At 75.1% G+C, this 56,290-nt stretch carries 51 protein-coding genes and 1 pseudogene (2 of these 52 running past the window's edge); 20 read left to right on the top strand and 32 right to left on the bottom strand.

Features of this window, described 5'->3' with window-relative positions:
* A protein-coding gene (locus tag G1H19_RS22940) for a zinc-binding dehydrogenase (protein WP_328726892.1) crosses the window boundary here: on the top strand, positions 1-764 show its 3' portion. It extends 472 nt beyond the left edge of the window; the window shows 764 of its 1,236 coding nt (coding positions 473-1,236); the start codon falls outside the window, past its left edge; its stop codon occupies positions 762-764.
* Positions 761-1,153: a YkvA family protein gene (locus G1H19_RS04155; protein ID WP_235928224.1), complete on the top strand. Its 393-nt coding sequence runs from the start codon at positions 761-763 to the stop codon at positions 1,151-1,153. The genes G1H19_RS22940 and G1H19_RS04155 overlap by 4 nt, the downstream gene beginning before the upstream one ends.
* 73 nt (positions 1,154-1,226) lie before the next feature.
* Here G1H19_RS04155 and G1H19_RS24845 read toward each other — a convergent pair.
* The 4 genes and pseudogenes from G1H19_RS24845 to G1H19_RS04135 all read right to left on the bottom strand — a co-directional run.
* Positions 1,227-1,592: pseudogene (locus G1H19_RS24845) on the bottom strand (ANTAR domain-containing protein); the annotation flags it as partial.
* Positions 1,593-1,671: 79 nt separating this feature from the next.
* The gene (locus G1H19_RS04145) at positions 1,672-2,217 is read right to left on the bottom strand and encodes a hypothetical protein (protein WP_152730336.1); all 546 of its coding nucleotides are present in this window, start codon (positions 2,215-2,217) and stop codon (positions 1,672-1,674) included.
* Positions 2,214-3,209, bottom strand: coding sequence for a mechanosensitive ion channel family protein (locus G1H19_RS04140; protein WP_152730335.1), 996 nt, complete (start codon positions 3,207-3,209; stop codon positions 2,214-2,216). Before G1H19_RS04140 ends, G1H19_RS04145 begins: the two co-directional genes overlap by 4 nt.
* Before the next feature lie 114 nt (positions 3,210-3,323).
* Entirely contained in the window at positions 3,324-4,082 is a 759-nt protein-coding gene (locus tag G1H19_RS04135; RefSeq protein ID WP_162393283.1) for a YsnF/AvaK domain-containing protein, read from the bottom strand.
* Between the two features lie 134 nt (positions 4,083-4,216).
* Here G1H19_RS04135 and G1H19_RS04130 point away from each other — a divergent pair, with 134 nt between their 5' ends.
* Positions 4,217-5,239, top strand: a complete 1,023-nt coding sequence (locus G1H19_RS04130) for an acyl-CoA dehydrogenase family protein (protein ID WP_162393284.1) — start codon at positions 4,217-4,219, stop codon at positions 5,237-5,239.
* A 164-nt stretch (positions 5,240-5,403) separates the two neighbouring features.
* Here G1H19_RS04130 and G1H19_RS04125 read toward each other — a convergent pair whose 3' ends face one another.
* From G1H19_RS04125 to G1H19_RS04095, 7 genes are all read right to left on the bottom strand, one after another.
* Complete coding sequence (locus G1H19_RS04125; RefSeq protein ID WP_202925966.1) at positions 5,404-6,120, bottom strand: GntR family transcriptional regulator; 717 nt, start codon at positions 6,118-6,120, stop codon at positions 5,404-5,406.
* Positions 6,117-6,884 carry an aspartate/glutamate racemase family protein gene (locus G1H19_RS04120; RefSeq protein ID WP_152730333.1) on the bottom strand — a complete coding sequence of 256 codons (768 nt, stop codon included), beginning with the start codon at positions 6,882-6,884 and terminating at the stop codon, positions 6,117-6,119. Before G1H19_RS04120 ends, G1H19_RS04125 begins: the two co-directional genes overlap by 4 nt.
* Before the next feature lie 24 nt (positions 6,885-6,908).
* On the bottom strand, positions 6,909-8,447 hold the full coding sequence (locus tag G1H19_RS04115; protein WP_152730332.1) for an NCS1 family nucleobase:cation symporter-1: 1,539 nt from the start codon (positions 8,445-8,447) through the stop codon (positions 6,909-6,911).
* A 102-nt stretch (positions 8,448-8,549) separates the two neighbouring features.
* The gene (locus G1H19_RS04110; protein ID WP_152730331.1) at positions 8,550-9,386 is read right to left on the bottom strand and encodes an ABC transporter ATP-binding protein; all 837 of its coding nucleotides are present in this window, start codon (positions 9,384-9,386) and stop codon (positions 8,550-8,552) included.
* The gene (locus G1H19_RS04105) at positions 9,383-10,498 is read right to left on the bottom strand and encodes a FecCD family ABC transporter permease (protein WP_162393285.1); all 1,116 of its coding nucleotides are present in this window, start codon (positions 10,496-10,498) and stop codon (positions 9,383-9,385) included. The genes G1H19_RS04110 and G1H19_RS04105 overlap by 4 nt, the downstream gene beginning before the upstream one ends.
* Complete coding sequence (locus G1H19_RS04100; protein ID WP_152730330.1) at positions 10,495-11,565, bottom strand: FecCD family ABC transporter permease; 1,071 nt, start codon at positions 11,563-11,565, stop codon at positions 10,495-10,497. The genes G1H19_RS04105 and G1H19_RS04100 overlap by 4 nt, the downstream gene beginning before the upstream one ends.
* A 28-nt stretch (positions 11,566-11,593) precedes the next feature.
* Complete coding sequence (locus G1H19_RS04095) at positions 11,594-12,184, bottom strand: TetR/AcrR family transcriptional regulator (protein WP_152730329.1); 591 nt, start codon at positions 12,182-12,184, stop codon at positions 11,594-11,596.
* Between the two features lie 108 nt (positions 12,185-12,292).
* Here G1H19_RS04095 and G1H19_RS04090 point away from each other — a divergent pair, with 108 nt between their 5' ends.
* Positions 12,293-13,486: an acyl-CoA dehydrogenase family protein gene (locus tag G1H19_RS04090; RefSeq protein ID WP_152730328.1), complete on the top strand. Its 1,194-nt coding sequence runs from the start codon at positions 12,293-12,295 to the stop codon at positions 13,484-13,486.
* A 163-nt stretch (positions 13,487-13,649) separates the two neighbouring features.
* On the opposite strand, the gene G1H19_RS04085 is transcribed toward G1H19_RS04090, so the two are convergent.
* Positions 13,650-14,768: an NDMA-dependent alcohol dehydrogenase gene (locus G1H19_RS04085; protein WP_152730327.1), complete on the bottom strand. Its 1,119-nt coding sequence runs from the start codon at positions 14,766-14,768 to the stop codon at positions 13,650-13,652.
* 174 nt (positions 14,769-14,942) lie between these two features.
* On the opposite strand from G1H19_RS04085, the gene G1H19_RS04080 reads away from it, so the two are divergent.
* Positions 14,943-15,212: a DUF2277 domain-containing protein gene (locus G1H19_RS04080; protein ID WP_152730326.1), complete on the top strand. Its 270-nt coding sequence runs from the start codon at positions 14,943-14,945 to the stop codon at positions 15,210-15,212.
* Positions 15,213-15,416: 204 nt separating this feature from the next.
* Here G1H19_RS04080 and ilvA read toward each other — a convergent pair whose 3' ends face one another.
* Both ilvA and G1H19_RS04070 read right to left on the bottom strand, forming a co-directional pair.
* Entirely contained in the window at positions 15,417-16,730 is a 1,314-nt protein-coding gene (gene ilvA, locus G1H19_RS04075) for a threonine ammonia-lyase IlvA (RefSeq protein WP_235928225.1), read from the bottom strand.
* A 14-nt stretch (positions 16,731-16,744) separates the two neighbouring features.
* On the bottom strand, positions 16,745-17,290 hold the full coding sequence (locus G1H19_RS04070) for a CGNR zinc finger domain-containing protein (RefSeq protein ID WP_152730324.1): 546 nt from the start codon (positions 17,288-17,290) through the stop codon (positions 16,745-16,747).
* A gap of 81 nt (positions 17,291-17,371) precedes the next feature.
* Between G1H19_RS04070 and G1H19_RS04065 the strand changes: the two genes are divergently transcribed.
* The gene (locus G1H19_RS04065) at positions 17,372-18,331 is read left to right on the top strand and encodes an EamA family transporter (protein ID WP_162393286.1); all 960 of its coding nucleotides are present in this window, start codon (positions 17,372-17,374) and stop codon (positions 18,329-18,331) included.
* A gap of 64 nt (positions 18,332-18,395) precedes the next feature.
* Here G1H19_RS04065 and G1H19_RS04060 read toward each other — a convergent pair whose 3' ends face one another.
* The 3 genes from G1H19_RS04060 to G1H19_RS04050 all read right to left on the bottom strand — a co-directional run bounded on the left by G1H19_RS04060 (position 18,396) and on the right by G1H19_RS04050 (position 22,340).
* On the bottom strand, positions 18,396-20,213 hold the full coding sequence (locus G1H19_RS04060; RefSeq protein WP_152730323.1) for a SigE family RNA polymerase sigma factor: 1,818 nt from the start codon (positions 20,211-20,213) through the stop codon (positions 18,396-18,398).
* A gap of 208 nt (positions 20,214-20,421) precedes the next feature.
* Entirely contained in the window at positions 20,422-21,357 is a 936-nt protein-coding gene (locus G1H19_RS04055) for an oxygenase MpaB family protein (protein ID WP_162393287.1), read from the bottom strand.
* A gap of 101 nt (positions 21,358-21,458) precedes the next feature.
* Positions 21,459-22,340, bottom strand: a complete 882-nt coding sequence (locus G1H19_RS04050; RefSeq protein WP_152730322.1) for an SDR family NAD(P)-dependent oxidoreductase — start codon at positions 22,338-22,340, stop codon at positions 21,459-21,461.
* A 207-nt stretch (positions 22,341-22,547) separates the two neighbouring features.
* Between G1H19_RS04050 and G1H19_RS04045 the strand changes: the two genes are divergently transcribed.
* On the top strand, positions 22,548-23,045 hold the full coding sequence (locus tag G1H19_RS04045) for an Lrp/AsnC family transcriptional regulator (protein ID WP_152730321.1): 498 nt from the start codon (positions 22,548-22,550) through the stop codon (positions 23,043-23,045).
* Between the two features lie 10 nt (positions 23,046-23,055).
* On the opposite strand, the gene G1H19_RS04040 is transcribed toward G1H19_RS04045, so the two are convergent.
* Positions 23,056-24,087 carry an ABC transporter substrate-binding protein gene (locus tag G1H19_RS04040; RefSeq protein WP_152730320.1) on the bottom strand — a complete coding sequence of 344 codons (1,032 nt, stop codon included), beginning with the start codon at positions 24,085-24,087 and terminating at the stop codon, positions 23,056-23,058.
* 116 nt (positions 24,088-24,203) lie between these two features.
* On the opposite strand from G1H19_RS04040, the gene G1H19_RS04035 reads away from it, so the two are divergent.
* Both G1H19_RS04035 and G1H19_RS04030 read left to right on the top strand, forming a co-directional pair.
* Positions 24,204-25,889, top strand: a complete 1,686-nt coding sequence (locus G1H19_RS04035) for an ABC transporter ATP-binding protein (protein WP_202925967.1) — start codon at positions 24,204-24,206, stop codon at positions 25,887-25,889.
* A complete protein-coding gene (locus G1H19_RS04030) occupies positions 25,886-27,622 on the top strand; it encodes an ABC transporter ATP-binding protein (protein WP_162393288.1) in 1,737 nt (578 codons plus the stop codon). The genes G1H19_RS04035 and G1H19_RS04030 overlap by 4 nt, the downstream gene beginning before the upstream one ends.
* 115 nt (positions 27,623-27,737) lie before the next feature.
* Here G1H19_RS04030 and G1H19_RS04025 read toward each other — a convergent pair whose 3' ends face one another.
* Positions 27,738-29,867 (bottom strand): putative bifunctional diguanylate cyclase/phosphodiesterase, encoded by a 2,130-nt coding sequence (locus tag G1H19_RS04025; RefSeq protein ID WP_152730319.1) that lies wholly within the window; start codon positions 29,865-29,867, stop codon positions 27,738-27,740.
* A 206-nt stretch (positions 29,868-30,073) separates the two neighbouring features.
* The gene (locus G1H19_RS04020) at positions 30,074-30,739 is read right to left on the bottom strand and encodes a GAP family protein (RefSeq protein ID WP_162393289.1); all 666 of its coding nucleotides are present in this window, start codon (positions 30,737-30,739) and stop codon (positions 30,074-30,076) included.
* Positions 30,740-30,885: 146 nt separating this feature from the next.
* On the opposite strand from G1H19_RS04020, the gene G1H19_RS04015 reads away from it, so the two are divergent.
* Positions 30,886-31,449: a TetR/AcrR family transcriptional regulator gene (locus tag G1H19_RS04015; RefSeq protein ID WP_152730317.1), complete on the top strand. Its 564-nt coding sequence runs from the start codon at positions 30,886-30,888 to the stop codon at positions 31,447-31,449.
* A gap of 47 nt (positions 31,450-31,496) precedes the next feature.
* Here the strand turns inward: G1H19_RS04015 and G1H19_RS04010 are convergent, their stop codons facing one another.
* Positions 31,497-32,396 carry a DNA-3-methyladenine glycosylase family protein gene (locus G1H19_RS04010; protein ID WP_152730316.1) on the bottom strand — a complete coding sequence of 300 codons (900 nt, stop codon included), beginning with the start codon at positions 32,394-32,396 and terminating at the stop codon, positions 31,497-31,499.
* Positions 32,393-33,634, bottom strand: coding sequence for a cytochrome P450 (locus G1H19_RS04005; protein ID WP_152730315.1), 1,242 nt, complete (start codon positions 33,632-33,634; stop codon positions 32,393-32,395). Before G1H19_RS04005 ends, G1H19_RS04010 begins: the two co-directional genes overlap by 4 nt.
* Before the next feature lie 59 nt (positions 33,635-33,693).
* Between G1H19_RS04005 and G1H19_RS04000 the strand changes: the two genes are divergently transcribed.
* Both G1H19_RS04000 and G1H19_RS03995 read left to right on the top strand, forming a co-directional pair.
* Positions 33,694-34,278, top strand: a complete 585-nt coding sequence (locus G1H19_RS04000; protein ID WP_152730314.1) for a TetR/AcrR family transcriptional regulator — start codon at positions 33,694-33,696, stop codon at positions 34,276-34,278.
* 41 nt (positions 34,279-34,319) lie between these two features.
* Positions 34,320-35,072: a class I SAM-dependent methyltransferase gene (locus G1H19_RS03995; protein WP_162393290.1), complete on the top strand. Its 753-nt coding sequence runs from the start codon at positions 34,320-34,322 to the stop codon at positions 35,070-35,072.
* 428 nt (positions 35,073-35,500) lie between these two features.
* Here G1H19_RS03995 and G1H19_RS03990 read toward each other — a convergent pair whose 3' ends face one another.
* The 3 genes from G1H19_RS03990 to G1H19_RS03980 all read right to left on the bottom strand — a co-directional run bounded on the left by G1H19_RS03990 (position 35,501) and on the right by G1H19_RS03980 (position 40,007).
* The gene (locus G1H19_RS03990) at positions 35,501-37,402 is read right to left on the bottom strand and encodes a primary-amine oxidase (protein WP_162393291.1); all 1,902 of its coding nucleotides are present in this window, start codon (positions 37,400-37,402) and stop codon (positions 35,501-35,503) included.
* Positions 37,399-38,409 (bottom strand): agmatinase, encoded by a 1,011-nt coding sequence (gene speB / locus G1H19_RS03985; RefSeq protein ID WP_152730312.1) that lies wholly within the window; start codon positions 38,407-38,409, stop codon positions 37,399-37,401. Before speB ends, G1H19_RS03990 begins: the two co-directional genes overlap by 4 nt.
* A gap of 152 nt (positions 38,410-38,561) precedes the next feature.
* The gene (locus G1H19_RS03980; protein ID WP_162393292.1) at positions 38,562-40,007 is read right to left on the bottom strand and encodes a gamma-aminobutyraldehyde dehydrogenase; all 1,446 of its coding nucleotides are present in this window, start codon (positions 40,005-40,007) and stop codon (positions 38,562-38,564) included.
* A 306-nt stretch (positions 40,008-40,313) separates the two neighbouring features.
* Here G1H19_RS03980 and G1H19_RS03975 point away from each other — a divergent pair, with 306 nt between their 5' ends.
* Together G1H19_RS03975 and G1H19_RS03970 are read left to right on the top strand one after the other, a co-directional pair.
* Complete coding sequence (locus tag G1H19_RS03975) at positions 40,314-42,281, top strand: amino acid transporter (RefSeq protein WP_162393293.1); 1,968 nt, start codon at positions 40,314-40,316, stop codon at positions 42,279-42,281.
* Positions 42,282-42,415: 134 nt separating this feature from the next.
* Positions 42,416-42,865 (top strand): STAS domain-containing protein, encoded by a 450-nt coding sequence (locus tag G1H19_RS03970; RefSeq protein ID WP_152730311.1) that lies wholly within the window; start codon positions 42,416-42,418, stop codon positions 42,863-42,865.
* A gap of 118 nt (positions 42,866-42,983) precedes the next feature.
* Here G1H19_RS03970 and G1H19_RS03965 read toward each other — a convergent pair whose 3' ends face one another.
* The 3 genes from G1H19_RS03965 to G1H19_RS03955 form a co-directional block, all read right to left on the bottom strand.
* Positions 42,984-43,478, bottom strand: a complete 495-nt coding sequence (locus G1H19_RS03965; RefSeq protein WP_152730310.1) for a glutathione peroxidase — start codon at positions 43,476-43,478, stop codon at positions 42,984-42,986.
* Positions 43,479-43,567: 89 nt separating this feature from the next.
* A complete protein-coding gene (locus G1H19_RS03960) occupies positions 43,568-44,452 on the bottom strand; it encodes a DUF4383 domain-containing protein (RefSeq protein ID WP_235909812.1) in 885 nt (294 codons plus the stop codon).
* A gap of 164 nt (positions 44,453-44,616) precedes the next feature.
* Positions 44,617-45,024 (bottom strand): DUF2237 family protein, encoded by a 408-nt coding sequence (locus tag G1H19_RS03955; RefSeq protein WP_162393294.1) that lies wholly within the window; start codon positions 45,022-45,024, stop codon positions 44,617-44,619.
* 150 nt (positions 45,025-45,174) lie between these two features.
* Here G1H19_RS03955 and G1H19_RS03950 point away from each other — a divergent pair, with 150 nt between their 5' ends.
* Both G1H19_RS03950 and G1H19_RS03945 read left to right on the top strand, forming a co-directional pair.
* Entirely contained in the window at positions 45,175-46,131 is a 957-nt protein-coding gene (locus G1H19_RS03950; RefSeq protein WP_328593533.1) for an NAD(P)H-binding protein, read from the top strand.
* Positions 46,128-46,916, top strand: a complete 789-nt coding sequence (locus G1H19_RS03945) for a CPBP family intramembrane glutamic endopeptidase (RefSeq protein ID WP_162393296.1) — start codon at positions 46,128-46,130, stop codon at positions 46,914-46,916. Before G1H19_RS03950 ends, G1H19_RS03945 begins: the two co-directional genes overlap by 4 nt.
* 43 nt (positions 46,917-46,959) lie before the next feature.
* On the opposite strand, the gene G1H19_RS03940 is transcribed toward G1H19_RS03945, so the two are convergent.
* The 3 genes from G1H19_RS03940 to G1H19_RS03930 are packed head-to-tail and all read right to left on the bottom strand — an operon-like array spanning position 46,960 to position 51,310.
* The gene (locus G1H19_RS03940; protein WP_152730309.1) at positions 46,960-48,945 is read right to left on the bottom strand and encodes an ABC transporter ATP-binding protein; all 1,986 of its coding nucleotides are present in this window, start codon (positions 48,943-48,945) and stop codon (positions 46,960-46,962) included.
* Entirely contained in the window at positions 48,942-50,678 is a 1,737-nt protein-coding gene (locus G1H19_RS03935) for an ABC transporter ATP-binding protein (RefSeq protein ID WP_162393297.1), read from the bottom strand. The genes G1H19_RS03940 and G1H19_RS03935 overlap by 4 nt, the downstream gene beginning before the upstream one ends.
* Positions 50,672-51,310: a TetR/AcrR family transcriptional regulator gene (locus G1H19_RS03930; protein WP_202925968.1), complete on the bottom strand. Its 639-nt coding sequence runs from the start codon at positions 51,308-51,310 to the stop codon at positions 50,672-50,674. Before G1H19_RS03930 ends, G1H19_RS03935 begins: the two co-directional genes overlap by 7 nt.
* Before the next feature lie 124 nt (positions 51,311-51,434).
* Between G1H19_RS03930 and G1H19_RS03925 the strand changes: the two genes are divergently transcribed.
* Entirely contained in the window at positions 51,435-53,423 is a 1,989-nt protein-coding gene (locus G1H19_RS03925; RefSeq protein WP_162393298.1) for an acetoacetate--CoA ligase, read from the top strand.
* Between the two features lie 102 nt (positions 53,424-53,525).
* Here G1H19_RS03925 and G1H19_RS03920 read toward each other — a convergent pair whose 3' ends face one another.
* Positions 53,526-54,203, bottom strand: coding sequence for a winged helix-turn-helix transcriptional regulator (locus G1H19_RS03920; protein WP_152730307.1), 678 nt, complete (start codon positions 54,201-54,203; stop codon positions 53,526-53,528).
* A gap of 127 nt (positions 54,204-54,330) precedes the next feature.
* On the opposite strand from G1H19_RS03920, the gene G1H19_RS03915 reads away from it, so the two are divergent.
* The 3 genes from G1H19_RS03915 to G1H19_RS03905 all read left to right on the top strand — a co-directional run.
* A complete protein-coding gene (locus G1H19_RS03915; protein ID WP_162393299.1) occupies positions 54,331-54,765 on the top strand; it encodes a VOC family protein in 435 nt (144 codons plus the stop codon).
* A 23-nt stretch (positions 54,766-54,788) separates the two neighbouring features.
* Entirely contained in the window at positions 54,789-55,529 is a 741-nt protein-coding gene (gene pnuC / locus G1H19_RS03910; protein ID WP_235909811.1) for a nicotinamide riboside transporter PnuC, read from the top strand.
* Between the two features lie 70 nt (positions 55,530-55,599).
* Positions 55,600-56,290, top strand: the 5' portion of a protein-coding gene (locus tag G1H19_RS03905) for an acyl-CoA dehydrogenase family protein (protein ID WP_152730306.1). 599 nt of this gene lie beyond the right edge of the window; only the first 691 of its 1,290 coding nucleotides appear in the window; it begins with the start codon at positions 55,600-55,602; its stop codon lies beyond the right edge, outside the window.

Here is a 56,290-nt window from a genome sequence, read left to right as displayed (position 1 = left end):
CCGCGTTCCGGGCGGTGACCGGGGTGGGCCGGGTGCGCCCGGGGGAGTGGGTGGCGGTGCACGGCTGCGGCGGGGTGGGCCTGTCGGCGGTGCAGGTCGCGGTGGCCGTGGGCGCCCGCGTCGTGGCCGTCGACGTCAGCCCGGGTGCGCTGGCCCTGGCCCGGGCGATGGGCGCCGAGCACACGCTCGACGTGGGCGGCCAGGCGGACGACGGCCCTTCCCGCGGAAGTGGCCGGCCGGACGACGGCCCTTTCCGCGGAAGTGGCCGGGTGGAGGGCGGCCCTTCCCGCGGAAGTGGCCGGCCGGACGACGGCCCTTTCCGCGGAAGTGGCCGGCCGGACGACGGCCCTTTCCGCGGAAGTGGCCGGGTGGGCGACGTGGTGGCAGCGGTGCGCGAGCTGACCGGGGGCGGCGTGCACGTCTCGCTGGACTGCCTGGGCTCCCCGGCCACCTGCCTGGACTCGATCCGCTCGCTGCGGCCACGCGGCCGGCACGTGCAGGTGGGGCTGCTGCCGCCGTCGCTGGGCCGGCCCGCGGTGCCGATGGAGCTGGTGGTGGCCGGGGAGCTCGCGGTGCTGGGCAGCCACGGGATGGCCGCGGGCGACTACCCGGCGATGCTCTCGCTGATCGAGGCCGGCCGGCTCGACCCTGCCGCGCTGGTCACCCGCGAGCTGGACTTGGACGGCGCGGGCGCCGCGCTCGCTGAGGTCGGCCGGGCCCCCGGCGTCGCCGTGATCACCTCGTTCGGCCGGCCCGCGCCGTGAGGTGGCTGGTCGTCGCCGGGGTGGCCGTGGCGGTGTGGGCGCTGCTCTGCCTGGTCATGGTGGTGCTCGCCAAGCGGCTGCCGCCCGGGCTGCTGCGCGAGGTGCTGGAGTTCCTGCCGGCCTGCGTGAGCACCGCCCGCACCCTGCGCCGGGACGGCGCGGTGCCCCGCCGGGCGAAGGTGGCGCTGGGGGTGGCGGTGCTGTGGGTGCTCTCGCCGATCGACCTGCTGCCGGAGTTCCTGCCGGTGATCGGCCCGCTGGACGACGTCGTCGCGGTGGTGCTGCTGTTCCGCTACGCGGCCCGGAGCATCCCGCGCGAGCGGGTGCTGGCGGCCTGGCCGGGGGAGCCCCGGCTGCTGCTCCGGGTGCTCGGCGCCCCGGCGCGCTGACCGCCGGTCGGTCGCCGGGTGCCAGTGGCGGGCCTCCGGGCCCGACCCCGCCCACCGACCGCACGACGTCGGCGGCGAGCGTGCGCAGCTCGACGTCGCACCCCTGGGACCCGCGCCGCAGGACCTCGAACGCGGCGCCGGCGGAGCACCACTGCCGGGCCACGAGGATGCCGATCGCCTGGTCGATGGTGGAGCGCGAGGTCGGCGCGCCGGCCGGCTGGTCACCGCGCCGGTCGCCGACGGCGAGCCGGCGGCCTGCGCCGCCCAGCGCAGCAGCTCGATCTCCCGCCTCCGGGCCGAAGACCGGCGGCGCGGTGGCGTAGAGGTCCAGCGCACCGACGACCTCCCCGGGCAGGCCCACCGGGACCGAGGGCACCGAGCGGACGCCGTCGGCGAGTGCGGCGGCCGGGTAGACGCCCCAGCGGGTCCCCGCGGCCATGCCCGGCACCGGCACCGTCGCCGCGGCGGACATCGCCTCCGGGCACGGCCGCTCGGACGCTGCCCCCCGCAACGGCCCCTCAGCCGGTGGACCCGGCGTCGTCCCCCGGCACGTCGTCGGGTGCCTGGCTGGTCGGTGCGGGCGCCGAGGTGCGTGGAGCGCTGGTCTCCGGCGCCCCGGACGTGGGTGTCGCGGACCCGGAGGTGCCGGTCGGGGTGCTCTCCTCCGCCGAGGTGGACGTCGGGGTCTCCGGCTCGGTGGTCGTGGCCGGTGCCTCCGACGTGCTGCGGGGCGTGGTCGCGGTCGGCGTGGCCGGCGCCTCGCTGGTGGTCTCCGGCGCCGGTGCCGGGGCGGGCACCGGCTGGTCCACCGACGTCTGCGTGGTGCCCGGTGCGGGCGGCACGTACGGCCGGACGTTGAGGTACAGGGTGTAGGAGGCCAGGAAGAGCAGGCACAGCACGACCGTGGAGGTGCGGGCCCGGCCCAGCCTCGCCGGCACCCGGTCCAGCCAGGCCCGCACCGCGTTCGGGGTGGGCGGCGACGCCGCGCTCTGCCCCGTCCCGGCGGCGGGGACGGCCCGGGTGGGTGCACCACGCTCGGCGCCGGAGCCCTCGGGGCCGGTCACGTGCGCTCCCTCGTCGTCTTCTTCGCGGGCGGGGGCGTGCGGGGGATCATCGTGGTGGACGGCGCCGTGCTCGCCGGTGCACCCGCGGACGCAGGCGTGCTGCCCTGCCGGTGGTCCCCGTCGCCGTCGGTGCTCAGGCTGGAGTCGACGATCAGGCCGGCCCGGCGGAACTCCTTCACGACGCGGGCGCGCAGGTCCCGGCCCACCTCGAACTGCTTGCCGGGCAGCGTGCGGGCCACCATGCGCAGGTTGACCTGGTCCAGGCCGAGGCTCTCCACGCCCATCACGCTGGGCTCGTCCAGCAGCAGCGGCTTCAGGTCGGGGTCGGCGAAGGCCTGCGTGCCCACCGCGTGCAGGATCTCGTTGACCCGGTTGACGTCGGTGGTGGCCTGCACCGGGACGTCGACCACGGCTCGCGCCCAGTCCCGCGACAGGTTGACCACCTTGACGATCTGGCCGTTGGGCACGGTGATCACCTCGCCGTTGCTCGAGCGCAGCCGGGTGATCCGCAGGGTGACGTCCTCCACGGTGCCGGTCGCCTCGGTCGCGGCGCCGGTCGCGGTGATCGACACGACGTCCCCGAAGCCGTACTGCCGCTCGGTGATGATGAAGAAGCCGGCCAGCAGGTCCTGGACGATCCGCTGCGCGCCGAAGCCCAGACCGACACCGAGCACGGTCGCCGGCAGCGTCAGCCCGGTGACCGGGACGCCCAGCCGGTCGAGGACCAGGATCACGGCCAGCGTGTAGATCAGCACGATCGCCACCCAGCGCAGCACCTGGGTGACCGAGTGCCGGTGCTTGGCCGCCTCCGAGCGCACCAGCGCGTCGCCGCCGGTGGACGCCTGGTCGATGCGGGTGGTGATCCGGTCACCGACCCAGGTGGCGAAGCGGGCCAGCAGCACCGAGCCGATCACGATCAGCACGACCTCGAGCCCGCGGCCGGTGATCCAGTCCTGCACGTCCGAGGGGAGGCCGATCGCGCGTGTGTCCATCAGGGTCGAGCCTCCCGTGCCGGGCGCCCGGACGCCACCCTGACGCAGGGGATCACAGCGGCTGCACGGGTCCGCGGCCCGTCCCGGCAGCGCGCCGGGACGGGACCGGGCAGGTCAGCGGCGGGCGGTGTCGTCGTCCAGTGCGAGCTCCTCGCGGCGCACCTGGCCGCTGACCTGCTGCTGCTCCTGGGTCCAGCTGGTGGCCAGCCGGACCCGCTCGACCGGCACGCGCCGGGTCTGCACGACGGGCTCCTCGCCGTGCAGGGTCACCCAGCCGGTGGCCTGCTCGCCGACCCGGCCGGCCGGCGCCGTCGCCTGCCCCGTGCTCTCGTGGTGCGGCGGGAGGTACTCCACCCGGGCCACCTGCCGGGTGACCGTCACCGGGACCATGACCTCCTCGGTCACCGTCTCGATGCGCAGCACCGCGCGGGAGTACGGGGCCACCTCCGTGCCCACCGACAGCCGCTCCTCCGACAGGGTCATCGCCCCGTCCCCGTCCAGGGAGCGCGCGCCGGCGTCGGCGGCCTGGTTGCCGGCGAAGCCGTAGCCACCGGTGTCCGCGGCGTGCCGGCCGGTCGAGCCGACCCCGCGGTAGTGGTCCTGCAGGGCGGCCAGGTGGTCGGCGTCCAGGTGGCCGCGGCCACCCAGCCGGGGCGCGGTCTGCACGGCCGCTGCGTCCACCGGCAGCCGCAGCGAGGAGCCCTCCAGCTGCGCACCGGTGGCAGGGGCGACGGCGTCACCGCCCACGACCACCCAGCTGAGCTGACCGGTGGCGTCGTCGAGGAAGACGGCGTCCACGGTGCCGAGGGGTGTGCCGAACTGGTCCTCGGCGCGCGCACCCTTCACGGACGAGACGGCGGGGTCTACGGACATCTGCTCGGTCCTCTTCCAGTCGTGGGGCGGGGTCGTCATCGAATCCGCAGCCCTCAGTCTGGGGCCGCGGGCGCCGGAGGGCGCGTCGGGACGAGGGGGTCGGGAGCGGCGCGCGGACGGGGCACCATGACGGCGTGACCGATGTGGTGTCCTGGGCCCGCGGGCTCGCCGACGAGGTGCTGTTCCCCGCCGCGGGCGAGGTGGAACGTGCCGGCCGGGTGCCGTCGGGCCACCTGGCCGCTCTCGCCGACGCGGGGCTGTACGGCCTCACCGGCCCGGCCGACGCCGGTGGCCTCGCCGCCGACGCGCTCACCGTGCAGACCGTGGTCGAGCTGCTGGCCGGCGGTGACCTGGCCACCACGTTCGTCTGGCTGCAGCACCTGGGCGTCGTCCGGCTGGTCGCGGATGCACCCGGCCCGCTGCGCGCGGCGCACCTGGAGGACCTGTGCGCCGGTCGGCTCCGCGCCGGCATCGCCCTGCAGGCCGCCAACAGGCCCGGGCCGCCGGCGGTGCGCGCCCGGCTCGACGGCGGTGACGTCGTCCTGGACGGTGCGGTGCCGTGGGTGACCGGCTGGGACCACGTGGACGTCGTCCTGGTGGCCGCCCGCACCGCCGACGACGACGTCGTCCTGCTGCTGGTCGACGCCGTCGCCGGCGGCACGCTGGCGGTGCGGCCGCAGACGACGGTCGCGGTCACCGCCAGCGCCACCGTGGACCTCACCCTGCGCGGGCACCGCGTGCCGGCCGGCCGGCTGGTGCTGCAGGTGCCTTTCCTGCGCTGGCGGGCCGGTGACCAGGCCGGCCTGCGGCTCAACGGCTCGCTGGCGCTGGGGGTGGCCGGGCGCTGCGCCCGCTCGGTGCGCGAGCTGGCCGCCGACCGGCCGGCGCTCGGCGCCCTGGCCGAGGCCCTGACCCGCGCCGTCGACGACGCCCGGCGGACCCTGGACACCGCGGCGCCGGCCGAGCTGCCCGCCGCCCGGGCCGCGGCGTCCGCGCTGGCGCACCGGGCGAGCGGGGCGCTGGTCACCGCCGCGGGCAGCGCTGCGATCGGGGCCGGTCACCCCGCCCAGCGGCTCGCCCGGGAGGCGCTGTTCCTGCTCGTCTTCGGCAGCCGCCCCGCCGTCCGCACCGCCCTGCTCGACCACCTCACCCCCTGACTCCTGCCCGAGAAGGCCCTCCCTACTTCCGCCCGGGAGAGTCCGCCTGCCTTGTGCCCGAAGAAGTCCGCCTGACTTATGCCCGAAAAAGCCCCTCCTGACTTCTGCCCGAAAAAGTCGGGAAGGGGGCGGGACGGGGCGGCCAGGTGCGGCGGCCGGGGGTGTCAGGCCTGGCCGTGGCCGGCGGCGGCGTCGGCGGCGATGGCGGCGATAGAGGTCTCCAGCCGGGCGTGGTGCCGCCCGGACGCCTCCAGCAGGCTGTGCTCGTCCCGGGCGGTGAACGCGGCCAGCATCTCGCTGTGCTCGGCGTGCATGGCCCGCCGCTCGGCCTCGGGCACGTGCGCCATCGGGCGGCACAGCTCGGTGGCGTCCCAGGCGGACTCCAGCACGTGCCGCAGCCGGTGCATCCGGGCCGGGGCGACCAGCGCCAGGTGGAACGCCCGGCTCTCCCGGTGGTAGGCGGCCTGGTCGCCGCGCTCGACGGCGGCGTCCAGCGCGGCGAAGGCGGCGCGCGCGCAGGCGTCGTCCTCGGGGCCGGCGGCGGCCAGTGCCGACGACAGCGCCGCGGTCTCCAGCAGCCGCCGCACCACGTACAGCTCCCGTAGCTCGGCGGCGGTCAGCCGGGCGACGGCGTACCCGGCGTGCGGCCGGTGCACGACCAGCCCCTCACCCACCAGCGTCATCAGCGCCTCGCGCACCGGGATGCGGCTGACGCCGAAGTGCGTGGCCAGGTCGTCGACCCGGATCGGCGTGCCCGCGGGCACCTCCCCGCCGCGCAGCATCCGGTGCAGCTCGGCCAGGATGTCGGCGTGCCCCGCGCCGGGCGGGCGCGCCCGCAGGACGGCGGTCAGCGCCGAGTGGCGTCGCGGGGCACCGGTCACCGGGGGACTGTGGCCCGGCGGGGGTCCGGCGCGCCAGTCCCCGGCGCACGGTCCAGCGCGGCGAGGGTGTCCGCCGGCAGTGGTGCGAGCTCCTGGCGGGTGCTGGTGGCCAGGCCCAGGGTCACCAGCGACTGCGCCAGCACCGTCGCGGCGGTGACCCCGTCCACCACCGGGACGCCGAGCCGCTGGCCCAGCCGGACGGTCAGGTCGGCCATCCCGGCGCAGCCGAGCACGATCACGTCGGCGTCGTCCTCGGCGAGTGCGGCCCGGCACTCGGCGAGCACCCGCTGCTCGGCGGCCGAGCCCGGCCCGTCCAGCTCGAGCACCGGCACCTCGCAGGCCCGCACCGCCCGGCAGGCCTCGGCCATGCCGTAGCGGACGGCCAGCTCCTGGGCCCGGGCACGGGTGCGGCCCAGCGTCGTCACCACGCTGAAGCCGCGCCCGAGCATCGTGGCCAGGTGCATCGCCGCCTCGGCGATGCCCACCACCGGCCCGCGCGCCACCTCCCGGGCGGCGTCCAGACCCGGGTCGCCGAAGCAGGCGATGACGTGCCCGTCGACGCCGGCCCGCTCACCGGCGGCGACGGCGGCGAGCATCCCCGGCACGGCGAGCGCCTCGTCGGTGTGGCTCTGCAGCGACGCGGGGGCGCCGGTGTTGGTGACCGCGCTGACCGACGTGCCCACCGCCGCCACCCCGCGGGCGGTGGCGGCGATGGCGTCGGTCATGGCGGCGGTGCTGTTCGGGTTGATGACCTGCAGGAGCATCGTCGGTCCTCGGTGGGTCGGTCGTCAGGACGTGGCTGCGCCGTCGGAGACGCCCGCGTCGGCCGGGTCCAGCTGCGGCATCATCGGCCGCACCCGCTCCAGCCCGGCGAAGCACAGGAAGCCCAGCGCGCAGCCGATGAACCAGCCGTAGTCACCGACCGAGGCGAACAGGGTCAGCAGCACCGTCGGCACGCCCGCGGCGACCACCGCTACGACCGCGTTCGGGTTGTAGCCGCCGCGGAACCAGTACCGGCCCGCGGGGCTCATCGAGTACATGTCGTCGACAGCGACCCGCTGCTTCGCGGCGAGGTAGTAGCCGGCGATGAGGATGCCGAACAGCGGGCCGATCAGGCTGCCGAGGATGCCCAGGGTGAACCGGATGCCCTCGGCGCTGTCGTACCAGTTCCACGGGGTGAGCAGCACCGAGCCGACGGCGGCGATCATGCCGCCGGTGCGCCAGCTGATCCGCTGCGGGGACACGTTGGAGAAGTCGAACGCCGGGGCGATGAAGTTGGCGACGATGTTGATGCCCACCGTGGCGGTGACGAAGGTGAGGCCACCGAGCAGGATCGCGAACGGGGTGTCGATCGCCTCCACCGTGGCGATCGGGTCGGTGATCAGCCGGCCGAACACCGGCACCGTGGCCGAGGCGCACACCACGGTGAGGACCGAGAAGAAGAGGAAGTTGACCGGCAGGCCGAGGAAGTTGCCCCGCTTGACCGCCTCGAAGCTCTTGCCGTACCGGGCGAAGTCGCCGAAGTTCAGCATCGGGCCGGAGAAGTAGGCCACCACCAGCGCGATCGCACCGATCATCGCGGAGACGCTCGCCCAGCCGGTCAACGTCTCGCCGGTGTGCAGGTCGAGGTCGACGTTCGACCAGCCGGCCTCGGACACCAGGTACACGGCCAGGATGATCATGACGACGTAGACGGCGGGGCCGGCGAAGTCGATGAACTTCCTGATCGTCTCCATGCCCCGCCAGAACAGCGCCGCCTGCGCCACCCAGAGGACGGCGAAGGAGATGTAGCCGAGCGCGCTCAGGCCGAGGAACGAGTGGTCCAGCAGCGCCGCGGAGCTGGGGAAGAACTTCAGCCAGATGATGTTCAGGCTGGTCGCGGCCAGGAAGGTCTGCACGCCGTACCAGGCCACCGCGATGAGCCCGCGGATGATCGCCGGGATGTTCGCGCCCTTGACGCCGAACACCGCCCGGTTGATCACCGGGTAGGGCACGCCGGTCTTCTGGCTCGGCTTGGCCACCAGGTTGGTGAAGACCTGCACGATCACGATGCCGACGATCAGCGCGATCAGCACCTGCCATCCGGCGATGCCCAGGGCGAACAGGCTGCCCGCGGTCACGTACCCGCCGACGCTGTGCACGTCGGACATCCAGAAGGCGAAGATGTTGTACGAGGTCCACTTCTGCTCGCGCAGGGGCGCGAGGTCCTCGTTGGTCAGCTGCGGGTCGTAGCCCGGCTTGACGATGCTCGCACCGGCCAGGTGCTCCCCGGTGCCGACGATCGGTGTCGCGACGTGGCTGGACTGTGATGAACGTGTGGTGGCCATCGCGTGAGCTCCCCTGGTCGGTTGCGCCAGGACGCTAGGGACCGGGTGTTGCCCCTCGATGACACGAGCGATATATCTCCGGCGGGGGTGCCGCCGGCGCGGTCAGCGGTTCAGCCGGCGGACCGGGACGACCATCGGCGTCCCGGTCACCGGGTCGGGCACGACCCGGGCCTCGAGGTCGAAGACGTCGGCCAGCAGCTGCTCGGTGAGCACCTCCGCCGGCGTGCCCTCGGCCACCAGCACGCCGTCCTTCATGGCCACCAGGCGGTGGGCGTAGCGCGCGGCGAGGTTGAGGTCGTGCAGCACGACGACGACGGTGCGCCCGCGCTCGGCGTGCAGCCGGGCCACCAGCTCCAGCACGTCGATCTGGTGGGAGAGGTCCAGGTACGTGGTCGGCTCGTCGAGCAGCAGCAGGTCGGTGCCCTGGGCCAGCGCCATCGAGATCCAGGCCCGCTGGCGCTGCCCGCCGGACAGCGCGTCCACCGGCCGGTCGGCGAGCTCGGCCATGTCGGTCCACTGCAGCGCCTCGGCGACCACCGACTCGTCGTCGGAGGACCACTGGCGCAGCCAGCTCTGGTGCGGGTGCCGGCCGCGGGCCACCAGGTCGGCCACGGTCAGCCCCTCGGGCGCCACCGGTGTCTGCGGGAGCATGCCGAGCACCCGGGCGACGTCCTTGGTGGGGGTGCTGGTGATGGCCCGGCCGTCCAGGACCACCTGGCCCGACGTGGGGCGCATGAGCCGGCCCAGGGCGCGCAGCAGTGTCGACTTGCCGCAGCCGTTGGGCCCGACGATCGCGGTGAAGGAGCCGTCGGTGAGCTCCAGGTCGAGCCGGTCGACGACGACGTCGGCGCCGTAGGCCAGCCGGACGCCGTCGGCGGCCAGCCGGACCCGTCCGGGGCCCCGGGCGGTGGTGGTGCGGTGCGGGATCGTGGCGGTCATCGGACACGGCTCCTTCGGCTGACCAGCAACCAGATGAGGTACGGCGCCCCGAGGACGGCGGTGACGATGCCCACGGGGAGGGCGACGGGCAGGACGGTGCGGGCCACCAGGTCGGCGCCGACCACCAGCAGGGCACCGAGCAGTGCCGAGGCCAGCAGCGGCGGCCGGGAGCCGCCGGTGAGCCGGACCGCGATCTGCGGCACGACCAGGGCGACGAACTGGATCGGGCCGGCGGCCGCCACGGCTGCGGCGGCCAGGGCCACCGCGACCAGCAGCACCAGGGCCTGCGACCCGGTGACCCGGATGCCCAGGCTGCGCGCGGTGTCGTCGCCGAACTGGAGGGCACCCAGGGTGCGGCTGAGCACCAGCGCGGCCGGCAGCAGGACGGCGAGGGCCAGGGTCAGCGGCAGGGCCTGGTCCCAGCCGCGGGCGTTCAGCGAGCCGGTGATCCAGACGTAGGCGGCGGTGGCCTCGGCGATGTCCGCGCGCACCAGCAGCCAGTCGGTGAGCGCGGTGCAGATGGCCGAGATGCCGATGCCGACGAGCACCAGCCGGTAGCCGTCGATGCCGGTCCGCCAGGCCAGCAGCACCACCAGGGCGGCAGTGGCCAGCGCGCCGACCAGCGCGGCCAGCGGCAGGCCGGCGCCGCCGAGCAGCCCGGCGGCGGCGGAGCTGCCGCCGCCGAGGGCGAGCACGGCCACCGCGCCGACCGAGGCGCCCTGGGTCACGCCCAGCACGTCGGGGGAGGCCAGCGGGTTGCGGGCGAAGGTCTGCACCAGCGCCCCGGACAGCCCGAGCGCGATGCCGACCAGCACGCCGACGACCACCCGCGGCGCCCGCAGCTCCAGGACGATGAACTCCGCCGCCGGGTCGCCGAGCCCGACCATGGTGCGCAGCACGTCGGTCAGCGCGATCGGGTAGTCGCCGCGGCCGATGCTCAGCGCGGAGACCAGCACGAGCAGCGCCAGGACGACCACGGGCACGGTGAGCTGGCGGCGGCGGTAGGTGGCCGACAGCGGCCCGGCCCGCAGCACCCGGCGGGGCCGCTCCTCCGGGTGCCGCTGCGGGGGCTCCGGGGTGCCGGACCGGGGCGTGACCTGGGTGGCGGTCACAGCGCGGCCAGCCGGCGGCGGCGGATCAGGGCGATGAAGAACGGCGCGCCGACCAGCGCCAGCACGATGCCGACCTGCAGCTCGCCGGGGCGCACCACCACCCGGCCGATCACGTCGGCGACCAGCAGCAGCGCGGCGCCGAGCAGGGCCGCGTACGGCACCAGCCAGCGGTGGTCGGGGCCGGTGAGGGAGCGGGCCACGTGCGGCACGACCAGGCCGACGAAGGCGATCGGCCCGCAGGCGGCGGTGGCCGCGCCGGTGAGCAGGGTGATGCCGGCGATGCCGGTGCCGCGGGCCAGCCAGATGCGCTGGCCCAGCCCGCGGGCGACGTCCTCCCCCAGTGCGAGGGTGTTCAGCGCCGGCGAGTTGACCAGCGCCAGCACCAGCCCGACGGCGATGAACGGGCCCACCTGCCAGGCGACGTCGGCGTCCCGGCCGGCGAGCGCGCCGACCACCCAGAAGCGGAAGCTGTCCAGCGTCTGCTGGTCGCTGATCAGCACCGCGCGGACCAGGGCGTACAGCAGGTAGGTGAGCGCCGTGCCGGCCAGCGCCAGGTTGACCGGGGTGGCACCGCCGCGCCCGCGCGAGCCGATGGCGAACACCACGATGCTGCCCAGCAGCGCGCCGCCGAAGGCGAACCAGACGTACTCCGCGGGCGAGCCCACCCCGAGCAGCGTGATGGCCAGCACGACGGCGAACGAGGCGCCCGCGGCCACGCCGAGCAGGCCCGGGTCGCCCAGCGGGTTGCGGGTGTGGCCCTGCATCAGCGCCCCGCCGGCGCCCAGCGCGAGCCCGACGAGCACGCCCAGCACGGTGCGCGGGACCCGCAGTTCCCGGACGATGACGGCCTCGTCGCTGGTGAGCGTGGAGTCGGTGAGCGCCTGCCAGACCGTGCCCAGCCCGATCGACCGGGCGCCGACGGCGACGCTGAGCGCCATGGCGAGCACGACCAGGCCGAGCAGCAGCAGGAGCCCGCCCCCGCGGCCCGCCGAGCCGCCGAGCAGCCCGGCGCGGGGGGCCTGGTCGGCGGTGACGGCCGCGGGGCGCGTCGTCGTCCCGGCTGCCATACGGCCTCCTCGATCGGTCAGGGAAGGCTCACCTTACCGGTGGGGCGACTCCTGCGGTGACCAGGGCGGCGAGCTCGCGGTAGGCGGCGGCGTCGTCCAGGCCGGTGGCGGTGGCGATCTCGCCGCGGTGGATCGCACCCATGACCTGGGTGACGGCGGCACCGACGAAGGCCGCGTGCACCGGCCGGATGGTGCCGGCCCGCACTCCGCCGGACACCAGCTGCCGCACCCGCCCGGCGGCCAGCTGGGTGTTGCGCTGGTAGATCTCCCGGGTGGGCGCGAAGGCGGACATGTCGGCGAAGAACGCCGCCGACGCCGGGCCCAGCTGCTCGCTGACCGCGAGCAGGTACTCGCCCAGCTGCCGGCGGTGGTCGGTCGGGCCGGCCGCGCGGCTCTCGACGGCGAGCGTGGCCCGCTGGAAGAACCGCCGGACGGCGGCGACGACCAGCTGCTCCTTGCTCGCGGCGATGCCGTAGAGGGTGGACTTGGAGCAGTGCAGGCGGCGGGCGATCTCGTCCAGGGTGAGGTGCCGGAACCCGTCGGCGAGCACGACCGCGACCAGCTGGTCCAGTACCTCGGCGCGCCGGGCCGTACCGCGCAGGGTGCCCGTGCTGGTCATCGGTCCTCCTCGGCGGCTCCCGGCACCGACGGAGCGGTACTGCGTACAGTCCGACAGTACTGATCCGCGTCCGCCGGCCCATCGGGTGGACCGACCTGGGGGTGCTGCATGCCGGTCCGTCGACTCGTCCCGACCCAGGAGGCCGCCGACCTCCTCGAGCTCACCCGGGACCTCGCCCGGTCGGAGCTGGCGCCCCGGGTCGTGCAGGCGGAGGCGAGCGAGACCTTCCCGCGCGAGGTGTTCCGCACGCTGGGCCGGGCGGGCCTGCTCGGCCTGCCCTACGACGAGTCGGTCGGCGGCGGGGGCCAGCCCTACGAGGTCTACCTCCAGGTGCTGGAGGAGATCGCAGCGGTGTGGGCCAGCGTCGGCGTCGGGGTCAGCGTGCACGGGCTGTCCTGCTTCGGGCTGGCCACCGTGGGCACGCCGGAGCAGCAGCGCTGGCTGCCGGAGATGCTGGCCGGTGAGCTGCTGGGCGCCTACTGCCTGTCCGAGCCGCACGCCGGCTCCGACCCCGCCGCCATGCGCACCCGCGCCGTCCGGGACGGCGACGAGTACGTGCTGACCGGGGAGAAGGCGTGGACCACGCACGGCGGGCAGGCCGACTTCTACAAGGTCATGGCCCGCACGTCCGACCACCGCTCGCGCGGCATCTCCTGCTTCCTGGTGCCCGGTGACGCCCCCGGGCTGTCGGCGGACCCGGCCGAGCACAAGATGGGCCTGACCGGCTCGACGACGGCCACCATGCGGTTCGAGGGCGTGCGCATCCCGGCCGAGCGGCGGCTCGGCGAGGAGGGGCAGGGCCTGCCGATCGCGCTGGCCGGCCTGGACGCCGGCCGGCTGGGCATCGCCGCCGTCGCCACCGGCCTGGCACAGGGCGCGCTGGACGACGCGGTGGCCTACGCCAAGGAGCGGGAGACCTTCGGCAAGCCGATCATCGACCACCAGGGCCTGGGCTTCCTGCTGGCCGACATGGCCGCGGCGGTGGAGACGTCCCGGGCGATGACGCTGCACGCCGCCCGGCTCAAGGACGCCGGCCTGCCCTACGGCCAGCAGGCCTCGATCGCCAAGCTGGTGGCCACCGACAACGCGATGAAGGTGACCACCGACGCCGTCCAGGTGCTGGGCGGCTTCGGCTACACCCGGGACTTCCCCGTGGAGCGGTACATGCGCGAGGCCAAGGTCATGCAGATCTTCGAGGGCACCAACCAGATCCAGCGCCTGGTGATCAGCCGGGCGCTGGCCACCGGTGTCACCGGCGCCACCACCGTCCTCGGCGCCCCCCAGCCCGCGCTCGTGAGCTGAGACCGACGGCGCGGAGCGCCCAGGCCCCGGCCCACGAGCCAGCTGGAACGGCCCCGCTGCAGGGACCCGCCGCGAGCTTGCTCGTGGTGGGGGGCAGCGGGAAGAAGGACCCCCGTGCCCCCCGGGGCGAGCTGACGCTCGCCCCGGGCCCCTGCACGGCGGCCTAGAAGACGATGACGCCGCGGATGTTCTTGCCGGCGTGCATGTCCTCGTAGGCCTCGGTGACCTGGTCGAGGGTGTACTCCTTGGTGATCAGCTCGTCGAGCTTGAGCTGACCGGCCTGGTACATCGCCAGCAGCCGCGGGATGTCGGCGTGCGGGCTCATCGCGCCGATGATCGCGCCCTGCAGCCGCTTCTGCATGAGCGTCAGGTCGAACATCGAGATCGGCGCCATGTCGGCCATGCTGCCCAGCCCGGTGGCGACGACGGTGCCGCCCTTGCGGATCGACGCCAGGCCCTGAGCCGGGTGCTCGGGCTTGAGCACGCCGACGGTGATGATGCAGGAGTCGGCCCCCTGGCCGTTGGTGATCGACTGGACGAACTCGGTGGCCTGCGCGATGTCCTCGTAGGTGTGCGTGGCGCCGAACTCCTGCGCCTTCTCCCGCTTGAAGGGCGTCGGGTCGACGGCGACGACGTTGGTCGCGCCGGCGGCCACCGCACCCTGGACCGCGTTGATGCCGATCCCGCCGATGCCCATGACGATCACCGTGTCGCCGGGCTTCACGCCGGCCGCCTTGACCGCCGAGCCGAAGCCGGTGGGCACCCCGCAGCCGACCAGCGCCGCGGACTTCAGCGGGATGTCCTTGTCGATCTTGACGACCGACGCGACCGCGGCCGTCGTGTACTCCGAGAACGTCGAGATCCCGCACATCTGGCCGACGTCCTGGCCGTCCAGGTGCATCCGGAAGTCGGTCGGGTCGTCCGGCCGGGAGCCCACCAGCAGGTTGGCGCCGGTGTCGCAGAGGTTGAAGTCGCCTCGCCGGCAGGCCGGGCACCGCCCGCACGAGGGCACGAAGGAGAAGACGACGTGGTCGCCCTCCTCGAAGCCGGGGGTGTCCGGGCCGACCTTGGTCACCACGCCGGCACCCTCGTGTCCGCCGCAGAAGGGGTAGGTGAACACCTGGAGGTCACCGGTCTGCAGGTGGTCGTCGGAGTGGCACAGCCCGGAGGCGGCCAGCTTCACCTGCACCTCCCCGGTGCGCGGGTCGTCGAGCTGCAGCTCGACGGTCTCGTAGGTCCCGGGGGACGAGCGGATGATCGAGGCGCGGGTCGTGACGGGCATCGTTGCTCCAGTGCGGTCTCGTGGCACCCGGTGTCAGGTGCTCGAGCCGGAGCGTAGATCGCTGCACGCCCTGTGGGGTGATCGGGGTCACGCCGATCGGCTCCATCGCAGGGACCGGCCGTTCGCGGAGCGGACGGTGGGGGGCGACGGGGTCCTCCTCCTACGCTCGGCGCCATGTGCCGCAACATCCGGACCCTGCACAACCTCGACCCCGGCACCACCGACGACGAGGTGCGTGCCGCCGCCGTGCAGTACGTGCGCAAGGTGAGCGGGTACGCCAGGCCCTCGCAGGCCAACGCTGCCGCCTTCGACCGTGCGGTGGCCGAGGTCGCCGCGGTCACGGAGCGGCTGCTGGCCGAGCTGGTCACCTCGGCGCCCCCGCGGGACCGCGAGGTGGACGCCGCCCGCGCCCGCGAGCGCGCCGCCGTGCGCTACGCCCGCTGAGCCGGGCGCGGCGCGTCCGGCAGGATGCGCCGGGGCGGGACCTCCGACCCTGCCGGGAGTGCCGGTCGGGGGCTACGGTCAGGCCACGGCACCTCCGCGGCCGGCCGCGCGACGGGCTCAGGTCCGGCGGTTCTGCAGACAGCCGCCGGGCCGCTCGGCCCCGTGCAGGGTCCCGCCGCGAGCCCGCGAGTGGTGGGGTGTCGCTCAGACCAGGAAGCGGTAGGCCGTCGTCCCGGGCGCCAGGTGCTGGATCCGCAGCGGGCTGTCCTCGATCCGGCGCAGCAGCGCCGGCAGGCCGTCCACCGAGCCCAGCTCGATGCCGGTCAGCGCCGCCCCGGTCTCCCGGTTGTCCCGCTTGACGTACTCGAACAGCACGATGTCGTCGTCCGGGCCGAGCACCTCGTCGAGGAAGCGCCGCAGCGCACCCGGCTCCTGCGGGAACTCGACCAGGAAGTAGTGCTTCAGCCCGCGGTGCACCAGCGAGCGCTCGACCACCTCGGCGTACCGGCTGACGTCGTTGTTGCCCCCGGACAGCACGCACACCACGGTCGAGCCGGGGTCGACGGTCACCGCGCCGGACGCCACGGCGGCCGTGGCCAGCGCCCCCGCGGGCTCGGCGATGACCCCGTCGACCTGGTACAGCTCCAGCATCTCGGTGCAGATCGCGCCCTCGGGGACGGCGACCAGCTCCGCGCCGCAGTCGCGGACCAGCGGGAAGGTGACGTCGCCGACCCGGCGCACGGCCGCGCCGTCGACGAAGGTGTCCAGGTCGGCGAGCTCCACCGGGCCGCCGGCGGCCAGCGCCGCGGCCATGCTGGCCGCGCCGGCGGGCTCGGCACCGACCAGCCGGGTCTCCGGCGCGTGCTCGCGCAGCCAGCTGCCGCAGCCGGCCAGCAGTCCGCCCCCGCCCACCGGCAGGACGACGACGTCCGGGGCGTGGCCCGGCCGGCTGCCCTGACCCCGAACCTCTGCCAGCTGCTCCAGCACCTCCACGGCCACGGTGGCCTGGCCGGCGACGGTCGAGACGGCGTCGAAGGCGGGCACCAGCGTCGCGCCGGACTCGGTGGCGTACGCCAGCGCGGCGGCCGCTGCCTCGTCGTAGCTGTCGCCGACGACGACCAGCTGCACCCACTCCCCGCCGAGCGCGGCGATCCGCTGCCGCTTCTGGCGGGGCGTGGTGCGCGGCACGAAGACGTGGCCGCGCACGCCGAGGGTGCGGCAGGCGTACGCCACGCCCTGGCCGTGGTTGCCGGCGCTGGCGCACACCGCGCCGGCGGCCCGGCCGGCGGCGTCCAGCCGGCTGATCGTGTTGTAGGCGCCGCGCACCTTGTACGAGCGGCCCACCTGGAGGTCCTCGCGCTTGACCCACACCGCAGCACCCGTCAGCGCGGAGAGCCGGGCGTGCCACTGCAGGGGAGTGCGCTCGGCGACGCCGGCCAGCCGGTGCACGGCCGCGGTGACGTCGGCGGAGGTGACGGCGGCGACGTCGGCGGAGGTGGTGGTGCGCACGTCGGTCACCGGCCCATCCTCGCTCAGCCGGGCCGGGAGGCGGCGGACCGCGCGCGGTAGGCGGCCACGTGCTCGCGGTTGGCGCAGGTCTCGTCGCAGAACCGGCGGGAGCGGTTGCGGGTCAGGTCGACCAGCACGTCGGCGCAGTCCGGCCGGGCACAGGTGCGCAGCCGGGACAGCTCGCCGGCCCGCACCAGGTCGGCCACGGCCGTCGCGGCCTCCACGGCCATCCGGATCTCCAGCGGCGCGTCATCGGAGGTGGCGTGCACGTGGTAGCCCCAGTCGTCGTGCCGGACCAGCTGGGGCAGTGCCCGCCCCTCGCGCAGCAGCCGGTTGACCAGGGCGACCACCTGGTCCTCGTCGCCGGACCACAGCCCGCGCAGCACCGGCCGTAGCGCGCGCACCCCGGCCAGTTCCTCGTCGTCCGCGCGCAGCCGGCCGGTCCAGCCCTCGGCGGCCACGAAGGCGGCCAGTGCGGGCAGGTCGGCGAGCCCGTCCGGTGGGCCCAGGGTGTTCACCAGGGCCGCGGCCGCCGACAGGCCGGCCTCGGTGTCATGGGCGAAAGCCATGATCACACCTTACAGCTGCTAGGGTCAGGCACAGGTCAGGAGCGTCGGGCTCGTGACCACTGACAAGCGAGGTGGTGCGACGTGGACCGTCGATCCGGCTGGCTGCTCGCCCTGCTGTCCGCGGCGGCCTTCGGCACCTCGGGCGTGTTCGCCAGCGCGCTGCTGGACGCCGGGTGGACGGCCGGCGCCGCCGTCACCGTGCGGGTCGGGGTGGCCGCCCTGGTGCTGAGCCCGCTGGCCCTGCTGCAGCTGCGCGGGCGGTGGTCGCTGCTGCGCGGCAACCTCGGCGGCGTCCTCGCGTTCGGGGTGTTCGCGGTGGCCGGGTGCCAGCTGACCTACTTCCTGGCGGTCTCCCGGCTGTCGGTGGGCGTCGCGCTGCTGCTCGAGTACTCGGGCGTGGTGCTGGTGGTGCTGTGGGCCTGGGCGCGCACCGGGCAGCGGCCGTCGGCGGTCACCACCGCCGGCGTGGTCGTCGCCGTCGGCGGGCTGGTGCTGGTGCTCGACGTCGCCAGCGGCGCCCGGATCGACGCGCTCGGCGTGGTCTACGGCCTGCTCGCCGCGGTGGGCCTGGCGGTCTACTACGTGGTCTCCGGCCGCACCGACGACGCCCTGCCGCCGCTGGTCACCGCGTGGGCGGGGATGGCCGTGGGCGCCGGCGTGCTCGGCCTGTCCGCCGCCGTGCAGCTGCTGCCCTGGTCCAGCGGCACCGCCGACGTCGTGCTCGCCGGCCGGACGACGAGCTGGCTGGTCCCGGTGCTCGGCCTGGCGCTGCTCGCCGGGTCGCTGGCGTACGCGTCCGGTGTCGCGGCGGTGCAGCGCCTGGGCTCGCGGCTCGCCTCGTTCACCGGGCTGACCGAGGTGCTGTTCGCCGTGCTGTTCGCATGGGCCGTGCTGGACGAGCAGCCGGGGGTCGTGCAGGGCATCGGTGCCGTGGTGGTGCTGACCGGGATCGTGCTGGTCAAGCTGGGGGAGCGGCCGGTGGTGGCCGCGGTCGACCAGGTGGGCCCGGTCGACCTGCCGGTGGACAGCGCCCGCCGCTGACCGACCGGGCCGGTGGTCGACGGGCAGAGGTGCCGGCGCGCCCCGCGGGTCGGCACCGGGTCGCTCAGATCTGCAGCGGGTCGGCGCCCGGGTCGAGCGTGATCACCTGGCCACCGACGTCCACCCGGTCCACCGACCGGGTGTCGTCCACGACCGCGCCCCAGCCGCCGGGCAGCGGCAGCACGGCGGGGGGCACGGTGCCGGTCGAGGCGGACAGCGTCGCGTCGGGGGTGCCCGCCGGTGCGGCCACCACGACCAGTGTCGGGTCGGCCGTGGACTGCGTGTCGTACAGCGAGCACCCGGCGGCGACCACGAGCGTGTCCAGGTCGGTGCCCGCCGGGTGCAGCGCGGAGCCGCACGAGGCCAGGCTGCTGCCGTTCGCCTCGACCCGGACCCAGCCCGCCGCGGTGACCACCGCTCCGTTGGGCAGCGTGACGGCGACGACCACGCCCTCCGCCGACATGGCGCCCTCCGCGGCGAACGTCCCGGAGCCGAGCACCGTCACCGTGACGTCGTCGCCGGACCAGCCGGTGGCCGAGGTGGCGGAGTCGGCCACGTGGTGCACGGCGTCCGCGCTGACCACGGTGCCCGATCGCGGGGGCGGGGGCGGGGGTGGCGCCGGTGCAGGCGTGGACCAGGACCCGAAGGAGGCGAACCGCGGTTCCGAGGTGACGCCGTCCCGGGTCACGGTGAACCGGACCCCGGCGGCCGTCGTCCGGACGATGGGGGTGGCGGCCACGCCCCGGCTGGTCTCCACCGGCCGGTAGGAGCGGCTCGCGGTGCCGTCCGGGGCCACGTCGACGCCGGGGCTGATCGCGATCTCGTCGTCCCGGCCGGCCAGCACCAGGACGGCCAGCGCGCCGTCCGCCTCGGCGGTCAGGCCCAGTGCCCCGTCTGCTGTGGCGGAGGACGACATCGAGGCGACCTCCAGGTCCGCGGCCGGCGTGCCGGCCGGGCCGGTGAACAGCCGGCTCTCCACGCTGCCCGGTGACCGGGCTGCGACCAGGACCCACCGCAGCCCGGCGGCGTCGCCGGCGAACACCACCCGCCGGTCCGAGCTCTCCTCGGGTGATCCCGGCTCGCGGGCGAGCACGGCGTCGAGGAAGGCCCGGTCGTCGGCCAGCGAGCCGCGGGTGGGCGCGCCGTACAGGTCCCCGAAGTCCGGCAGTCGCGGGCCGGCCGGCGGGGCCGAGGCGACGGACGAGCCCTGCGGTGTCGCCGGCCTGTCCGGCGCGAGCACGGCGCCGGCGACCAGCGCCACCGCGACCGCCGCCACGCCCACGGCCCGCCGGCGGCGCCCGGCGACCCGGTCCCGCACGCCGCTGACGGCGGCCTCGTCGTCCAGCGTGCTGTGGTCGCCGAGCGCGGCCAGGCCGTCGAGCCGGGCGCCCAGCGCGGACGGGTCGGGCACCTCGGCTGCGAGCTCGCGTTCGGCTGCGGCCAGCAGGCCGGCGGGGTCGGGCTCGCCCAGCAGCCGGCCGACGTCCGCCGCGGCGAGCCCCTCGTGGTGCCGGAGCACCACGGCGGTGCGGGCCCGGTCCTCCAGCCGGTCCAGCGCGGCCAACAGCCGGTGGGCGGCCTCTGCGTCGGCCTCGGCGACCCACCACGGCGCCGCCGAGGCCCCGGTCACGGTGCCGCCCCCGCGGGACCACCGGCCCCACCGGCCGAGGTGGGCCCGCACCAGCCCGGTGAGGGCGGCGTCCCGGCGCGCGCCGGCGTCCGCGTCGTGGGGCAGCCGCCGCCACACCGGACGCGCCGAGACCAGCGCCCGGGTGACCAGGTCCGCGGCCGGGGCGTCGGCACCGGTCAGCAGGTACGCGGTGGCCAGCAGCGGGCGCCGCTGCTCGGCGACGAACCGGTCGAGCGACGGTGCCGGGTCCACGATGTCTCCTCGCCTCCCGGGCGCGGCCGGCGCGCTCAGGAGCAGTGTGCCCCGAGCCCGGTGCCGGGTGTCCGGTGCCTGCTCCCCCAGGCCACCTGCGCGCCGCCCGAGGATGACGCGGCGCACGACCGCTGGGCGGGAGCCCGCGCCGGCGTGCTCCCCGTCCCACCCGGACCCGCCTCGCTGCGGTCGGAGCCGACCCCGGCGGTCACCCCGCCCAGGCGGGGGCCGGGCCGATGCCGACCCGGTACCGCGCCGCCTCCTCCGAGGGACTGTGGCTGCCCAGCGCCAGCTGCAGCCCGCGCAGCTGTGCGCGGGTGACGGCGAGCTGCCCGCGCTCGGGCAGACCCCGCACGCCCCGGCCGGGCACGCCGGCCAGCGGGGCGACGGTGGGGGAGACGAGCAGGGCCGCGGCGGCGCTGAGTCCCCGGTAGAACAGCTGCTCCGGCGGGCTCAACCCGGGCGGGCCGGCGAGGAACCGGCGCAGGTCGGCCGGCACCGGCTCCAGCACCGGCGCGTACGCGGCCAGCGCCTCGGCCAGCTCGCTCTCGCTGGACGGCAGGTCGGTGGCGCCCAACCGCTCGGCGCTGCGCGCCCACTCGGCGACGTACGTGTCGGGCCAGCGCGGGCCGAACCGGCCGCGGAGGTCCCGGCCCACGGCGGCCTGTGCGGCGAGGAAGGCGTCGGTGAACGCCAGGTGCACCCAGCGCAGCAGGTCCGGGTCGCCGGCCGAGTAGGCCCGGCCGTCGTCGGTGGTGCCGCGCACCCGGGTGTGCATGCCGCGGACCCGCGCCGACTCCCGCTCCGCCAGCTCCGCCGAGCCGAAGGTGCTCACCACCAGCCAGCGGGCGGTGCCGGCCAGTCGCGCCCAGGGGTCGAGCTGGTAGGCGGAGTGCCGTTGCACCCCGGCCAGCGCCAGCGGGTGCGCACCCTGCCCGAGCAGGGCGCCCACCCCGCCGACCAGCGTCGACAGGTCACCGTGCACGTGCCACACCACGCCGTCCGGCTCGAACCAGCCCTCGCCGGTGCCGACCAGGGCGATGTCACGCACCCAGTCCGGCGCGCCGGTCGGGTCCCCGGACACCCGGGCGCGGAACGCCCGGCGGGCGAGGTCGGGCAGGTTGCTCGAGGGCAGCGACGGCACCGAGCCCAGGATGCCACCCTGCCCGCGCCGACCTGTCCTGCTCCGGCCCGGACGGGAGCCGGTGGGCCCCGGCCGCCGGGGCCCGTCGACGCCGGCAGCGGTCAGATCGCGCGCCAGGGGCCGCTGGTCCGCTCCTGGTCCGGCACCGGTGCGAAGACGTTGCCGTCGGTGGGCGGCACGCTGTCCCGGGCCATGCCGAACACCTTCAGCAGCGGCCCGACCAGCGCGTCGTACACCGGTGGCAGCAACCGGAACCCGGCGATGACCAGCGGGTTGGCGATCCCCGCCTGCTTGAGCCTGCGCGGGTGCCCGACCCGGTCCAGCACCGCCCGGGCCACGCGTTCGGGGGTGTACACCGGCGGCGGCGGGTGTCCGGTGTTCCCGAGCACGGTCGCGGCCTGGTAGTAGATCGGGGTGTTGACCCCGCCGGGGGCCACCGCCGACACGTGCACGTCGGGTGCGTCCCGGGTCTCCTGCTGCAGGGTGCGGATCAGGCCCAGCTGGCCCCACTTCGCGGTGCAGTAGGCGCCCATGGTCGGTGCGGTGACCGACGCCAGCAGCGAGCTGACGATCACCAGGTCGCCCCGGCCGCGGGCCCGGAAGGCCGCCAGGGCGGGCCGGGCGACGTTCGCCGTCCCGTGCACCGCGGTGTCCACGACCTGCTCGAACACCTCCGGCGACAGGTCCTCCACGCGCCCGTAGGCCATCACCGTCGCCGCGTGCACCACCAGGTCCAGGTGGCCGAAGGCGCTGACCGCGCCCTCGACGGCGGCGGTCACCCCGGCCCGGTCGTTGACGTCCACGGCGGCCACCTCCACGGCGCGGGCGCCCGCGGCCTTGCACTCCTGCGCAGCTTCGGCCAGCGACTGCTCGCTGCGGGCGAGCAGCACCAGGCTGGCGCCCTGCTGCGCGAGCAGCACCGCCGTCGCCCGGCCGATGCCGCTGGAGGCGCCGGTCACGAGGGCAACCCGGTCGTCCGTCATCTGATCGTGCTGCTGCTGGGCCACCCGCTCCGCCTACCCCGCCTCCGTGGGCCCCCAATCCGCTTTCTGTACAGAAAGCGCAGGGGAGTTGCCCGGCAGGACCGGCAGGGACTCCCCGCCATGATGGCCAGCGTGGCGGGGAGGGCTACGCTCCGCGGCTGTCGAGAGGGGTCCGGACGACGGATCCGTCGTGGGGAGGGCCGGACGATGACGTCCCGCGAACAGCGGCCGGTGGTGCTCGACGACCTGTCGCGGGCCATCATCGAGCAGCTCCAGGAGGACGGGCGCCGCCCGTACGCCCGGATCGCCGAGGCGGTCGGGCTGAGCGAGGCTGCCGTCCGGCAGCGCGTGCAGCGGTTGCTGGACGCCGGGGTGATGCAGATCGTCGCGGTGACCGACCCCCGGCAGGTGGGCTTCGCGCGGCAGGCGATGGTCGGCATCCGTACCCACGGGGACACCCGCGTGGTCGCCGACGCCCTGGCCGGGTTCGAGGAGGTCGACTACGTGGTCATCGCCGCCGGCTCGCTGGACCTGCTGGTGGAGGTGGTCTGCGCCGACGACGACCAGCTGCTGGACACGGTCAGCCGGATCCGTGGCGTCGCCGGCGTGGAGTCCACCGAGACGTTCCTCTACCTCGGCCTGCGCAAGCAGACCTACGCCTGGGGCACCCGCCGGCCCGAGCAGACCGGGGACGCCGTCCTCTGACGGCTCCGGCTCAGGCCAGCGTGTCCGCGGCCCGGGTGACGAGGTCCAGCCCCAGCTGCACGTTCAGCGGGCCGAACACCGACAGGCCCTGCGCCAGCTCCCCCTGCGGGACGACGACGACCCGGCCGGCCTGCACCGCGGGCAGCTGCGCGTACAGCGAGAGCCCGGCGAGCTCGGTGGAGGCGGCGGCGCCGGCGCTGTAGTCGACCACCAGCAGCACGTCGGCCGGGGCGAGCCGGCCGATCTCCTCGATCGAGTACTCGACACGCGGCTCCTCGGGGGTGGCCGCGGCAACCAGGTCCTCGACCAGGCTGAAGCCGGCCCGCTGGAACAGGTCGACGGTCGGGATGGTGGCGTCGCCGAAGACGTAGAACGCGGTGGTGTCGTAGACGGCGAAGACCCCGACGGTGGCCCCGGCCAGGTCGCGGTCGGCCAGGGCGGCGGCGATGGTGCGGTCGGTCTGCTCGATCAGCTCGTCGGCCTCGGCGCGCAGGTCCAGCGCGTCGCCCACGATGCGCAGGTTCTGCCGCCAGTCGAAGGACGCCACCTGGAGCACGGGGGCCAGCGGCGTCAGGGTGTCCCGCGCGTCGCCGATGAAGGTGTCGCCGATGATCAGGTCCGGCCGGCTCGCCGCGATCGCCTCGATGTCGGGCTCCTCGCCGACCGGCAGCCGCTGCACGTCCGCGCCGGCGTCGCCGAGCCCCCGCAGGGCCTGCTCGTGCCACGGCCAGGACACCGTGGGGCTGCCGGTGTACTCGGCGAAGTCGCGCAGGCCCATCTGCACCGGCGCGACGCCGAGCGCGAGGACGGCGTCCAGGTCCCACACGTTCTGCCCGCACGCGATGCGGCGGGGGCGGGTCGGGATGACGACGTCGACGCCCGCGCCGTCGGTGACCGTGCGCGGGTAGGCGTCGTCCCCGCCGCCGGCCGCCTCGCGGGCCTCGTCGGTGCCGCAGGCGGCGAGCAGGGCGGTGAGCGCGAGGCCCGCGCCCAGCAGCGTCCGGCGGGTGATCGGGCGCTCGGGGGCGATCAGGGTGCTCATCGGACTCCTTCATGATCATCGAGAGAAGGGCAGGCTAACCTGACCGGGTCGCACGCAGGGTGGTCGCCTCGACCAGGGCCCGCGCGACCCACCACATCGACGACGGGAGACCCCGGGTGCCGACGACGGCTCGCGCCGTGCTGCGCCGGGCGCTGCGCCGGCACCCCCGCCGGCTGGGCACCGCGGCCGTGCTGCTGTCGCTGCACCAGGCCTGCGAGGCGCTGGTGCCGGTGGCCATCGGGCTGACCATCGACCGGGCGGTGGCGACCGGGTCGCTGCCGGCGCTGGCCGCCTGCCTGGGCGGGACGGCGGTGCTCTTCCTGGTGCTCTCGCAGGCCTACCGCTTCGGCGCGCGGGCGGTCGTGGCGGCCTGGTACCGGGAGTCGCACCAGCTGCGGGTCGAGCTGGCCGGCCGGGTGCTCGACCCGCACGGCCTGCGCGGCGCCCCGGCCACCGGTGAGCTGCTGTCCATCGCCACCTCCGATGCCGAGCGCACCGGCCGGGTGTTGGAGGCAGCCGCGGTCCTGGTCGCCGGCACGACCGCGCTGGTGGTGTCCGCGGTGAGCCTGCTGCTGGTCAGCGTGCCGCTGGGCATCGGCGTGCTGGTCGGGACGCCGATGCTGGTCGGTGCGCTGCAGCTGCTGGCGCCGCTGCTCACCCGGCGCACCGCCGCCCAGCAGGCCGACGTCGCGCGCACCGCGGCGCTGGCCACCGACCTGGTGCAGGGCGTGCGGGTGCTGCGCGGCATCCGCGCCGAGGACGCCGCCACCGAGCGTTACCGGCGCACCAGTGCCACCGCGCTGCGCTCGACGCTGCGGGCCGCCGGTGCGGTGGGCGCCTACCGCGGGGCCACCGTGCTGGGCAGCGGGCTGTTCCTCGCCGCGGTGGCCGGCGTCGCCGGGGCGCTGGCGCTGCGCGGTGACCTGACCGTGGGCGAGCTGGTCACCGTCGTCGGGCTGGCCCAGTTCCTCGCCGAGCCGGTCGGCCTGCTCGGCTTCGCCGGGCAGAAGGTCGCCGAGGCGCGCGCGTCGGCGGCCCGGATCGCCGGGGTGCTCGCCCTGCCCGCCGCGCACGAGGCCGGGCAGGTGCCGCGGCCCGGCCCCGCCGAGCTGCACCTGCGCGACGTGCGCGCCGGCAGCCTGGCCGGGGCGACGCTGCACGTGCCGCCCGGTGAGCTGCTGGGCGTGGTGGCCCCCGACCCCCGGGACGCCGAGTCGCTGGTCGCGCTGCTGGCCGGGCGGCTGCCGGCCAACGAGGGGTCGGTGCTGCTCGACGGCGTCGACACCCGCGCCCTGGCGCCCGGGCACGTGCGCCGCGCGGTGCTGGTCGAGCCGCACGCCGTGGTCCTGTTCGAGGGCACGGTGCGCGCGGCCCTCGACCCGGCCGCCGAGCGCGACGACGCCGCCGTGCTGGCCGCGCTGGAGGCCGCCGCGGCCACCGACGTCGTCGTCCCGGCCGGGTTGGGGCTGCCGGTCGGCGAGCGTGGGCGGTCGCTGTCCGGTGGGCAGCGGCAGCGGGTCGGGCTGGCCCGGGCGCTGCTGCGCGACCCCGCCGTCCTGGTGCTACACGACCCGACGACCGCGGTGGACGCCGTCACCGAGGAGGCCGTCGCCGCCGGGCTGGTCGCGGTGCGGCACGACCGGGCCCGGCTGTGCCGCAGCACCGTCCTGGTGACCAGCAGCCCGGCGCTGCTGGGCCGCTGCGACCGGGTCGTGGTGCTCACCGGGGGCCGGGTCACCGCCACCGGCACGCACGCCGAGCTGACCGGCCGGGCCGACTACGCCGCGGCCGTGCTGCGGTGAGCACCTCGACGCCGCAGCCGGCCCTGCTGCCGGTGGCGACCGGCCGGCGGGCCGCCCGGGTGGTGGCTGCGCACCTGCGCCGCAGCCCGGGGCAGAGCGCGCTCACCATCCTGCTCGCCGTCGCCGCGGCCGGCGCCGGGCTCATCGCCCCGGCGGTGCTCGGCCGGCTGGTGGACGCCGTCCCCGACGGGGGCTCGGTGTGGCCGTTCGTGGCAGCGCTCGCCGGGGCCGCGGTGCTGGTCGCGGTGCTCACCGGGCTGTCCACGCTGCTGATCAGCCGGCTGGGGGAGACGGTGCTGGCCCGGCTGCGCGAGGCCGTCGTCGACCGTGCCCTGCACCTGCCGTCGGCGACGCTGGACCGGGTGCGCGGCGGGGACCTGCTCGCCCGGGTGGGCGACGACGTCGCCGAGGTGGCCGAGTCGGTCACCACCGGGCTGCCGCAGGTGATCGGTGCCGGGCTCACCGTGCTGCTCACCGTCGCCGGGCTGGGCGTGCTGGACGGGCGGCTGGCGCTGGCCGGGATCGCCGTCGTCCCGCTGTACCTGCTGGCGCTGCGCTGGTACCTGCCGCTGTCGGCCCCGCTCTACGCCGCCGAGCGGGTGGCGATGGGGGAGCGCTCGCAGGCGCTGGTCAGCTCGGTGCAGGGCGTGGACACGGTGCGGGCCTACGCCGACGAGCCCCGGCACCGGGCCGTGGTCACCGACCGCTCGGCCCGGGCACTGGAGCTGGGCCTGCGGGTGTTCCGGCTCTACAGCGACTTCGGCTGGCGGATGAACAGGGCGGAGTACGTCGGGCTCGCCGCGGTGCTCGGGGTGGGTGCCTGGCTGGTGCGCGACGGGGCGGTGACCGTCGGCGCGGTGACCACCGCAGCGCTGCTGTTCCACCGGCTGTTCGGCCCGCTGGGGCTGCTGCTGTTCACCTTCGACGACGTGCAGAGCGCCGGCGCGAGCCTGGTGCGCCTGGTCGGGGTGGCCGACCTGCCCGCGGCGGACCCGCCGACCCGAGTGCCCTCGCCGGCCCGGCCGGCCCTGGAGCTGCGCGGGGTGTCGCACCGCTACGAGGACGGCCCGCTCGTGCTGGACGACGTCGACCTGGTGCTGGCGCCGGGGGAGCGGGTGGCGCTGGTGGGCGCCAGCGGCGCGGGCAAGACCACGCTGGCCGGGGTGCTGGCCGGCTCGCTGACCCCGACGGCGGGCACGGTGCTCGTCGACGGCCGGGGAGTGGACGACCTGCGCGCGCTGGTCGGCCTGGTCAGCCAGGAGGTGCACGTGTTCGCCGGCACCCTCGCCGAGGACCTGCGCCTGGCCCGCCCGGGCGCCACCGACGCCGAGGTGGCCGCCGCGCTGGACGCCGTCGGGGCGCACTGGGTGGCCGCGCTGGCCGACGGCACCGGCACCGTGGTGGGCGAGGGCGGGCACGAGCTGACCGCGCCGCAGGCCCAGCAGGTGGCGCTGGCCCGGCTGGTGCTCGCCGACCCGCCGGTGGCCGTGCTGGACGAGGCCACCGCGGAGGCCGGCAGCGCCGGCGCGCGCGACCTGGAGGAGGCGGCGACGGCCGCGACCGCCGGCCGCACCACGCTGGTGGTCGCCCACCGGCTCACCCAGGCCGCCCGGGCCGACCGGGTGGTGGTGCTGGCCGCCGGCCGGGTCGTCGAGCAGGGCACCCACGCCGAACTGGTCGCCGCCGGTGGCCGGTACGCCCGCCTGTGGGCGGCCTGGACTGCCCGAGGCTGACCCCCGGTCGGTCCCGCGGGTCCGGTCGGTCCGGCGGGCTCGATCGGTCCGGCGGGCTCGATCGGTCCGGCGGGCTCGATCGGTCCGGCGGGCTCGATCGGTCCGGCGAGCTCGGTCAGTCCCGCGAGACCGACCCGGCCACGACGGTCGGCCGGGGGGCGGCAGCCTCGTCCAGGCACTCGGTGTCCCGCCCCTCGAACTCCGGTACCGGGTGCGGCCGGGCGATGTGGAAGCCCTGCGCGAACCCGACGCCACGCTCCCGCAGCAGGGCGATCGTGGCGTCGTTCTGCACGAACTCCGCGGTGACCTCCTTGCCGAGGCCGCGGGCCATGCCCACGATGGCGTCGAGCATCACCAGGTCGGTGCTGGACTCGGGCAGGTCCTTGACGAACTCGCCGTCGATCTTCACGCCGTCGAAGTGGAGGTGCTTGAGGTAGTAGAAGGACCCGAAGCCGCTGCCGAAGTCATCGAGGGCGAAGCGGCAGCCGGCGTCCCCCAGCCGGGAGGCCAGCGTCCGGGCCAGGCTGGTGTTGCCGACGGCCGCGGTCTCGGTGACCTCGACGATCAGCCGGGACGGGTCGAACGCCGCGCCGGACACCTGGTGGCAGATCCGGTCGATGAGCGCCTCGTCGGTCAGCGACGCACCGGAGAGGTTGATCTCCACGCTGCGGGTGTCCCCGGCGGCGTGCCGCAGCTCCAGCAGCTGGATCGCCCGGGAGAACACCCAGCTGTCGATGCCCTGCACCTGGCCGAAGCGCTCGGCCACCTCCAGGAAGTGCCCGGGCAGGACCAGCGAGCCGTCGGCGTCCACCATCCGCAGCAGCAGCTCCGACCGGTCGAACCGCCCGGTGGCGAGGTCCAGGATCGGCTGTTCCCACAGCTGGAAGCCGCCGCGGTCCAGCGCGTCGCGGACCCGCTCGGACCAGCTCAGCCGGGCGCGCATCCGGGCGGTCCCGTGCACGGCGCCGTCCGCGCTGGCGACCCGGTCGCGGCCGGTCTCCTTCGCCTCGTACATCGCGATGTCGGCCTGGGCGAGCAGCGCGTCGGCGTCCACCACGGCGTCGGTCGGCGAGATCATCGACACCCCGATCGAGGCGGCCGCGCGGACGGACCGGTCCATCACCTGCACGTGGGCCTCGTCCCGGAGTGCCTGCAGCAGCGACTGCGCGAGCGCCGAGGCGCCGGCCTCGGAGGTGTGCGGCAGGAGGACGCCGAACTCGTCGCCGCCCAGCCGGCCCAGCACGTCGGTGCTGCGCAGCCGGCTGGACAGCACGCTGGCCACGGTGTGCAGCAGCCGGTCGCCGGTGGCGTGACCGTAGGTGTCGTTGACGAACTTGAAGTGGTCGAGGTCGACGACCAGCAGCGCCGCGGTCTCGCCGTAGCGGTGCACCGTGGCCACCATCCGGTCCAGCTCCGCCCCGAACCGGTGCCGGTTGAACACGCCGGTGAGGGAGTCGTGCTCGGCCAGGTGGCGCAGCTGGCTCTCCCGGTGCCGGTCGTCGGTCACGTCCCGCACCTGGACGACGCAGTGCAGCGGCTGCCCGGCCTCGTCGTGGGTCAGCGAGATCATCACGTGGGCCCAGAACTCGTGGCCGTCCTGGTGCAGGTAGGGCTGCTCGAGCTCGACGCTCGGCTCGCGGCCGGTGAGCAGCTCGCGCAGCGCGTCCCGGGTGTCCTCCCAGTCCGTGCGGTGCACCAGCAGGTCGCGGTAGGCCGTCTCGCGCAGCGTCTGCTCGTCGCGGCCGACGAGCCGGCAGAGGGCGGGGTTGACCTGCAGCACCCGGCCCAGCTGGACGGTCTCCGGGTCCAGCGCGTAGAGGCCGACCCCGGCCGGGGCCTCGTCGAAGACGGTGCGCAGGTGCTCCTCGAGCTCGTGCAGCTCGCGGGCCTCGGTCTTGGTCATGATGCTCAGCGACAGCCGGTGGTGGGCGACGGCGATGAAGAGCCCGCCGCCCACCACCTGGGCCACGTGCGGCAGGACGTGCTGCCACAGTGCCGTCAGGCCGCTCCCGCCCACGGCCACCCCGTGCCCCGGGGCGGCCGAGGTCTCCTGAAGGGCGGCCACGGCGATCATCACGTGGGTCACCGCGCAGCCGGCGAAGAACGCCGCCGCCCCCCACCGCGCCGCCTGCACGGCCCGCCCCTGGCGCAGGGCCAGCCGGGCGAGCACCGGGACGACGCCGAAGGCGATCACCGCGTACTGGAGGGCCACGACCAGGGCGAGTGCGGCCACGAGCTGGTGCACGACGACCTCCGGGGCGCAGCGGGCTCACTCGCGGGCGGGTGTGCGCCGGAGGCCCTCTGCTCGGGCTCCGGAGAACACTAGCCGCTGCCGATTGATCACGGCCAGTCCGGCCGCCGGGTGTCGCAGCGGCCCGGGTCAGCCGTGGCCGAGCGTGCGGACGCCCTGCTGCGCGCCCGTCGTGGTCGTCGTGACCCGCTCCGTGCGGGTCAGCTGGTGACCGCCACCGCGGCGAGCACGCCGGCGAGTGCGGTGAGCCCGAGCGCTGCCGGGATGCTCCGCGGCAGGTCCTTCGCGCCACCCACCCGGTCGTAGAGCGGCTGGAGCCGGCGCCGCACCCGGTCGCCGTAGAACCGGCCGACCGCGAGCAGCACCAGGCACGGCAAGCAGTACACCAGGGCGTACCCGGCGAGCACCGCCAGCCCGGGCAGCGGCTCGACCCCGGCGCTGACCAGGCGCTCGATCGCGATGAAGTAGGGGAAGGCGTTGGGCAGGTCCACCCCGGTCACCAGGGCGCCCAGCGGGACGGCGGTCAGCGGGGAGAACCACGACGGCAGCGTCACGGCCGCCCGGTGGCGTGGCCAGAGCCTGCGGACCGCGGTCACCAGCAGGATCAGCGCCGCGAGCCCGAAGGCCACCCGGCGCACCCACACCAGCCCGCCGGTGACGGACTCCGCGGCGGCGTCGGCGGCCAGGAACACCACCACGCCCAGCAGCAGCACCGTCAGGTAGGCCCCGGCGACGAAGCTCAGCGCGCTGGCCACCGGACGGCGCACCGGCAGGAGCAGGACGAGGACCACCGCGCCGGTGGTCGCCGGGTTGAGCGAGTCCAGCGCGGCGAGGCCGGCGATGGCGAGCAGCAGCCCGGCGCTCACCGGCCGGACCTGACGAGGTGCAGCACGGGCCCTCCACGAAGTCAGACTGATGCGTCTCTGATAAGTGAGACGCTACCGTACGACTTCGTGCTTGAGCCCGAAAAAGTCAGGGAGGGGGTGTCGTGGCAGGGACGGGGGAGGGGCGGGTGCGTGCGGACGCGGCGCGCAACCGCGAGCGCATCCTGGCCGTCGGTGCCGCCGAGCTGGCCCGGGACCCGCACGCCACCCTGGAGGACGTCGTCCGGGCCACCGGGCTCGCCCGGGCCACCGTCTACCGGCACGTGCCCAGCCGGACGGCGCTGGTCGACGCGGTGGTCGACCGCGCCCTGGCGGTCGCCGCCGACCTGCTCGCCCGGGGCCGGCCCGCCGACGACGACCCCGAGGTGGCCCTGGCCCGGCTGACCCGCGCCGCCTGCTCGGTGGGACCGGAGGCGATCGTGCTGATCGGCCTGCTGGTCAGCGGCTCCTCGACCGTGCCCGACCTCGCCACCCGCCCGGACGCGGTGCGCATCGACCGGTTGGTGCACGACCTGGTCCGCCGCGGTCAGGCCGCCGGCGTGCTGCGCGACGACGTCCCCGCCCCGTGGCTCGCCGACCAGTGGTTCGCCCTGCTGCAGAGCGCGGTCGTGCACCCGCCTGCCGACGGCCGCGACCCGGCCGACCTGGTGTACGCCGTCTTCCGGGACGGCGCCTGCGGCCCGTCGGCCTGACGGCCGGGCGCCGGTGCGCCTGGTGGTACGTCCTCGCTCCGTGCAGTTCAGCGCCGGCGCACGTCGTGCGGGGCGGTCCGGGCGCCGTGCCGCGGCGGCCGGGCGCCGCTGGCGAAGGCCAGCCGGATCACCCGGTAGCGGTGCGGGCGGTGCGGTGCGAGCAGCTCGTGCAGCCGGGCGTCGTCGGCCCGGCGTTCCCCGGCGAGCACCCAGGCGACCAGCGAGGGGATGCTGGCGTCCCCGGTGATGACGGTGTCCGGGTCGCCGAAGGTGGAGGTGGCCAGGCAGCTGGTCGTCCACGGCCCGACGCCGCGCACCGCGCCCAGCGCGGCCAGCGCGGCGTCCCGGTCCAGGACGGGCTCGGTGTGCAGCCGGTGCGCCGCGCGTGCCGCGGTGACCAGGGTGTCCGCCCGCTGGCGCTCGATGCCGAAGCGGTGCAGGTCGGCGTACCCCAGCCGGGCGACCACCGCCGGCGGCGGCAGCACCACCAGGTGCTCGGCGCCCGGCGCCGGGGTGCCCAGGCCGCGCACCAGCCGGGACCACTGCGCCGCCGCCTCCCCGCGGGTCACCCGCTGCTGCACGACGAACCAGGCCAGGTCGTGCCACAGGGTGCCGGTCGCGGCGATCCGGTCGCCCCGGTGGCGGCGCCACAGTGCGCGCAGCGGGCCCTCGGCCGGGTCGAAGCCGGTCGCGTCGTCGCGCAGACCCAGCAGGTCCGGTGCGCGGTCGGCCAGCCACGCCGCGCCGTCGCCGTGCGTCTCGACCCGGGCCTCCGGGCGGGTGCCGTCCCAGGTGACCACCACGGTGCCCGGGCCCTCCGGGGTGGGGCTGGCCCGCTCGAACCGGCCCGGTGCCAGCCGGAGCGTGGGGTCCCGGGTCAGCATCGTGAACGGCGCCAGGGTCAGCCCCAGGTCGACGTCCCCGGTGGGCAGGGTCAGCGTCGTCACGGCTGCTGCCGGCCGGCCGGGATGGCCACGGAGACCCGGGCGATGTGGTTGGGCACCTCCACGACGTCGCCGACCAGGTGCAGCGCCGGGCACGCGCGGGGCAGCGCGGTCATCACCGCGCGCAGCTGCTGGCGGGCCAGCGCCGTCCCGATGCAGTAGTGCGCCCCGTGGCCCCAGGTGAGCGGGACCGGCGTGCGGGGCCGGTCGAGCAGCACCTCGTCCGGCCGGTCGAAGGCGCGCGGGTCGCGGTTGGCCGCCCCGAACGCCACCCACAGCGGGGCGCCCGCGGGCACCTCGACGCCGTCCACCCGGGTGGCGGCGGCGGTGCTGCGGAACAGGCCCATCACCGAGGTGTCGATCCGCAGCAGCTCCTCCAGCAGGGGCGCGGGGTCGGCGCCGGCGGCCAGGGCGGCCCAGTGGTCCCGGTCGCGCAGCAGCCGGACCAGCATGTTCGACATGGTGCCGACGGTGGTCTCGTGCCCGGCGAACAGGACGTTGGCCAGGTTGCCGACCAGTTCGTCCTCGGTGAGGTCGCAGGTGCCGTCGCGTCGTCCCTCCACCAGCGTGCGGAGGACGCCGTCGTCCAGGCCGGACAGGTCGCCGGTGACGATGTCGCGCACGTAGGCGTCGAACTCGGCGATGTCGGTCATCGCCTGCACCTGGGCCTCGATCGGCAGGCCGGGTACCTGCAGGGCGATGAAGGACGCCGACCAGGCCGAGAACCGGGGCGCCTCCTCGACGGGCAGGCCGAACACCCGGCAGATGGTGCGTGGCGGGAGCCGGCGGCAGACCTGCTCGTACAGGTCCACGGCCTGCCCCTGCTCCTGCACGCGGGCGGCGACCTGCCCGGCGATCTGCTCGGCGTCGGCACGCACGACCGCGTCCAGGGCCTGGACCCGGCGCGGGGAGAAGGCGGCGGTCATCGGGGCCCGCAGCCGGGCGTGCAGCGGGTCGTCGGTGCTGATCACGGCGTAGGCGAACAGCGGCCCGTCGACCGGGTACACCGCGCGGGCCTCCGCGGACAGGTGTCGTAGCGCGTTGTAGCCGCCGCCGGCCGGGAACCGCTCCTCGTCGCCGAGCACCTCCCGGACGGCGTCGTAGCCGGTCACCGCCCACATGCCGATGCCGGGGACGAAGACGGCCGGCGCCTGGGCGCGCAGCTCGCTCATCAGCGCGAACCGCTCGGCGGCGAAGCTCGGGGACATCGGGTCGAAGCGGTCGACGGCCGTGGAGGACATGCGCGCACTCTAGAAGCGCGCACTTCTACAAGTCCAGGGTCGGTAGGGTCCGCGGGACCATGGACGAGGCCGACCGGGCACCGCACGAGGACCCGCGGGTGACCCGGACCCGGGCGAAGGTGCTCGACGCCGCTCGGCAGCTGCTGCTCGAGGTCGGGTTCCTGGACGTCACGATCAGCGCTATCTGCGCCCGCTCCGGTGTCTCGCCCAGCACCGTCTACCGGCACTGGACCACGCGCGAGGAGATCCTCCGCGACGCCTTCTCCGACGCGGCGCTGGTCGGCTACTCACCCGGGCGCAGCCTGCGCGACGACCTGCGCGACTACGCCCTGGCCTTCGCCGACGGCCTGCAGAACTCCTGGGGCCGGGTGGCTGCCACCCTGGTGACCACCGCGGTGGACGACCCGGAGCAGCGGCGGGTGCTGCGGACCTTCGTCGACGGGTACACCGCCGACGTCGCCACCCTGCTCCAGCGGGCGGCCGACCGGGGTGAGCAGGTGGCCGGCCGGGCCGCGGCCGAGGTGGTGGACAGCCTGGTCGGCCCGCTGTTCTACCGGCACCTGCTCCGCGTGCTGCCGCTGGACGAGGACTTCGTCCGCGCCCAGGCCGACCGGGTGCACCGCGAGCTGACCGACCCGGACTGACCCGGCGTCGGCGGCCGGTGCCCCCGTGGCACGGTGGGTGGGTGGGCGGACTCGGTGACCTGGACGGACGGCGGGCGCGGGTGTTCGGCGGGTTCGCCGAGGAGTACGACCGCCGGCGGCCCGGCTACCCCGCTGCTGCGGTGGACTGGCTGCTGCCGCCCGGGGCCGCCGACGTCGTGGACGTGGGGGCCGGCACCGGGAAGCTCACCGGTGCGCTGCTGGAGCGGGGCCTGCAGGTGACCGCCGTGGAGCCGGACCCGGGGATGCTGGCGGTGCTCGGCCGCCGGCACCCCGCGGCCCGCGCGCTGCTCGCCGGCGCCGACGCGCTGCCGTTGCCCGCGCAGAGCGTCGACGCTGTCCTCGTCGCCCAGGCGTGGCACTGGTTCCCGCACGAGGCCGCGGTGGCCGAGGTGCGCCGGGTGCTTCGGCCGGGCGGCTGGCTCGGCCTGGTGTGGAACGCCGCCCGGCCGGTCGAGCCCTGGGAACACCGGCTGGCTCGGCTGGACCCGGACGACGACCCCGACGAGGGCGACGTGGTGCCGGAGACCCCGGAGGTGCCGGGGCTGCCGGCCGGCGAGCTGGAGCACCGCTCGTTCCCGTGGACCTGGGAGGTCACCGCCGCGGAGGTGCGCGCCCGGGAGGCCACGTACTCGGCGTACGCGGTGATGAGCCCGGAGCGCCGGGAGCAGCTGCTCGACGCGCACGCCGCCGTCGTCGCCGCCGAGGCGTCCCGCCGCGGTACGACGATGGTCCCGCTCGGGCAGCAGGCGCTGTGCGTTCGCTGGCGGCCCTGACCGCCGTCCGACGCTGAGCGGGTCCGTCGTCGCCGTGGTCCCCGGTGGGTGTGCTCCTGACCAGTGGCCCTCCGGCGGCCACCAGGACCTTCGGGACGGCCGATCCCGGGCCACTGGTGCACCGCGGTCGGGTCGGTGCCGCTGGCCGCGCGCCGCGTCGCTCTGTCCGCGAGGTCAGCCGGGGGTAGCAGTGGCCCTCCCGCGGCAATGACCACCTCCGAGATGGCCGCAGCCGGGCCAACGCCCGGGTCGGACACCCCTGGCCGGGCAGCCAGGGCCGGCCAGCCGGGGCCGGCCGTCCGGGCCGGGCAGCCGGGCCGGTCACGTCGGGCCGGGGCAGCCGGCACAGGACCACCGAGGGAGCAGTGGCCTCCAGGCGGCCACCCCCCGCCCCCGTAACGGCCGCCCACGGGCCGCTGCTCGGTCGGTCAGCTGGGGTCCGCGGGCCCGGGGGAGCAGTGGGCCGACCTGCTCGGGGGCACGTCGAGGGTGGGGTTGCGGTCGAAGAAGCCCACCGGCGCCAGCTCGAAGGAGACGATGTCGACCGGCATCACCGGCCAGTCCTCGGGCCGGGGCACGTGGTGGATGCCGAAGACGTGCCAGAGCACCAGGTCGGTGCCCACCACCGACCGGCCGGCCTTCGTCCACTCCGGCAGGCCGGCGTCGCGGCGGCTCTGGTTGCAGAACTCGCCGGCCGGCCAGCGCTCGTCGTCGGCGTACGGGGTGACCCACAGCGCGTGCTCGACGACGCCGGCGCGCTGCACCAGCGGGGACGACGGGTCGGCCATCGCCGGGACGGCGGCCCGCGGCACCAGCTTGTAGGCGGTCGGCCGGCCCCACGCGTTGGTGCGCTCGGCGCTGGTCACCTTCCAGGCGCGCTGGGAGGCCCAGTCGACGTCCAGGCCGCCCTCGCGCTCGACCGGACGCTCGCGCTGCACGACGGCCAGCCCGTACGGGTTCCGCTCGCTCACCGGCAGCGCCTCGCTCTCGCTGACCACCACCGTGTTGGCCGGCCCGTCGACCTCCATGTCCAGCCGGGCGACGATGAAGTGCTGGTGGATCGGCGCGTACGTGTGGTCGTCGACCAGCGGCCCGTACGGCGGCACGGTGTCGCCCTCGACGTGCGCGGTGACCATGATCCCGGTGGCGCGCACCTCGCACTGGATGCTGCCGTCCAGGTGGAAGCGCCAGTAGACGAGGTACTCGTAGTTGGCCACCGTGGCGTGGAAGCTGACCACCAGCCGCCGGGAGCGCCGCACCTCCGCCCCGGCGCGCTCGTCCACGTGCTTCCACAGGACGCCGTCGTCCTCCTCGTGCACGCAGATCGCGTTGGCGATCGTGTACGGCTCGCCGGCGCTGTCGTGCAGCACGGCGTCGAGGTAGGTGATCTCGCCCAGGCAGTCGCAGCCCAGCTCCAGGGAGGTGGTCATGAAGCCCAGGCCCCACTCGCCGATGTCGAAGGCGGTGCGCCGGTAGTGGTCCTCGCCCGGGTCGCGGTAGGGCACCACCATCTCGGCGAAGCTCATCCGGTGCGCGATCGGGCGGCCGTCGAAGCCCACCCGGTGCAGCACCAGGCCCTCGCGGTGGGTGAAGCCCAGCCGCATCGACCAGTTCTGCCAGCGCAGCTCGTTCCCCTCGAAGGCGAACGAGACGCCCTCGGGCTGGGTGACCTCGACCGGCCGCAGGTCGGTCCGCAGCACCAGCCCGGGCACCAGGCCGGGCGCGTACTCGCCCATGGTCCCGGTCGGGCGGGTCACCGAGCCGGTGTCCTCGACGTCCAGCAGTTCCATGGAGTTGAGGTCGATCACGAAGTGCAGCCCGTTGACCGGGTGTGCGTACGGGTTGCCGGTGGGCGTGGCCCGCACCCACGTGTCGGTCCAGCCCACCCGCCGGTCGGCGAACCGCGCGGGGATCAGCGAGTGCCCGTAGGCCCACGTGTCGATCAGCACCAGGTCGAGGTCGGTGATGCCGCGGGCGGCCAGCGCCGCCACCACCCGGGGGTGCGCGATCAGCGCCTCGTGCGCCTCGTGCCACTCGTCGACGGTCATGTTGGGCTGCTCGCCGGGCACCGGTGTCCACTCCAGGACGGCGTCGTCGGTGATCGACACCCGCGCGGTGAAGGCGGCGTTCGCGTCCCGGTCGAAGACGACGACGCGTGCCTCTCGCGGGATCGCGTCCCCCGGCTGCCAGCCGCGGACGACGTCCTTGGCCGGTTCCCACAGCTCCATCGACGCGAACCGCCACCGGGCCCCCACCCCCCGGTCCCGGCGCAGCACGGCTGCGGCCTGCCGGAACTCCTCGGCGGTCAGCGGGTCCAGGGGGTGTCTCACGGGGTGTCCCTGTCCGCGAGCAGCGGCAGCGACGGGTCGAACGGCACGCCGGTGCGGCGGCGCGCGATCGCCGACAGGGCCTCCAGCACCACCCGGTTGGCCAGGGCGGCGGTGATGTCGGCGTGGTCGTACGGCGGGCTGACCTCGACGACGTCGATGCCCACCACCGGAAGCTCCAGGCACAGCCGGCGGACGGCGTCCAGCAGCTCCCGCGCGGTCAGCCCACCGGGCTCCGGGGTGCCGGTGCCCGGCGCGTGCCCGGGGTCGCAGACGTCGATGTCGACGGACAGGAACACCCCGTCGCACTCGTCGGTGGCGATCGCGGACGCCTCGGTGAGGCAGGCGGCCAGCCCGCGGTGGCCGATCTCGGTCATCTCGTAGGAGCGCAGGCCCTGGGCGGCCATCCAGGCCAGCGTCTCCGGCGGCGGCCAGTACCCGCGCAGGCCGATCTGCAGGAACCGGTCACCGCGCAGCGCGCCGCTCTCGATCAGCCGGCGCATCGGCTGGCCGTGGCCCCACAGGCTGCCGAACTCGATGTCGCCGGTGTCGGCATGCGCGTCGAAGTGGATCATCGACACCCGGCCGTGGCCGAGCACGTCGGCCACGCCGCCGGCGTCGGCGAAGGCCACCGAGTGGTCCCCGCCCAGCACCACCGGGATCGCGCCGGCCGCGGCCACCGTGGACACCGCCTGGCGCAGCCGGGTCAGCGACGTCTCGATGTGGCCCGGCGGCATCTCGACGTCACCGGCGTCCAGCACCCGCAGGTCGCGCAGCCCGTCGGTGCGCAGTGCGAGGCTGGGGCGGGAGCCGTCGTGACCCAGGTAGTCGGTCGTCCGGATGGCCTGCGGGCCGAACCGGGTGCCCGGCCGGTGCGAGGTGCCCCCGTCGAACGGCGCCCCGATCACCACCACGTCCGCCTCGGCGAACGAGGCGGGGTCCGACAGGTCGCACCGGTCCACGCCGAGGAACGTGACGTCCGGACCGAACTGCGCGCCGTACCGGGTCATGCGCCACCGCCCCCTGGGAGAACCTCCGGACGACGGGGAGCGTAGCTGCGTGCGACCACGGCCGCGGGAAGCGTCGTCCGGAGGTGACACCACGCGCGGAACCCGTGTCGCCGGGGTCGCCGTCCGCGGCAGCGCCGGTGCGGGAGCACCGCTCAGCTCTCGATGTTGGCCATGACGTGCTTGACCCGGGTGTAGTCCTCGAAGCCGTACATCGACAGGTCCTTGCCGTAACCGGAGTGCTTGAACCCGCCGTGCGGCATCTCGGCGACCACCGGGATGTGGGTGTTGATCCACACGCAGCCGAAGTCCAGGCGCCGGCTCATCCGCATCGCCCGGCCGAAGTCGCGGGTCCACACCGACGACGCCAGGCCCAGGTCGACGTCGTTGGCCCAGCGCACCGCCTCCTCCTCGTCGGTGAACCGCTGCACGGTGATCAGCGGCCCGAACACCTCGTGCTGCACCATCTCGTCGTCCTGGCGCAGGCCGGCGACGACGGTCGGCTCGACGTAGAAGCCCCGGTCGCCCTGCCGCCGCCCGCCGGTGGTCACCTCGGCGTGCCCGGGTGCCCGGTCCAGGAAGCCGGTGACGGCGGCCAGCTGCGCGGCGTTGTTCACCGGTGGCACCAGCGCGTCGGCGTCGCCGGCGCCGTTCGCGTAGGTGGTGGAGGTGGCCCGGGCCTGCTCGGTCAGCGCGGCGACGAAGTCCTCGTAGATGCCCGGCCCGGCGAGCACCCGGCTCGCCGCGGTGCAGTCCTGCCCGGCGTTGAAGTACCCGGCGGTGGCGATGCCCTCCGCCGCGGCCGCCAGGTCGGCGTCGTCGAACACCACCACCGGGGCCTTGCCGCCCAGCTCCAGGTGCACCCGCTTGAGGTCCTTGGCCGCCGAGGTGGCCACCTGCACACCGGCCCGCACCGAGCCGGTGATGGCCACCAGCGCGGGGGTGCGGTGCTCGACCACCGCGCGGCCGGTGTCCCGGTCGCCGCACACCACGTTGAGCACCCCGGGCGGGAAGCACTCGGCGGCGAGCTCGGCCAGCCGCAGCGTGGTGACCGGGGTGGTGTCGCTGGGCTTGAGCACGATGCTGTTCCCGGCGGCCAGCGCCGGGGCGATCTTCCAGATCGCCATCATCATCGGGTAGTTCCACGGCGTCACCTGCCCGACGACGCCGATCGGCTCGCGGCGCACCCACGAGGTGTGCCCGGCCATGTACTCCCCGGCGGCGCGGCCCTCCAGCACCCGGGCGGCACCGGCGAAGAACCGGATCTGGTCGACCATCGGCGGCACCTCCTCGCTGGCCGTGAGCCCCAGCGGCTTGCCGGTGTTGCGGCTCTCCAGGGCCACCAGCTCGTCGGCGTGCTCCTCCACCAGGTCGGCGAAGCGCAGCAGTGCCCGCTGCCGCTCCGACGGCGTCACGTCGCGCCAGGTCTCGAAGGCGGTCGCGGCCGCCGCGTAGGCGCGGTCGACGTCCTCCGGGCCCGAGACCGGTGCGGTGCCGAAGACGTCGCCGGTCGACGGGTCGACCAGGTCGGAGGTCCGCCCGTCGAGGGTGTCCACGTGCTCGCCGCCGACGACGTTCCTCAGGTCCAGGGTCTCGCCCACGTGTGCTCCTCCGGGGGTCCGTTCGGCGCCGCCGTCGCACCGCCGCCGGGAGGGGCGACGGTGCCGCGCGCCGTTCCTGCCGCTGATCCCACTGCCGGAGGGTCGGTCTGTCAACGAGAACGGTCCTGGGCGCCGCCGCCGGCTGCGGATCCCGTCGTCCGGACGGGGTGGGGACGACACCCCCGCGACGGGTGGTCTTGACGGGATCTTGACGCCGGCGCGGGCCCGGAGCGGCACGGACCGCCCTACCGTCGACGGGTGTGCCCTGGACCGGGGCACGCGCCCCGCAGACCAGGAGACCCCCCGGTGGCCACGACGACCCAGCAGCAGGACGCCCCCGGGGTCCCCGAGCACCGCCCGGTGCGGGACTGGCTGCTCCAGGGCCTCTCCCACCAGGCGGGCAACCACCCCGGCCCGCACGTCGAGCCCTCCGAGCAGGTGGCCACCAAGCCGTGGTGGAAGGTCATGTGCCTCACCGGCGTCGACTACTTCTCCACGCTGGGCTACCAGCCCGGGATCGCCGCGCTGGCCGCCGGCGTGCTGTCGCCGGTGGCCACGCTGGTGCTGGTGGCGCTCACCCTGCTCGGCGCGCTGCCGGTGTACCGCCGGGTCGCCGCGGAGAGCCCGCGCGGCGAGGGGTCGATCGCCATGCTCGAGCGGCTGCTCACGTTCTGGAAGGGCAAGGTCTTCGTCCTCGTCCTGCTCGGCTTCGCCGCCACCGACTTCATCATCACCATGACGCTCTCGGCCGCCGACGCCACCGCGCACGTGATCGAGAACCCCTACGTGCCCGAGGGTGCCGAGGGGCACCGGGTGCTCATCACGCTGGGGCTGCTGGCCCTGCTCGGCGCGGTGTTCCTGCGCGGCTTCAGCGAGGCGATCGGCATCGCGGTGGGCATCGTGGCCGTCTACCTCACGCTCAACACCGTCGTCGTCGTGGTGGGGTTGTGGCACGTGGTCACGACCGACGGTCTCGTCGGCAGCTGGACCAACGCGGTGAGCCTGGAGCACAGCAACCCGGTGCTCGCGGTGGGCGTGGCGCTGCTGGTGTTCCCCCGGCTGGCGCTGGGCCTGTCCGGCTTCGAGACCGGCGTGGCCGTGATGCCCAGCGTCGCGGGCGACCCCGGCGACACCGAGGCGCAGCCCACCGGCCGCATCCGGGGCACCCGCCGCATGCTGACCACCGCGGCGCTGATCATGAGCGTCTTCCTGGTGACCAGCAGCATCATCACCACGTTCCTGATCCCGCAGCAGGAGTTCGAGCCCGGCGGCGAGGCCAACGGGCGGGCGCTGGCCTACCTGGCGCACGAGTACCTGGGCAACGGGTTCGGCACCCTCTACGACGTCTCGACGATCGTCATCCTGTGGTTCGCCGGTGCCTCGGCGATGGCCGGGCTGCTCAACCTGGTGCCCCGCTACCTGCCCCGCTACGGCATGGCCCCGACCTGGGCCCGTGCCGTGCGGCCCCTGGTCCTGGTGCTCACCGGGGCCGCCTTCTTCATCACCTGGGTCTTCGACGCCGACGTCGACGCCCAGGGCGGCGCCTACGCCACCGGCGTGCTGGTGCTGATGACGTCGGCCTCGGTCGCCGTGACGCTGTCGGCCCGGCGGGCCGGGCAGCGCCGGGCCACCATCGGCTTCGGCGTGATCGCGGCGATCTTCGTCTACACCACGGCGGCCAACGTGGTCGAACGCCCGGACGGGATCAAGATCGGGGCCCTGTTCATCGCGGCGATCATCGCGATCTCGCTGGTGTCCCGGCTGTCCCGGTCCTTCGAGCTGCGCGTCACCGGCGTGGTGTTCGACGAGCGCGCGGAGCTGTTCCTGCGCGACTGCTCCCGGCGCCGGCTGCGGCTGATCGCCAACGAGCCGGACAGCCGCGACGTCGAGGAGTACCGCACCAAGCTGGAGCAGATCCGCAAGGACCACGACATCCCGGACGAGGATGTCGTCTTCGTGGAGGTCACCGTCAGCGACCCGTCGGACTTCGAGGGCGAGCTGGCCGTGCGCGGGCAGGTGGTGCACGGGCGGTTCCGGGTGCTCACCTGCTCCAGCCCGACCGTGCCCAACGCCCTGGCCGCGCTGCTCCTGGCCGCGCGCGACCGCACCGGCGCGCAGCCGCACATCTACTTCGAGTGGACCGAGGGCAACCCGGTCGCCAACTTCCTGCGCTACCTGCTCTTCGGCGTCGGCGAGGTGGCCCCGATGACGCGCGAGGTGCTCCGGGAGGCCGAGCCGGTGCGGGCCCGGCGGCCGCACGTGCACGTGGGCTGATCCGACACGCACGCGCCGACACGCCGGACACGGTGACCGGTGGTGCTCGTGTGACGACTGTGACGAGGGGGACGACGTAGTCTCCTGGTCGGACGGGCGCGGTGCGCCGGTCGGGCGCCAGGGGGAACGAGCACGTGGTCCGAGCACACGAGTGGGACGCGCACCGGCGGTTGGGCCGGGCGTCGGGCACGTCGAGGCCGTGGTGGACGCCGGTCTGCCCCGCACCGGACAGGTCGGTGGGGCTGGACCGCTGGTCGACCGGCCAGCGGGCGGTCGTGCTGGTCCGCGGCGAGCTGGACACGGCCGCGGCCGCACGGCTGGAGGCCTACGTGACCGGCACGCCGCTGTCCGGGCGCTCGGTGCTGGAGCTCGACCTGGCCGGCGTGCCCTGGACCGGGTCGGCCGGGCTGTCGGCGTTCGTGGCCCTCCGGCGCTGGTGCGACGCCCGCGGGGCCACGCTGGTGCTGCGCTCGGTGCAGCCCTCGGTGTGGCGGGTCTTCCAGCTCGCCGGCCTGGACGGCGTCTTCGACACCGAGCCCGGGACCGCCCGCCCCGCGCCCGACCAGGACCTGCTGCTCTTCTGACCCGCCCGCCCGCCCGCCCGCCCGCCCAGCCGGCGGCGACGATCACGGACCTGCGTGAACGCCGTCCCGGCGTGTCGCTGACGCAGCTCCATGATCGCCGGGAGCCGGGGCGGGGTGGTCAGCGGGCGAGGGCCTGCTCGATGGCGGCGCGCACCTCGGGGGAGTCGGGCTGGGTCTGCGGGCGGAAGCGGGCCACGGCCGTCCCGTCGGCGGCGAGCAGCCACTTCTCGAAGTTCCAGCTCACGTCGCCGGCGGTACCGGTCACGTCCGGGACGGCGGCGAGCCGGCGGAACACCGGGTGCGCACCGGCGCCGTTGACGTCGACCTTGCCGGTCATCGGGAAGGTGACGCCGTAGGTGGCGGAGCAGAAGGCCTGGATCTCCTCGGCGGTCCCGGGCTCCTGGCCGGCGAACTGGTTGCACGGGGCGCCGAGCACGGTGAAGCCACGGTGGGCGTACTCCTCGTGCAGTGCCTCCAGCTGGGTGTACTGCGGGGTGAGGCCGCACCGGCTGGCCACGTTCACCACCAGGGTCACCCGGCCGGCGGTCAGCGCGCCCAGGGTGGTGTCCGCGCCGTCCAGCGTGGTGACGGGCAGGTCCAGCAGGTCGCTCATCGGGGCTCCTCGGGTCTGGCGCCGGCGATCGGTGGACGCCGGCGGCTCACCGGGCGAACCCCGGGCCCGGCCGCGCTCTTCCCGTGCGGTCAGCGCCCCAGGCGCCGCTTGATCCGCTCGACCGGGGACGGCGCCGCGGCGGTGCGCTCGGGAGTCGGGCGGCCGGCCGCCTGCCGGTCCAGGTCCATCCACACCTCGCGCCGGTCACGGCGGGTGCGCACCCGGGCCATCGCCTCCACCCGGCGGCGCTGCTCGTCGGTGGCGGTGTGGTTCACCACGGCGAGCTCTGCGTCCCGCATGGCGGCCTCGGCGGCGACCTCGGCCGGCGTCTCGGGCAGGCCCTGGTCGTCGTCCAGGGCGTCGGCCTCGGCGGCGTCGCCCTCGGTGCGATACGGGTTGTCGGCGGGCAGGTTGCCCGACACGCGGCCGTAGGCACCGAGTGCCAGGAGCACCAGGCCGGCGGCGATCGAGAAGAAGACGTTGGGCAGCCGGAACGCCAGCGGGTTGAAGTCGGTCTCCAGGATCGCCAGGTTGGCGAAGGCGGAGACCAGGAACAGGACGCCGACGATCAGCATGATCGTCGAGGCGGTGCGCGCGCTGCGCAGCGCCGCCAGCACCAGCACCGCCGCCGTGACCAGCGAGATCGTCGACAGCAGGCCGTTGGTGGACAGCCCGGCCACCGTCGTGCCCTCGGTGTCGAAGAAGCCCAGCCCGCCGGCGAAGCCCAGGATGCCGAAGACGGCGATGACCGCGGCGACGACGAGCGCGCCGATCCGGTGCACGGTGACCACCTTCTCCGGTGACCCGGTGGAGGTCGCCCCCGCGCCCGGGTTGCCGGTGCGGTTCTCCGCCACCGGGCGCCGGGCCGGGCCGGCACCGCCGTCGCCGGGCAGCTGGGTGGCCCTGGCCACCCCGTTGACCGGCCGGGCCGTCCCCGGTCGTGCGCCGTTGCTCGGTCCACCCATGTCGCTCATGCCACTCCTCAGCGGTCGTGCAGTCACCGGCTGCTCGCGCCGACCCTGTGCGTTCGGTGCGAGCGGACCAATTGGATCGCGCGCCACACGATTCCGCGACACCGCGCCCGCGATCGGCGCCGGACACGGCGTGTCCGCGGGGGAACCGCCGCGCCGGCGGTGGGTCAGGTGAGTGCGCCGGGGTCGTCCGGGACGTCGACGGCATGCGCGACGAGCAGCTCCAGCGGCACGATCTCCAGCGCGCGGGCGTTGGTGGCCGCGAGCACGACGCCGGTCGGGGCGCCGGCCTCCAGCGCCTGCAGCCAGCGGACGGCGACCACGCACCACCGGTCGCCGGGGCGCAGGCCGGGGAAGTCGTACTCCGGGCGCGGGGTGCTCAGGTCGTTGCCGAGCTGACGCTGCGCGGCCAGGAACTCGGCCGACACCACCGCGCAGACGGTGTGGCTGCCGCGGTCCTCCGGGCCGCTGCTGCAGGTGCCGTCCCGGTAGAAGCCGGTCACCGGGTCGACGCCGCACGGTTCCAGCGGCCCGTCGAGGACGTTGCGCTCGCGGCCCGGCTCGGGGGCGGTCACCGGGGCGTCCGGCGCGGCGCCGTCGGGGCGGTGGTGGGCACGGCTGCGCTCCTCGGGGTCGGCGGGGGACCGGTCGCCCGAGCCTGCCAGGCGACCCGGTCGCTGTCGCGCCGACGGCGCGGGTGGCGGGATCGGGGGAACACGGCGACTGTGGGGGGCGTGCAGGTACTGGTGACGGGCGCGTCGGGGTTCGTGGGGAGACGGCTGGCGACAGCCCTGGACGAGGCGGGGCACGAGGTGCGGGCGATGACCCGCAAGCCCGACCGCTACAGCGGGGCGGGTGAACCCGTGGCCGGCGACGTGGGGGACGAGGCGTCGCTGCGCCGCGCGCTGGACGGCTGCCGGGCCGCCTACTACCTGGTGCACTCCCTGGACGACGCCGACTTCGAGGCCCGGGACGCCGCGGCCGCGCGCTCCTTCGCCCGCGCCGCCGCCGACGCCGGCATCGAGCGGATCGTCTACCTGGGTGGGCTGGGCGAGGACTCCGACGACCTGTCCGCGCACCTGCGCAGCCGCCGCCAGGTCGAGCGGCTGCTGGCCGAGACCGGCGTGCCGGTGACCGTGCTGCGGGCCGGCATCGTGGTCGGCCACGGCGGCGTGTCGTGGGAGATGACCCGCCAGCTGGTGGCGCACCTGCCGGCGATGGTCACCCCGCGCTGGGTGCACACCCGCACCCAGCCGATCGCGATCGCCGACGTGGTCCGCTACCTGGTCGGCGTGCTGGAGGCGCCCGAGGCGCGGGGCCGGGTGTTCGAGGTCGGCGGGCCGGACGTGCTGGAGTACCTGGAGATGCTCACCCGGGTGGCGGAGATCCAGAACCGCAAGCTGTGGATCGTGCCGGTGCCGCTGCTCAGCCCGCAGCTCTCCTCCCGCTGGCTGTCCCTGGTCACCGACGTGGACCTGCAGACCGGCCGGTCGCTGATCGACTCGATGACCAACGAGGTGATCGTGCGGGACGACTCGATCCGGCGGGTCGTGCCCTTCGAGCCGATGAGCTACGACGAGGCGGTGCTGACCGCGCTGGGGGAACGGGCCCGGGCCCGCCGCGAGGCGGCCGGCGACAGGCCGCGCCGTGCCGGGCTGCTCGCGCGGGGAGCACGCGGGTGAGCGCCCTGCCGTGGGTGCCGCGCCGATCCTCCAACGCGCTGCGCGACCGGCTGGCCCGCCGGCTGCCGCACTGGCTGGTGGACAAGGTGCCGCGCAACCACCGGGAGAGCGACGAGGCCTTCGCCCGCCGGCGCAAGGTGACCGCCGGGGTCGCCGTCGCCGGGGCCGGCCTGCTCGGGGTGTCGCTGGCGCAGAAGCCGAACTCGACGGCGTTCTACGCGATGACCCTCGGCGTGGCCGGCACCTGGCTCGCCGGCGGGATCGCCTCCGGGCCGCTGCACCTGGGGTGGATGAAGTCCCCGGTGGACACCCTGCACCGGCCGGTGCTCACCCCGGTGGCCACCGGCGTCGGCGCGTTCGGGCTGTTCTTCGCCGTCGCGCGGGTGGCCAAGGCCTTCCCGGTGCTGGACGCCGCCATCACCCGGATCCTGCGGTACGCCCACCAGGGCTCCTACCCGCTGGTGCTGACCACGACGCTGGCCAACGGCATCGCCGAGGAGGTGTTCTTCCGGGGCGCGCTGTACGCCGCGGTCGGCACCGAGCACCCGGTGCTCAAGTCCACCGCCGTCTACGCGCTGGCCACCACCTCGACCCGCAACCCTGCGCTGGTGCTGGCCGCCACCGTGATGGGCCTGCTGTTCGGGCTGCAGCGCCGGGCCACCGGCGGCATCCAGGCGCCGGTGCTGACCCACGTCACCTGGTCGGTGCTGATGCTGCGCTACCTGCCGCCGATGTTCACCGACCGGCCCTCGATCGACGACCCGCGCTCGCAGGAGCACGGCTGAGCGGAGTGCCACGGGCGAGGAGACCCCGCCCGTGGCACTGCGCTCACTCCTGGGCGGCGCCGGCGAACTGGGCGTCGTAGAGCCGCCAGTAGGCACCGCGGGCGGCCAGCAGCTCCCGGTGCGTGCCCTGCTCGACGATGGCCCCGGCCTCCATGACCAGGATCAGGTCGGCGTCCCGGATCGTGGAGAGCCGGTGGGCGATGACGAAGCTGGTGCGGTCGCTGCGCAGCGCGGCCATCGCCCGCTGCACCAGCACCTCGGTGCGGGTGTCCACCGAGCTGGTGGCCTCGTCCAGGATCAGCAGCGCCGGGTCGGCCAGGAACGCCCGCGCGATGGTGATCAGCTGCTTCTCACCCGCCGACACGTTCGACGCCTCCTCGTCGATCACGGTCTCGTACCCGTCGGGCAGGCTGTGCACGAACCGGTCGACGTAGGTGGCCCGGGCCGCCTCCAGCACCTGTTCCCGGGTGGCGCCGGGCCGGCCGTAGGCGATGTTGTCGTGGATGGTGCCGCCGAACAGCCAGGTGTCCTGCAGCACCATGCCCACCCCGGTGCGCAGGTCGGCCCGGGTCATCGCGGCGGTGTCGACGCCGTCCAGGGTGATCCGCCCGCCGTCCAGCTCGTAGAACCGCATGATCAGGTTGACCAGGGTGGTCTTCCCCGCTCCGGTGGGCCCGACGATGGCCACGGTCTGGCCCGGCTCGGCGACCAGCGAGAGGTCCCGGATCAGCGGCACGTCGGGCCGGTAGGAGAAGGAGACGTGCTCGAACGCGACCCGGCCGCGGCGCTCGGTGCGCACCGCCGGCACCTCGGGGTCGGGGGACTGCTCCGGGGCGTCCAGCAGCGCGAACACCCGCTCGGCCGAGGCGACGCCGGACTGCAGCACGTTGGCCATCGACGCGGCCTGGGTGAGCGGCTGGGTGAACTGCCGGGAGTACTGCACGAACGCCTGGACGTCGCCGAGGCTCATCGCCCCGGACGCGACCCGGAGCCCGCCGACCACGGCGACGGCGACGTAGTTGAGGTTCCCGATGAACATCATCGCCGGCATGATGATCCCGGAGACGAACTGGGCCCCGGCGCTGGCGGCGTAGAGGTCGTCGTTCTTCGCCTCGAAGGCCTGCTCGACCTCGCGCCGGCGGCCGAAGACCCGCACCAGCTCGTGGCCGGTGAACGCCTCCTCGATCTGGCCGTTCAGCGCGCCGGTGTGCCGCCACTGCGCCACGAAGTGCCCCTGGCTGCGCTGGGCGATGGCCCGGGTCATCAGCAGCGACAGCGGTACAGTGACCAGCGCGATCAGGGCCAGCAGCGGTGAGATCAGCACCATCACGACCAGCACGCCGACGACGGTGAGCAGCGAGGTGATCAGCTGGCTCATCGTCTGCTGCAGGCTGGTGGACACGTTGTCGATGTCGTTGGTGACCCGGGACAGCACCTCGCCGCGCTGCTGGCCGTCGAAGTAGGACAGCGGCAGCCGGTTCAGCTTCGCCTCGGCGTCGCGGCGCAGTCGGTAGATGGTGCGCTGCACCACGCCGTTGAGCAGCCAGCCCTGCGCGTAGCCGAACAGGGCCGCCACGAGGTAGAGCGCGATGACGCCGAGCAGCACCAGGCCGAGCGCCCGGAAGTCGATGCCCACCCCGGGGACGACGCCCTGCGCCTGGATCAGCGCCGCGGTCGTGTCGTCGCCGGCGGCGCGGGCGGCCGCGACGGCCTGGTCGGCGGACTGTCCGGCCGGCAGCTGCCGGCCGATCACGCCGGCGAAGATCAGGTCGGTCGCGTGACCCAGGATCTTCGGGCCGATGACGTTCAGCGTCACGCTCACCACGCCCAGCACCAGGACGACGACCACGCCGATCCGCTCCGGGCGCAGCAGGCCCATCAGCCGGCGGGCGGACGGGCCGAAGTCCGACGCCTTCTCCGCGGGCTGGCCCATGCCGGCCCACGGCGGGCCACCCCGCCGGGCGGTGGCCATGCCCCGCGCGGCCTGTGCGGTCTCGGCGTCCTGCCGCGGCTTGGTGGGCGTGCTCATGCCACGGCCTCCTGGGCGCTCAGCTGGGACTCGACGATCTCCTGGTAGGTGGGGCACGACTCCAGCAGCTCCTCGTGCCGGCCGATGCCCACGACTCCGCCGTCCTCGAGCACGACGATCTGGTCGGCGTCGGCGATGGTGGACACCCGCTGGGCGACGATCACCACGGTGGCCGCCGCGGTGACCGGCTTCAGGGCGGCCCGCAGCCGGGCGTCGGTGGTGAGGTCCAGCGCGGAGAACGAGTCGTCGAACAGGTACACCTCGGGACGGCGGACCAGCGCGCGGGCGATGGCCAGCCGCTGGCGCTGCCCGCCGGAGACGCTGGTGCCGCCCTGGGCGACCGCGGTGTCCAGCCCGTCGGGCATGGCGCGCACGAAGTCCGCACCCTGGGCGATCTCCAGCGCGGCCCACAGCTCGTCGTCCGTGGCGTCCGGGTTGCCGTAGCGCAGGTTGCTGCCCACGGTGCCGGAGAACAGGTACGGCCGCTGCGGCACCAGCCCGATCCGGCTCCACAGCACCTCCTGGTCGAGGTCGCGCACGTCGACGCCGTCCAGGCTCAGCACGCCCTCGGTGACGTCGAAGAGCCGGGGCACCAGCGAGACCAGCGTGGTCTTGCCGGCCCCGGTGCTGCCGATGACGGCGGTGGTCTGCCCGGGGCGGGCGGTGAACGAGACGCCGCGGAGCACCGGGGAGGCGGCGCCGGGGTAGCTGAAGCCGACCTGGTCGAACACCAGCTCGCCGTCGGCCCGCAGCGGCGTGACCGGTGTGCGCGACGGGACGACGGAGCCCTCCGTGTCCAGCACCTCGGTGATCCGGTCGGCGCAGGCGGCCGCGCGCGGGATCATGATCGCCATGAAGGTGGCCATCATGACCGCCATCAGGATCTGCAGTAGGTAGGCCAGGTAGGCGGTGAGCGCGCCGATCTGCATCTGCCCGGCGTCGATCCGGGCGGCGCCGAACCACAGCACAGCGACGCTGGAGACGTTGAGCACCAGCGTGACCAGCGGGAAGATCATCGCCTGCAGCCGGCCGGCCCGGGTCGCGACGTCGGTGACCTCGACGTTGGCCCGGTCGAAGCGGGCCACCTCCTGCGGCTCGCGGACGAAGGCCCGCACCACCCGGATGCCGGTGATCTGCTCGCGCAGCACGCGGTTCACCGCGTCGATCCGCACCTGCATCTGCTGGAAGAGCGGCACCATCCGCACGATGACCAGGGCGATGAGGCCGGCCAGCAGCGGCACCGAGACGGCGACCAGCCAGGACAGTCCGACGTCGGTCTGCAGTGCCAGCACCACGCCGCCGATGCAGGTGATCGGTGCGGCGACGAGCATCGTGCACGAGAGCAACACCAGCATCTGCACCTGCTGGACGTCGTTCGTCGTCCGGGTGATCAGCGACGGGGCGCCGAAGCGGTTCACCTCGCGCGCGGAGAAGCTGCCCACCCGGTGGAACACCGCCGAGCGGACGTCGCGGCCGAAGCCCATCGCCGTCCGGGCGCCGTACCAGACCGCGCTGATCGAGCCGACGACCTGCACGAGCGTGATGGCCAGCATCCAGCCGCCGGTCGAGAGGATGTAGCCGGTGTCCCCGCGGGCGATGCCGCGGTCGATGATGTCGGCGTTGAGGCTCGGCAGGTACAGCGAGGCGATGGTGCTCACCAGCTGGAGGGCGACCACCGCCAGCAGTGGCTTCCGGTAGGGCTGCAGGTGGGTGCGCAGCAGGCGGATCAGCACGGGCGGGGTCCCCTCTTCTCGGGGTGGTGGGTCTCGGGGTCGTGGGTGCAGCGGTCGGCGAGCATGCCGTCGAGCAGGACGGCGACGATCTGGTCGGCGCTCAGCGGGGCGCCGCCGTTGATCCGCGGGTGGGTGGCGGAGAAGGTGAGCAGCCGCAGCGTCGCCGCGAACTCCATCGGGTGGACCCGCAGCCGGTGCAGGTCGGCGCCGATCACGTCGACCACGGCCACCAGGAACTGCTCGTCCACCGGCCGCGGACCGCGGTCGTCCGCGGCCCTGGGCGCGGACAGCCCGAGGGCGTCGACCAGCGGGAAGATCCCGGACAGCCGCCGCTGCAGGGCCTGCACCACGGCGGTCACCCGGTCCCGCAGGTCGAGCGTCCGGTCGATGGCGGCCAGCTCGCGCAGCAGCGGAGCCGGGTCGAGCACCCGCTCGGCCACCACCCGCACGAGGGCGTCCTTGTCCTCGAAGACGCGGAAGATCGTGCCCTCGGCGACGGCGGCCGCCTCGGCGATCTGACGGGTCGTCACGGCCGGTCCGTGCTCCAGCACCAGCGGCAGGGCGGCGCAGACCAGCGCCTCGCGCCGCTCGTCCGGCGGCATCCGGCGCGCACGACCGGTACGAGGGACCACGGGGACGAGCGTAGATGAGCGCGCACTCACTAACCATCCCTTTTCGCTGAGAGTGGATGTGCGCGCGTTGGAGGGGCCGGGCACGCCGCAGAACCCAGCCGTCAGCCGTGAGAAGGTGCGCAGCGTGGCTCCGGACACTGCTCAGCCCGCCGTACCGGACGTCCTCTGGTCGCCCACCCCTGAGTCGATCGCGGCCAGCGAGCTCGGCCGCTTCGCCGCCTGGGTCGCCGGGCGGCGCGGCCTGGACCTCGGCGACCCCGTCGACTACGACGCCGTGTGGCGCTGGTCGACCGAGCACCTGGACCAGTTCTGGGCCGACGTCGCCACCTGGTTCGAGGTCTTCATCGACGTGTCGGACGACGAGGTGCTCACCCGCCGCGAGATGCCCGGCGCCGTCTGGTTCCCGGACCGCACCATCAACCTCGCCGAGCACGCTCTGCGGCCGGCGCTCACCGACTCACCCGCGCTGATCGCCGTCGCCGAGGACGTCGAGCCGGTCGAGATCTCGTGGGCGCAGCTGCGCGGCCAGGTCGGGGCCTTCGCCGCCACCCTGCGCCGGCTCGGCGTGCGGCGCGGCGACCGGGTCGCCGGGTACCTGCCGAACGTCCCCGAGGCGGTCGTCGCCTTCCTCGGCTGCGCCACCATCGGCGCGGTCTGGTCGTCCTGCGCCCCGGACTTCGGCACCCGGTCCGTGCTGGACCGGTTCGTCCAGATCGAGCCGGTCGTGCTGGTCGCCGTGGACGGCTACCGGTTCAACGGCCGCGCGCACGACCGCCGCGACGTCGTCGCCGAGCTGCGCGCGGCCCTGCCCAGCGTCCGGACGACGATCGCCGTCCCCCGGCTGGCGGGCGACCCGCTGCCCGACGTGCTGCCGTGGGCCGAGGCGGTCGCCGACGAGCAGGAGCCCGCCTTCGAGCAGCTGCCCTTCGACCACCCCCTGTGGATCGTGTACTCCTCGGGCACCACCGGCCTGCCCAAGGGGATCGTGCACGGCCACGGCGGGATGGTGCTGGAGCAGCACAAGCAGCAGGGCCTGCACCTGGACGTCGGCCCGGGCGACCGCTTCTCCTGGTACGCATCCACCGCCTGGATCATGTGGAACATCGCCGCGTGCACGCTGCTGCGCGGGGCGACGGTCGTGGTCTACGACGGCGCCCCCGCGTACCCGGCGCTGGACGCGCAGTTCGCCCTCGCCGCCCGCACCCGGCTGACCTACCTCGGCACCAGCGCCGGCTACCTGACCGCGTGCGAGAAGGCCGGGCTGCGCCCGGGGGAGACCCACGACCTCGCCGCGCTGCGCACCATCGGGTCGACCGGCTCGCCGCTGCCGGCGTCGGCGTTCCGCTGGGTGTACGAGGCGGTGAAGCCCGACGTGCTGCTCGGTTCGCTGTCCGGCGGCACCGACATCGCCACCGGGTTCGTCGGCAGCTCACCGCTGCTCGAGGTGGTCGCCGGGGAGCTGCAGCGGCCGATGCTCGGGGTGGCGGCCGCGTCCTGGGACTCCGACGGCCGGCCGGTCGTCGGAGAGCTCGGCGAGCTGGTGGTCACCGGGCCGATGCCGACGATGCCGCTGTACTTCTGGAACGACCCCGACGGTGCGCGCTACGCCGACGCCTACTTCCAGCCGTGGCCCGGGGTGTGGCGGCACGGCGACTGGCTGGAGATCACCGAGAGCGGCACCTGCCTGATCACCGGCCGCTCGGACTCGACCCTGAACCGCGGCGGTGTGCGGATGGGCACGGCCGACATCTACGCCGCCGTCGAGGCCATGCCCGCGATCGCCGACTGCGTGGTGCTCGGCGTCGAGCAGCGCGACGGCGGCTACTGGATGCCGCTGTTCGTGCAGCTGGCACCGGGCGCCGAGCTGACCGAGGACCTGGTGGCGGAGATCGAGGCCGCGGTCCGGGCGAACGCCAGCCCCCGGCACGTGCCCGACGAGGTCATCGTCGTCCCCGGGGTGCCGCACACCCGCACCGGCAAGCGGCTGGAGGTGCCGCTCAAGCGGCTGTTCCAGGGCGTCCCGCCGGAGAAGGCGCTCAACCTCGGCGCCGTGGACGACGCCACCGTGGTCGAGCACTACGTCCAGCTCGCCCGCGAGCGCGGCCCCCGCTGACCCCCCGGCCTGACAGGCCCCCCTCCCGCCAGGATGGCCATCTTGGCGGGGGGTTCGTGTCGGTTCTGGGGCCGTCGGGCAGCCGCCCTCAGGTGACGACCGTCAGGGTGTGGGTGGGGGCGGGACGGCCTTCTCCGGGAGGGTGAACAGCGTGGTGAACCGGCGGGCGGCGTCCCGGTCCCCGGTCATGGTGACGTCGCCGGCGGCCTCGGCGTCGTCCAGCGGGCGGCCGCCGTAGACCAGCCCGGCCAGTGCCTCCGGAGCACCGGTCAGGGTGGCGTCGGGCGAGGGTGCCGTGCCGGGCTCGACGGTGAAGGACCCGTCCGTCACGCGGGCGTGCAGGTCGACGCCGTCCACCCGCAGGCCGTAGGAGGCGGTCAGGCCGGCGGTGCGCGTGGCGTCCACGTTGGTGCGCAGCGAGAGCACGAACGAGGTGACCGACAGCGGTAGGTCCGGGCGGTGGCCGGGCGAGCGCGCGCCCCAGCGGCCCAGCACCGTGATCACCGGCTCCAGGTCGGCGCCGTAGGGGGTCAGCTCGTACACCCAGGAGGCGGCCGGCGGGGGCAGCTTGACCCGGCGCACCAGCCCGGTGCGCTCCAGCTCGGCCAGCCGGTCGCCCAGCACGTTGGTGCTGATCCCGGGCAGGTCGGCCTTGAGGTCGCTGTAGCGCTTGGGCCCGAGCATCAGCTCCCGGACGACGTGCATCGCCCACCGCTGCCCCACCAGGTCCAGCGCGTGGGCCATCCCGCACGCGTCCTGATAGCTCTTCGTCGTGGCCATGTGCAGAGTCTGACCAACGCGATTGTTTTTCACAAGTTGACGCTTGTATTCCACAAGTCAAGGTGGGTACGGTCACCCCACCGAACAGCCGGTCACCCCGACCGGCCCGGACGACGAGGAGACGACCGTGACCGCGATCTTCATCAACCTGCAGGTCCGCGACGCGCAGGCCGCCCGCACCTTCTGGAACGGCCTCGGCTACCCCACCGACGAGAAGTGGGCCGACGAGCGCACCAGCAACGCCACCATCAGCGAGCACATCGTGCTGATGCTGCTGGAGACCGAGCGCTTCGCCGACTTCGTGACCGGCCCCGTCGCCGACGCCGCCGCCGGCACGCGCGCCATCTACTGCCTGTCGGCCGACAGTCGCGAGGCCGTCGACGCGCTCGCCGACAAGGCGCTGGCCTCCGGTGGCGGCGACTGGCAGCCGGCCCAGGACCACGGCTTCATGTACGGCCGCAGCTTCACCGACCCCGACGGCCACGTCTGGGAGGTCATGCACATGGACCTCTCCGCCGTCCCCTCCGGCGACGGCGAGCAGCTCGCCGGCGCCCCCGCCTGACCCCGCGGGGCGGTGCGGCGGGAATGGCCGCACCGCCCGCCGGGTTCCTCCGCCCGACCGCTGCGCCCCGCCGGCGCGGCCCGGCCGCGGGGGGCGACATGGGCTGGTTGCTGGACGCCAGCGTGCACGTGCTGGGTGCCGACATCCTGTGGCGGGAGGTCATCGGCAACACCGTCGGCCTGGCCAGCGCGGTGCTCGGCATGCGCCGGGTCACCGCGGCGTGGCCGGTCGGGATCCTCGCCAACGTGCTGCTGTTCACGGTCTTCCTGGGCGGGGTGTTCGACACCCCGCAGGACACCGACCTCTACGGCCAGGCCGGTCGCCAGGTGTTCTTCGCCGCTGTCGGCGCCTACGGCTGGTGGCGCTGGCACCGCAACCGGGACGGCGGCCCGGCCGTCGTGCCCCGCTGGGCCAGCGGCCAGGAGCGGCTGTCGCTGCTCGCGGCGACCGTCGCCGGCGTCGCGGTCGCCTACGCGGTGCTCGACCGGCTCGGCAGCTACGGCCCGCTGGCCGACGCGTGGATCTTCGTCGGCAGCCTGCTGGCCACCTACGGCATGGCCCGCGGGTACGTGGAGTTCTGGCTGGTCTGGATCGCCGTCGACGCAGTCGGCGTCCCGCTGCTGCTGGACGCCGGCTACTACCCCTCGGCACTGCTCTACGCCGTCTACGGCGGGTTCTGCGCGTGGGGGTTCCTGACCTGGCGGCGGCTGCAGCGCCCGTCGGCGCCCGGCGCCACCGACCCGTCGCTGGAGGCGGTCGGCTGAGCCGGGGCGTGCGCTCGTCCAGGGGTCACTGGACAGTAGGGCGAGACCCCGAGCCCAGGAGCGCCAGACGATGACGTCGACCGACACCCGACCCGCCCCTTCCGGCCCGGCCCCGGACGACGGCGCCTGGCAGCCCCGCCCGCCGGCGCTGACCTCGCCCTGGCACACCCCGGAGCGCGCCGCGCTGCAGGAGCAGGCCCGGCGGTTCGCGATGGACGAGGTGCTGCCGGTCGCCGACGAGCTCGACCCGCAGAAGGGCGAGATCCCGCGGCACCTGCTGGACCGGATGGCCGAGCTGGGCTGGTTCGGCATCACGATCCCGGCCGAGGACGGCGGCCTGGGCCTCGGCGTCTTCGAGTACTGCACGGTCAGCGAGGAGCTGGCCCGGGCCTGGATGAGCGTGGCGAGCATCCTGGCCCGCGCGCAGGGCATGGGCACCTCGGTGGCCGACCCCGGGCGCCGCGCCGACCTGCTGCGCCGCAGCGCGGCCGGCTCCTGGATCGGCGCGGTGGCGCTGTCCGAGCCCGACGCGGGGTCCGACCTGGCCGGGGTGCAGACCCGGGCGGTGCTCGACGGCGACGAGTGGGTGGTCACCGGGCACAAGCGCTGGTGCGGCAATGCGAAGGCCGCGGACTTCATCCAGGTCCTGGTGCGCGTCAGCGACCCGGCGCCGGGGGAGTCCCGCTCGCGCGGGCTGCGCAACCTGCTGCTGGTCAAGGAGCGCGGGTCGTTCCCCGCCGGCCTGACCGGCTACCCGATCG

The sequence above is a fragment of the Goekera deserti genome (assembly GCF_010685995.1).
Lineage (GTDB): Bacteria > Actinomycetota > Actinomycetes > Mycobacteriales > Geodermatophilaceae > Goekera > Goekera deserti.
This window is presented reverse-complemented; position numbering and strand designations above follow the sequence as displayed.

Coding starts and splice junctions, on each gene's coding strand:
- G1H19_RS04140 (WP_152730335.1), bottom strand. CDS start 3,209: ATGGACACACGCGCGATCGGCCTCCCCTCGGACGTGCAGGACTGGATC.
- G1H19_RS04135 (WP_162393283.1), bottom strand. CDS start 4,082: ATGTCCGTAGACCCCGCCGTCTCGTCCGTGAAGGGTGCGCGCGCCGAG.
- G1H19_RS04120 (WP_152730333.1), bottom strand. CDS start 6,884: ATGCTCCTGCAGGTCATCAACCCGAACAGCACCGCCGCCATGACCGAC.
- G1H19_RS04115 (WP_152730332.1), bottom strand. CDS start 8,447: ATGGCCACCACACGTTCATCACAGTCCAGCCACGTCGCGACACCGATC.
- G1H19_RS04110 (WP_152730331.1), bottom strand. CDS start 9,386: ATGACCGCCACGATCCCGCACCGCACCACCACCGCCCGGGGCCCCGGA.
- G1H19_RS04100 (WP_152730330.1), bottom strand. CDS start 11,565: ATGGCAGCCGGGACGACGACGCGCCCCGCGGCCGTCACCGCCGACCAG.
- G1H19_RS04095 (WP_152730329.1), bottom strand. CDS start 12,184: ATGACCAGCACGGGCACCCTGCGCGGTACGGCCCGGCGCGCCGAGGTA.
- G1H19_RS04090 (WP_152730328.1), top strand. CDS start 12,293: ATGCCGGTCCGTCGACTCGTCCCGACCCAGGAGGCCGCCGACCTCCTC.
- G1H19_RS04085 (WP_152730327.1), bottom strand. CDS start 14,768: ATGCCCGTCACGACCCGCGCCTCGATCATCCGCTCGTCCCCCGGGACC.
- G1H19_RS04080 (WP_152730326.1), top strand. CDS start 14,943: ATGTGCCGCAACATCCGGACCCTGCACAACCTCGACCCCGGCACCACC.
- G1H19_RS04070 (WP_152730324.1), bottom strand. CDS start 17,290: ATGGCTTTCGCCCATGACACCGAGGCCGGCCTGTCGGCGGCCGCGGCC.
- G1H19_RS04050 (WP_152730322.1), bottom strand. CDS start 22,340: ATGACGGACGACCGGGTTGCCCTCGTGACCGGCGCCTCCAGCGGCATC.
- G1H19_RS04045 (WP_152730321.1), top strand. CDS start 22,548: ATGACGTCCCGCGAACAGCGGCCGGTGGTGCTCGACGACCTGTCGCGG.
- G1H19_RS04040 (WP_152730320.1), bottom strand. CDS start 24,087: ATGAGCACCCTGATCGCCCCCGAGCGCCCGATCACCCGCCGGACGCTG.
- G1H19_RS04005 (WP_152730315.1), bottom strand. CDS start 33,634: ATGTCCTCCACGGCCGTCGACCGCTTCGACCCGATGTCCCCGAGCTTC.
- G1H19_RS04000 (WP_152730314.1), top strand. CDS start 33,694: ATGGACGAGGCCGACCGGGCACCGCACGAGGACCCGCGGGTGACCCGG.
- speB (WP_152730312.1), bottom strand. CDS start 38,409: ATGACCCGGTACGGCGCGCAGTTCGGTCCGGACGTCACGTTCCTCGGC.
- G1H19_RS03965 (WP_152730310.1), bottom strand. CDS start 43,478: ATGAGCGACCTGCTGGACCTGCCCGTCACCACGCTGGACGGCGCGGAC.
- G1H19_RS03960 (WP_235909812.1), bottom strand. CDS start 44,452: ATGAGCGACATGGGTGGACCGAGCAACGGCGCACGACCGGGGACGGCC.
- G1H19_RS03940 (WP_152730309.1), bottom strand. CDS start 48,945: ATGAGCACGCCCACCAAGCCGCGGCAGGACGCCGAGACCGCACAGGCC.
- G1H19_RS03920 (WP_152730307.1), bottom strand. CDS start 54,203: ATGGCCACGACGAAGAGCTATCAGGACGCGTGCGGGATGGCCCACGCG.
- pnuC (WP_235909811.1), top strand. CDS start 54,789: ATGGCCGCACCGCCCGCCGGGTTCCTCCGCCCGACCGCTGCGCCCCGC.